This is a genomic window from Streptomyces sp. NPDC050388, from assembly GCF_040655635.1.
Lineage (GTDB): Bacteria > Actinomycetota > Actinomycetes > Streptomycetales > Streptomycetaceae > Streptomyces.
The window spans coordinates 1-56,312 of record NZ_JBFAKH010000050.1 but is presented as its reverse complement, the minus strand read 5'-3'; the positions used below and the strand labels follow the sequence as shown (position 1 = coordinate 56,312).

At 72.2% G+C, this 56,312-nt stretch carries 54 protein-coding genes (1 of these 54 running past the window's edge); 34 read left to right on the top strand and 20 right to left on the bottom strand.

All coding sequences use genetic code 11. The features are described 5' to 3' along the window. The 6 genes from dacB to folE all read left to right on the top strand — a co-directional run. Nucleotides 1-199, top strand: partial view of a D-alanyl-D-alanine carboxypeptidase/D-alanyl-D-alanine-endopeptidase gene (dacB, locus tag AB0I73_RS26235; RefSeq protein WP_363041217.1) — the end only. It extends 1,412 nt beyond the left edge of the window; 199 of the gene's 1,611 nt are visible here — the last part of the coding sequence; its start codon lies off the left edge, out of view; its stop codon occupies nt 197-199. Nucleotides 200-269: 70 nt separating this feature from the next. After that, the gene (locus AB0I73_RS26230; RefSeq protein ID WP_363041215.1) at nt 270-1,427 is read left to right on the top strand and encodes a zinc-dependent metalloprotease; all 1,158 of its coding nucleotides are present in this window, start codon (nt 270-272) and stop codon (nt 1,425-1,427) included. Nucleotides 1,428-1,644: 217 nt separating this feature from the next. Then, nucleotides 1,645-2,727 (top strand): tRNA lysidine(34) synthetase TilS, encoded by a 1,083-nt coding sequence (gene tilS, locus AB0I73_RS26225; RefSeq protein WP_363041213.1) that lies wholly within the window; start codon nt 1,645-1,647, stop codon nt 2,725-2,727. 61 nt (nt 2,728-2,788) lie between these two features. Continuing rightward, nucleotides 2,789-3,349: a hypoxanthine phosphoribosyltransferase gene (gene hpt, locus AB0I73_RS26220; RefSeq protein WP_055570698.1), complete on the top strand. Its 561-nt coding sequence runs from the start codon at nt 2,789-2,791 to the stop codon at nt 3,347-3,349. Between the two features lie 187 nt (nt 3,350-3,536). Next, entirely contained in the window at nt 3,537-5,576 is a 2,040-nt protein-coding gene (ftsH, locus tag AB0I73_RS26215) for an ATP-dependent zinc metalloprotease FtsH (protein WP_363041211.1), read from the top strand. A gap of 138 nt (nt 5,577-5,714) precedes the next feature. Continuing rightward, nucleotides 5,715-6,320 carry a GTP cyclohydrolase I FolE gene (gene folE / locus AB0I73_RS26210; RefSeq protein ID WP_109377269.1) on the top strand — a complete coding sequence of 202 codons (606 nt, stop codon included), beginning with the start codon at nt 5,715-5,717 and terminating at the stop codon, nt 6,318-6,320. A gap of 90 nt (nt 6,321-6,410) precedes the next feature. Here the strand turns inward: folE and AB0I73_RS26205 are convergent, their stop codons facing one another. From AB0I73_RS26205 to folP, 5 genes are all read right to left on the bottom strand, one after another. Continuing rightward, nucleotides 6,411-6,905 carry a DUF3180 domain-containing protein gene (locus tag AB0I73_RS26205; protein WP_109377270.1) on the bottom strand — a complete coding sequence of 165 codons (495 nt, stop codon included), beginning with the start codon at nt 6,903-6,905 and terminating at the stop codon, nt 6,411-6,413. A 55-nt stretch (nt 6,906-6,960) separates the two neighbouring features. After that, nucleotides 6,961-7,572 (bottom strand): 2-amino-4-hydroxy-6-hydroxymethyldihydropteridine diphosphokinase, encoded by a 612-nt coding sequence (gene folK, locus AB0I73_RS26200; protein WP_363041208.1) that lies wholly within the window; start codon nt 7,570-7,572, stop codon nt 6,961-6,963. Next, nucleotides 7,569-7,928, bottom strand: a complete 360-nt coding sequence (gene folB / locus AB0I73_RS26195; RefSeq protein WP_363041206.1) for a dihydroneopterin aldolase — start codon at nt 7,926-7,928, stop codon at nt 7,569-7,571. Before folB ends, folK begins: the two co-directional genes overlap by 4 nt. A 421-nt stretch (nt 7,929-8,349) precedes the next feature. Then, nucleotides 8,350-8,880, bottom strand: coding sequence for a nuclear transport factor 2 family protein (locus AB0I73_RS26190; protein WP_363041204.1), 531 nt, complete (start codon nt 8,878-8,880; stop codon nt 8,350-8,352). Next, complete coding sequence (gene folP / locus AB0I73_RS26185) at nt 8,877-9,791, bottom strand: dihydropteroate synthase (RefSeq protein WP_363041202.1); 915 nt, start codon at nt 9,789-9,791, stop codon at nt 8,877-8,879. The genes AB0I73_RS26190 and folP overlap by 4 nt, the downstream gene beginning before the upstream one ends. 351 nt (nt 9,792-10,142) lie before the next feature. Here folP and AB0I73_RS26180 point away from each other — a divergent pair, with 351 nt between their 5' ends. Next, entirely contained in the window at nt 10,143-11,411 is a 1,269-nt protein-coding gene (locus AB0I73_RS26180; RefSeq protein ID WP_363041222.1) for a hypothetical protein, read from the top strand. 46 nt (nt 11,412-11,457) lie between these two features. Here AB0I73_RS26180 and AB0I73_RS26175 read toward each other — a convergent pair whose 3' ends face one another. Together AB0I73_RS26175 and AB0I73_RS26170 are read right to left on the bottom strand one after the other, a co-directional pair. After that, on the bottom strand, nt 11,458-12,792 hold the full coding sequence (locus AB0I73_RS26175) for a PH domain-containing protein (protein WP_363041200.1): 1,335 nt from the start codon (nt 12,790-12,792) through the stop codon (nt 11,458-11,460). Continuing rightward, entirely contained in the window at nt 12,789-13,310 is a 522-nt protein-coding gene (locus tag AB0I73_RS26170; protein ID WP_363041198.1) for a PH domain-containing protein, read from the bottom strand. The genes AB0I73_RS26175 and AB0I73_RS26170 overlap by 4 nt, the downstream gene beginning before the upstream one ends. A 63-nt stretch (nt 13,311-13,373) precedes the next feature. Between AB0I73_RS26170 and AB0I73_RS26165 the strand changes: the two genes are divergently transcribed. After that, nucleotides 13,374-14,525, top strand: coding sequence for an NADH-quinone oxidoreductase subunit D (locus tag AB0I73_RS26165; protein WP_109377278.1), 1,152 nt, complete (start codon nt 13,374-13,376; stop codon nt 14,523-14,525). 27 nt (nt 14,526-14,552) lie between these two features. On the opposite strand, the gene AB0I73_RS26160 is transcribed toward AB0I73_RS26165, so the two are convergent. Continuing rightward, the gene (locus tag AB0I73_RS26160; protein WP_363041195.1) at nt 14,553-15,554 is read right to left on the bottom strand and encodes an SAM-dependent methyltransferase; all 1,002 of its coding nucleotides are present in this window, start codon (nt 15,552-15,554) and stop codon (nt 14,553-14,555) included. A 118-nt stretch (nt 15,555-15,672) separates the two neighbouring features. On the opposite strand from AB0I73_RS26160, the gene AB0I73_RS26155 reads away from it, so the two are divergent. The 3 genes from AB0I73_RS26155 to AB0I73_RS26145 all read left to right on the top strand — a co-directional run bounded on the left by AB0I73_RS26155 (nt 15,673) and on the right by AB0I73_RS26145 (nt 18,288). Further along, nucleotides 15,673-16,875 (top strand): sensor histidine kinase, encoded by a 1,203-nt coding sequence (locus AB0I73_RS26155; protein WP_363041193.1) that lies wholly within the window; start codon nt 15,673-15,675, stop codon nt 16,873-16,875. 77 nt (nt 16,876-16,952) lie between these two features. Next, the gene (locus AB0I73_RS26150) at nt 16,953-17,624 is read left to right on the top strand and encodes a response regulator transcription factor (RefSeq protein WP_363041191.1); all 672 of its coding nucleotides are present in this window, start codon (nt 16,953-16,955) and stop codon (nt 17,622-17,624) included. 31 nt (nt 17,625-17,655) lie between these two features. Continuing rightward, nucleotides 17,656-18,288: an AAA family ATPase gene (locus AB0I73_RS26145; RefSeq protein ID WP_363041189.1), complete on the top strand. Its 633-nt coding sequence runs from the start codon at nt 17,656-17,658 to the stop codon at nt 18,286-18,288. A gap of 22 nt (nt 18,289-18,310) precedes the next feature. On the opposite strand, the gene AB0I73_RS26140 is transcribed toward AB0I73_RS26145, so the two are convergent. After that, nucleotides 18,311-19,528, bottom strand: coding sequence for a beta-eliminating lyase-related protein (locus AB0I73_RS26140; protein ID WP_363041187.1), 1,218 nt, complete (start codon nt 19,526-19,528; stop codon nt 18,311-18,313). Nucleotides 19,529-19,741: 213 nt separating this feature from the next. Here AB0I73_RS26140 and AB0I73_RS26135 point away from each other — a divergent pair, with 213 nt between their 5' ends. The 10 genes from AB0I73_RS26135 (at nt 19,742) to AB0I73_RS26090 (ending at nt 28,102) form a co-directional block, all read left to right on the top strand. After that, entirely contained in the window at nt 19,742-20,707 is a 966-nt protein-coding gene (locus AB0I73_RS26135; RefSeq protein ID WP_363041185.1) for a DUF2520 domain-containing protein, read from the top strand. Further along, nucleotides 20,704-21,699 carry a pantoate--beta-alanine ligase gene (gene panC, locus AB0I73_RS26130; RefSeq protein WP_363041183.1) on the top strand — a complete coding sequence of 332 codons (996 nt, stop codon included), beginning with the start codon at nt 20,704-20,706 and terminating at the stop codon, nt 21,697-21,699. Before AB0I73_RS26135 ends, panC begins: the two co-directional genes overlap by 4 nt. Further along, the gene (locus AB0I73_RS26125; RefSeq protein ID WP_363041181.1) at nt 21,696-23,417 is read left to right on the top strand and encodes an L-aspartate oxidase; all 1,722 of its coding nucleotides are present in this window, start codon (nt 21,696-21,698) and stop codon (nt 23,415-23,417) included. Before panC ends, AB0I73_RS26125 begins: the two co-directional genes overlap by 4 nt. A gap of 5 nt (nt 23,418-23,422) precedes the next feature. Further along, nucleotides 23,423-24,436: a carboxylating nicotinate-nucleotide diphosphorylase gene (gene nadC, locus AB0I73_RS26120; RefSeq protein WP_363041179.1), complete on the top strand. Its 1,014-nt coding sequence runs from the start codon at nt 23,423-23,425 to the stop codon at nt 24,434-24,436. A gap of 9 nt (nt 24,437-24,445) precedes the next feature. Beyond that, complete coding sequence (locus tag AB0I73_RS26115) at nt 24,446-25,243, top strand: type III pantothenate kinase (protein ID WP_363041177.1); 798 nt, start codon at nt 24,446-24,448, stop codon at nt 25,241-25,243. Nucleotides 25,244-25,366: 123 nt separating this feature from the next. Further along, entirely contained in the window at nt 25,367-26,056 is a 690-nt protein-coding gene (locus AB0I73_RS26110) for a hypothetical protein (protein WP_363041220.1), read from the top strand. A gap of 64 nt (nt 26,057-26,120) precedes the next feature. Continuing rightward, nucleotides 26,121-26,300 carry a hypothetical protein gene (locus AB0I73_RS26105; RefSeq protein WP_363041175.1) on the top strand — a complete coding sequence of 60 codons (180 nt, stop codon included), beginning with the start codon at nt 26,121-26,123 and terminating at the stop codon, nt 26,298-26,300. Between the two features lie 162 nt (nt 26,301-26,462). After that, on the top strand, nt 26,463-26,936 hold the full coding sequence (locus AB0I73_RS26100; protein WP_258308263.1) for a BlaI/MecI/CopY family transcriptional regulator: 474 nt from the start codon (nt 26,463-26,465) through the stop codon (nt 26,934-26,936). A 9-nt stretch (nt 26,937-26,945) separates the two neighbouring features. Next, nucleotides 26,946-27,479, top strand: a complete 534-nt coding sequence (locus AB0I73_RS26095) for an amino-acid N-acetyltransferase (RefSeq protein ID WP_109377291.1) — start codon at nt 26,946-26,948, stop codon at nt 27,477-27,479. 287 nt (nt 27,480-27,766) lie between these two features. Beyond that, on the top strand, nt 27,767-28,102 hold the full coding sequence (locus AB0I73_RS26090; RefSeq protein WP_363041173.1) for an Lsr2 family protein: 336 nt from the start codon (nt 27,767-27,769) through the stop codon (nt 28,100-28,102). Here the strand turns inward: AB0I73_RS26090 and AB0I73_RS26085 are convergent. Then, complete coding sequence (locus AB0I73_RS26085) at nt 28,081-28,719, bottom strand: SCO3374 family protein (protein WP_363041171.1); 639 nt, start codon at nt 28,717-28,719, stop codon at nt 28,081-28,083. The two genes, AB0I73_RS26090 and AB0I73_RS26085, sit on opposite strands and share 22 nt — an antisense overlap. A gap of 430 nt (nt 28,720-29,149) precedes the next feature. Between AB0I73_RS26085 and AB0I73_RS26080 the strand changes: the two genes are divergently transcribed. Continuing rightward, complete coding sequence (locus AB0I73_RS26080; RefSeq protein WP_363041169.1) at nt 29,150-31,672, top strand: ATP-dependent Clp protease ATP-binding subunit; 2,523 nt, start codon at nt 29,150-29,152, stop codon at nt 31,670-31,672. A gap of 74 nt (nt 31,673-31,746) precedes the next feature. On the opposite strand, the gene AB0I73_RS26075 is transcribed toward AB0I73_RS26080, so the two are convergent. Continuing rightward, complete coding sequence (locus tag AB0I73_RS26075) at nt 31,747-32,430, bottom strand: HAD family acid phosphatase (protein ID WP_363041167.1); 684 nt, start codon at nt 32,428-32,430, stop codon at nt 31,747-31,749. 444 nt (nt 32,431-32,874) lie between these two features. Here AB0I73_RS26075 and AB0I73_RS26070 point away from each other — a divergent pair, with 444 nt between their 5' ends. Beyond that, complete coding sequence (locus AB0I73_RS26070) at nt 32,875-33,603, top strand: M23 family metallopeptidase (RefSeq protein WP_363041165.1); 729 nt, start codon at nt 32,875-32,877, stop codon at nt 33,601-33,603. Nucleotides 33,604-33,831: 228 nt separating this feature from the next. Here the strand turns inward: AB0I73_RS26070 and cseC are convergent, their stop codons facing one another. From cseC to AB0I73_RS26045, 5 genes are all read right to left on the bottom strand, one after another. Then, nucleotides 33,832-35,178 (bottom strand): two-component system sensor histidine kinase CseC, encoded by a 1,347-nt coding sequence (cseC, locus tag AB0I73_RS26065; RefSeq protein WP_363041163.1) that lies wholly within the window; start codon nt 35,176-35,178, stop codon nt 33,832-33,834. 8 nt (nt 35,179-35,186) lie between these two features. Then, complete coding sequence (gene cseB / locus AB0I73_RS26060; protein WP_363041161.1) at nt 35,187-35,885, bottom strand: two-component system response regulator CseB; 699 nt, start codon at nt 35,883-35,885, stop codon at nt 35,187-35,189. Nucleotides 35,886-35,896: 11 nt separating this feature from the next. Then, nucleotides 35,897-36,565, bottom strand: a complete 669-nt coding sequence (locus AB0I73_RS26055) for a hypothetical protein (protein WP_363041159.1) — start codon at nt 36,563-36,565, stop codon at nt 35,897-35,899. After that, nucleotides 36,553-37,092, bottom strand: coding sequence for a SigE family RNA polymerase sigma factor (locus AB0I73_RS26050; RefSeq protein WP_363041157.1), 540 nt, complete (start codon nt 37,090-37,092; stop codon nt 36,553-36,555). The genes AB0I73_RS26055 and AB0I73_RS26050 overlap by 13 nt, the downstream gene beginning before the upstream one ends. Before the next feature lie 294 nt (nt 37,093-37,386). Next, nucleotides 37,387-38,364: an A/G-specific adenine glycosylase gene (locus AB0I73_RS26045; protein WP_363041155.1), complete on the bottom strand. Its 978-nt coding sequence runs from the start codon at nt 38,362-38,364 to the stop codon at nt 37,387-37,389. A gap of 333 nt (nt 38,365-38,697) precedes the next feature. On the opposite strand from AB0I73_RS26045, the gene AB0I73_RS26040 reads away from it, so the two are divergent. Further along, entirely contained in the window at nt 38,698-39,570 is an 873-nt protein-coding gene (locus AB0I73_RS26040) for a hypothetical protein (protein ID WP_363041153.1), read from the top strand. A 44-nt stretch (nt 39,571-39,614) separates the two neighbouring features. Here the strand turns inward: AB0I73_RS26040 and disA are convergent, their stop codons facing one another. After that, entirely contained in the window at nt 39,615-40,739 is a 1,125-nt protein-coding gene (gene disA / locus AB0I73_RS26035; RefSeq protein ID WP_363041151.1) for a DNA integrity scanning diadenylate cyclase DisA, read from the bottom strand. Between the two features lie 242 nt (nt 40,740-40,981). Further along, the gene (gene radA, locus AB0I73_RS26030; RefSeq protein WP_363041149.1) at nt 40,982-42,391 is read right to left on the bottom strand and encodes a DNA repair protein RadA; all 1,410 of its coding nucleotides are present in this window, start codon (nt 42,389-42,391) and stop codon (nt 40,982-40,984) included. A gap of 174 nt (nt 42,392-42,565) precedes the next feature. Here radA and AB0I73_RS26025 point away from each other — a divergent pair, with 174 nt between their 5' ends. Further along, the gene (locus AB0I73_RS26025) at nt 42,566-44,392 is read left to right on the top strand and encodes a hypothetical protein (RefSeq protein WP_363041147.1); all 1,827 of its coding nucleotides are present in this window, start codon (nt 42,566-42,568) and stop codon (nt 44,390-44,392) included. Between the two features lie 101 nt (nt 44,393-44,493). On the opposite strand, the gene AB0I73_RS26020 is transcribed toward AB0I73_RS26025, so the two are convergent. Further along, nucleotides 44,494-45,351: a hypothetical protein gene (locus tag AB0I73_RS26020; protein ID WP_363041145.1), complete on the bottom strand. Its 858-nt coding sequence runs from the start codon at nt 45,349-45,351 to the stop codon at nt 44,494-44,496. A 95-nt stretch (nt 45,352-45,446) separates the two neighbouring features. Between AB0I73_RS26020 and AB0I73_RS26015 the strand changes: the two genes are divergently transcribed. The 4 genes from AB0I73_RS26015 (at nt 45,447) to ilvD (ending at nt 50,106) form a co-directional block, all read left to right on the top strand. Next, nucleotides 45,447-46,379: a Ppx/GppA phosphatase family protein gene (locus tag AB0I73_RS26015; RefSeq protein WP_363041144.1), complete on the top strand. Its 933-nt coding sequence runs from the start codon at nt 45,447-45,449 to the stop codon at nt 46,377-46,379. 200 nt (nt 46,380-46,579) lie between these two features. Continuing rightward, nucleotides 46,580-47,449 carry a sugar phosphate isomerase/epimerase gene (locus AB0I73_RS26010; RefSeq protein WP_363041142.1) on the top strand — a complete coding sequence of 290 codons (870 nt, stop codon included), beginning with the start codon at nt 46,580-46,582 and terminating at the stop codon, nt 47,447-47,449. After that, nucleotides 47,446-48,093: a TetR family transcriptional regulator gene (locus AB0I73_RS26005; protein ID WP_363041140.1), complete on the top strand. Its 648-nt coding sequence runs from the start codon at nt 47,446-47,448 to the stop codon at nt 48,091-48,093. The genes AB0I73_RS26010 and AB0I73_RS26005 overlap by 4 nt, the downstream gene beginning before the upstream one ends. Nucleotides 48,094-48,252: 159 nt before the next feature. Then, complete coding sequence (gene ilvD, locus AB0I73_RS26000; protein WP_363041138.1) at nt 48,253-50,106, top strand: dihydroxy-acid dehydratase; 1,854 nt, start codon at nt 48,253-48,255, stop codon at nt 50,104-50,106. Between the two features lie 63 nt (nt 50,107-50,169). Here the strand turns inward: ilvD and AB0I73_RS25995 are convergent, their stop codons facing one another. Then, entirely contained in the window at nt 50,170-52,362 is a 2,193-nt protein-coding gene (locus AB0I73_RS25995) for a serine/threonine-protein kinase (RefSeq protein WP_363041136.1), read from the bottom strand. A gap of 182 nt (nt 52,363-52,544) precedes the next feature. Here AB0I73_RS25995 and AB0I73_RS25990 point away from each other — a divergent pair, with 182 nt between their 5' ends. From AB0I73_RS25990 to proC, 5 genes are all read left to right on the top strand, one after another. Next, nucleotides 52,545-52,877, top strand: coding sequence for an SH3 domain-containing protein (locus AB0I73_RS25990; RefSeq protein ID WP_363041134.1), 333 nt, complete (start codon nt 52,545-52,547; stop codon nt 52,875-52,877). A gap of 96 nt (nt 52,878-52,973) precedes the next feature. Beyond that, nucleotides 52,974-53,486 (top strand): EamA/RhaT family transporter, encoded by a 513-nt coding sequence (locus tag AB0I73_RS25985; protein ID WP_363041132.1) that lies wholly within the window; start codon nt 52,974-52,976, stop codon nt 53,484-53,486. Nucleotides 53,487-53,683: 197 nt separating this feature from the next. Beyond that, a complete protein-coding gene (locus AB0I73_RS25980) occupies nt 53,684-54,487 on the top strand; it encodes an ABC transporter ATP-binding protein (RefSeq protein ID WP_363041130.1) in 804 nt (267 codons plus the stop codon). Further along, nucleotides 54,484-55,269, top strand: a complete 786-nt coding sequence (locus AB0I73_RS25975; RefSeq protein ID WP_363041128.1) for an ABC transporter permease — start codon at nt 54,484-54,486, stop codon at nt 55,267-55,269. The genes AB0I73_RS25980 and AB0I73_RS25975 overlap by 4 nt, the downstream gene beginning before the upstream one ends. A gap of 127 nt (nt 55,270-55,396) precedes the next feature. Beyond that, nucleotides 55,397-56,209 (top strand): pyrroline-5-carboxylate reductase, encoded by an 813-nt coding sequence (gene proC / locus AB0I73_RS25970; RefSeq protein ID WP_363041126.1) that lies wholly within the window; start codon nt 55,397-55,399, stop codon nt 56,207-56,209. Nucleotides 56,210-56,312: the final 103 nt, after the last annotated feature.

Genomic DNA, 56,312 nt, shown 5'->3' with positions numbered 1-56,312 from the left:
CGCCGACGGCGCGGCCGGCCTCGTCCGCGCCAAGACGGGCACCCTCACCGGCGTCAACGCCCTGGCGGGCACCGTCGTCGACAAGGAGGGCCGCCTGCTCGCCTTCGCCTTCCTGGCGACCGGCACCAGCAGCCCCACGGCGGCCCAGACGGCCCTGGACAAGGCGGCCACGGCCCTGGCGGCGTGCGGCTGCCGGTGACCCGCGGGGCGGCCGGAACGGCCGCCCCGTCGCCCTGCCCCGTACCGCTGTACTCACGTACCGTTGCAACATGACGAGTTTCGGTGGTGCTGCCTCTTCCGGGATGGTCGACTGGGATCTCGCGGTCGCGACCGCGACCCGGCTCATGCGGCCGGGCCCCGATGTGAGCCGGGACGACGCCAGGGCCGTCGTCTCGGAACTGCGCCGGCACGCGAAGGCGTCCGAGGAACACGTCCGGGGCTTCACCCGGCTGGGCACCGAGGAGATCCACGACACCCCGGTCCTCGTCGTCGACCGCCCGGGCTGGGTGCGGGCCAACGTCGCCGGTTTCCGCGAACTCCTCAAACCGCTGCTCGACAAGATGCAGGAGCGGCGTGGCAGTTCCCCCGGGGGGGCGCTCCTGGGCACCGTCGGCGGCAAGGTCACCGGCGTCGAGCTGGGCATGCTGCTGTCCTTCCTGGCCTCACGCGTCCTCGGCCAGTACGAGACCTTCGCCCCCGCCACCCGCGACCTCCTGGCCGGCGGCCCCGCCGACGCCCCGAACGGCGGCGGCCGGCTGCTGCTCGTAGCCCCCAACATCGTCCACGTCGAACGCGAGCTCGACGTGCACCCGCACGACTTCCGGCTGTGGGTGTGCCTGCACGAGGAGACCCACCGCACCCAGTTCTCCGCCGTGCCCTGGCTGCGCGACCATCTGGAGGGCGAGATCCAGTCGTTCCTGGCGGAGACCGACGTCGACCCGATGACCGTCCTGGAGCGCGTCCGCCAGGCCGTCCAGTCCTTCGCCGGCGGCCGGCCCGAGGGCGAGGAGGGCGAGGCGGCCGACGAGGGACGCTCCCTGGTCGAACTCGTGCAGACCCCCGCCCAGCGGGAGATCCTCGGCCGCCTCACGGCGGTGATGTCCCTGTTGGAGGGACACGCCGACTTCGTGATGGACGGCGTCGGCCCCGATGTCGTGCCGAGCGTCGCCGAGATCCGCGAGAAGTTCCAGCAGCGCCGCGCGAAGGGCGCATCCCGCCTGGACCTGGCGCTGCGCAAACTGCTCGGCCTGGACGCCAAACTCCGCCAGTACCGCGACGGTGAACGCTTCGTCCGCGCGGTCGTCGACGAGGTCGGCATGGACGGCTTCAACCGGGTGTGGACCTCGCCCAACACCCTCCCCACCAAGGCGGAGATCGCCAAACCGGCGGAATGGATCACGCGTGTGCACCGCAAGCCCGAGTCCTGACGGCGCGCGCCCGGCGTGAACCTGGCGCGCGTCCAGCACGATGAAGTCGATCCGGCCGACGGCAGGCGGATGACCCTGTAATCACCCGTCCGAGGGACCGTGAGCGAAGAGTAGGCGTGCAATGCTCGGGTAACGGCCCGGCTCTGTCACCATTTACACACTCTGAGTGACCGACTCGAGCCCACGCCCCCTGACAACTTCATGAAGGGAACCGGACATGGGTCCCCATCCTGCGGTCGCGGCGATACGCCTGGCGGTTCGCCGCGTACTCCACGACATCCTCGACGAACACAGCCGAATCCCCGACGAAGCCGGCCGCACCCCCGGCCGGTCCCCGCACGACTTCCCGCACGGCTCCCCGCATGGCTCCCCGCATGACCGAGAGTCGTCCCCCCTCGTGCTCGTGGCCTGCTCCGGCGGCGCCGACTCCATGGCCCTCGCCTCCGCCCTCGCCTTCGAGGCCCCACGGCTGGGCCTGCGGGCCGGCGGTGTCACCGTCGACCACGGCCTCCAGGCCGACTCCGATCTGCGCGCCGCCGAAGTGGTCCTGCGCCTGCGCGAACTGGGCCTCACCCCCGTGGAGTCCGTCGCCGTCAGCGTCGGCCGCGAGGGCGGCCCCGAGGCCGCCGCCCGCGACGCCCGCTACGCCGCCCTCGACGCCGCGGCCGAACGACACGGGGCCGCCGCCGTCCTGCTCGGACACACCCGCGACGACCAGGCGGAAACCGTCCTGCTGGGCCTCGCCCGCGGCTCCGGCATCCGTTCCCTGTCCGGAATGGCCGCGGTCTCGGGGGCCGCCGGCCGTTACCGCAGGCCGTTCCTCCGGCTCGACCGGCAGACGGCCCGCACGGCCTGCCTGGCCCAGTCCCTCCCCGTCTGGGACGACCCGCACAACACCGACCCCACCTACACCCGTTCCCGGTTGCGCCACGAGGGCCTGCCCGCCCTGGAGAAGGCGCTCGGCAAGGGCGTCGTCGAGGCGCTCGCCCGGACGGCCCAGCTCTCCCGCGACGACGCCGACGCCCTCGACGCCTGGGCCGGCCGGGCCGAGGTCGGCGTCCGCGACGCGGACGGCCGCCTGGAGTGCGCCGGGCTCCACGCCCTTCCGCCCGCCGTGCGCCGCCGGGTGCTGCGCCGCGCCGCCATCGACGCGGGAGCTCCGGCCGGTTCGCTGTTCGCCCGGCACATCGAGGAGGTCGACCGGCTGATCACCGGCTGGCGAGGCCAGGGGGCCATCAATCTGCCCGGTCGGGTCGTCGCCCGTCGCCAGGGTGGCAGACTGGTGATTCGGCAAGGCTGAAAAACGTGCCCTCGGCAGCGCCGCGGACGGTACGGGACAGCCGCTGGGACGACCGAAAGTGATGCGGGTGGACGCGAAAGACATGGGTGCCGACCTCGAGAAGGTGCTCATCACCAAGGAAGAGATCGACGCCAAGCTGGCTGAGCTGGCCGCGAAGATCGACGCGGAGTACGCGGGCAAGGAACTGCTGATCGTCGGAGTCCTCAAGGGCGCCGTGATGGTCATGGCCGACCTCGCCCGAGCGCTGTCCACCCCCGTCACCATGGACTGGATGGCCGTATCCTCGTACGGGGCGGGCACCCAGTCCTCCGGTGTGGTGCGGATCCTCAAGGATCTCGACACCGACATCAAGGGCAAGCACGTCCTGATCGTCGAGGACATCATCGACTCCGGCCTGACCCTGTCGTGGCTGATCTCGAACCTCGGCTCGCGCGAGCCCGCCTCCCTCAAGGTGTGCACACTGCTGCGCAAGCCCGAGGCCGCCAAGGTCAACATCGATGTGGAATGGGTCGGTTTCGACATTCCCAACGAGTTCGTCGTCGGATATGGCCTCGACTACGCCGAGAAGTACCGCAACCTCCCGTTCGTCGGTACGCTCGCGCCTCACGTCTACGGCGGCTGAGTCACCCGGCCCGGAGCGCCGTATGTGATCGGGAACCCCGGCGGGTCCCGCTCCGTTGGAGCATGCGTGGACGCGATTGCCAGCAGTCCCACGCAGCTTCGGCGGGCGATGCTGGGGTACCGTCCGAAGAACAGTCTTTATCAAACTCACTATGGCAGGAGGGACGGGGCGGCACCGCTCCGTATGGATGGACGTGAAGCGATACTTCCGTGGGCCGGTCATGTGGATCGTGCTGGCCGTCCTCGCCGTGGTCGTGTTGATGCAGGTCGTCGGCTCGTCCGGCGGCTACAAGACGGTGGACACCGGCCAGGTGGTCCAGGCGATCAACCAGAACAAAGTCGAGTCGGCCAAGCTGACCACCGGCGACGAGCAGATCATCAAGGTCGAGCTCAAGCCCGGTGAGAAGATCAAGGACAGCTCGAAGATCCAGGCGAGTTACATCGGTGACCAGGGCGTCACCATCGCCAACACGCTGCAGGACAAGTACCAGAACAAGCAGATTCCGGACGGTTACACGGTTTCGCCGTCCAAGCAGAACGCGTTCGTGAGCATTCTGCTGTCGCTGCTGCCCTTCGTCCTCATCGTCGTGGTCTTCCTGTTCCTGATGAATCAGATGCAGGGCGGCGGCTCCCGCGTCATGAACTTCGGCAAGTCCAAGGCGAAGCTCATCACCAAGGACACCCCGAAGACGACGTTCGCCGACGTCGCGGGATCGGACGAGGCGGTCGAGGAACTCCACGAGATCAAGGAGTTCCTGCAGGAGCCGGCGAAGTTCCAGGCCGTCGGGGCGAAGATCCCCAAGGGCGTGCTGCTGTACGGCCCGCCCGGAACCGGAAAGACCCTGCTCGCGCGTGCCGTCGCGGGCGAGGCCGGAGTCCCCTTCTACTCGATCTCCGGTTCCGACTTCGTCGAGATGTTCGTCGGTGTCGGTGCCTCCCGGGTCCGTGACCTGTTCGAGCAGGCCAAGGCCAACGCCCCGGCGATCGTCTTCGTCGACGAGATCGACGCGGTCGGCCGCCACCGCGGCGCCGGCCTCGGCGGTGGTCACGACGAGCGCGAGCAGACCCTGAACCAGCTCCTCGTCGAGATGGACGGCTTCGACGTCAAGGGCGGCGTGATCCTCATCGCCGCCACGAACCGCCCGGACATCCTCGACCCGGCCCTCCTGCGCCCCGGCCGCTTCGACCGCCAGATCGCGGTCGACCGCCCGGACATGCAGGGCCGGCTGGAGATCCTCAAGGTCCACCAGAAGGGCAAGCCGGTCGCCCCGGACGTCGACCTGGCGGCCGTCGCCCGCCGCACCCCCGGCATGACCGGTGCCGATCTGGCCAACGTGCTGAACGAGGCCGCGCTGCTGACCGCGCGCAGCGATCAGAAGCTGGTCGACAACCACATGCTGGACGAGGCGATCGACCGTGTGGTCGCGGGCCCGCAGAAGCGGAGCCGGATCATGTCGGACAAGGAGAAGAAGATCACCGCGTACCACGAGGGCGGACACGCCCTCGTCGCGGCGGCCTCACCGAACTCCGACCCCGTCCACAAGATCACGATCCTGTCCAGAGGCCGTGCCCTCGGCTACACGATGGTGCTGCCGGACGAGGACAAGTACTCGACCACGCGCAACGAGATGCTGGACCAGCTGGCCTACATGCTGGGTGGCCGGGCGGCCGAGGAGCTCGTCTTCCACGACCCGACCACCGGTGCGGCCAACGACATCGAGAAGGCCACCGGCCTGGCCCGCGCGATGGTCACGCAGTACGGCATGACCGAGCGTCTCGGTGCGATCAAGTTCGGCGGCGACAACTCCGAACCGTTCCTCGGACGTGAGATGGCTCACCAGCGCGACTACTCGGAGGAGATCGCCGCGCTGGTCGACGAAGAGGTCAAGAAGCTCATCGAGACCGCGCACAACGAGGCGTGGGAGATCCTGGTCGAGAACCGCGACGTGCTCGACAACCTGGTCCTCGCCCTCCTGGAGCGGGAGACGCTGGGCAAGGAGGAGATCGCCGAGATCTTCGCGCCGATCGTCAAGCGCCCGCCCAGGCCCGCCTGGACCGGTTCCTCCCGCCGTACGCCGTCCACCCGCCCGCCGGTGCTCTCCCCCAAGGAGCTGGCACTGACGAACGGGGCGAACGGTGCGACGCCGGCCATCTCCACCGTGAAGAGCACCGCCGCGGAAGCCGCGCCGGCGCCCGAGCGGACCCCGGAGGACCGCCCCGAGAGCTGACCGGCTCTCCCGGTGGCCCCGCCGGGCCCGGAATGAACGCCGCGCCCCCCAGGTTCTAGCCTGGGGGGCGCGGCTTTTGTGTATCCGCAGTCGAGACGCGTACCCCTGACGCGCGCAGGCACAGGAACGAGGCACCACATGACCGACCCCGTGACGCTGGACGGCGATTTCACCTTCGGCGAGTTCGACGAGAAGCGAGCCGAGAACGCCGTACGCGAGCTGCTGATCGCGGTCGGTGAGGACCCCGACCGGGAGGGGTTGCAGGAGACGCCGGCCCGGGTGGCACGGGCGTACAAGGAGATATTCGCCGGCCTGTGGCAGAAGCCCGAGGACGTGCTGACGACCACGTTCGACATCGGGCACGACGAGATGGTGCTCGTGAAGGACATCGAGGTGTACTCGACGTGTGAGCACCACCTGGTGCCGTTCCGCGGCGTGGCCCACGTCGGCTACATCCCGGCCACCAGCGGCAAGATCACGGGGCTGTCGAAGCTGGCCCGGCTCGTGGACGTCTACGCCCGGCGACCGCAGGTGCAGGAACGGCTCACCACCCAGATCGCGGACTCCCTGATGGAGATACTGGAGCCGCGCGGAGTGATCGTGGTCGTGGAGTGCGAGCACATGTGCATGTCGATGCGGGGCATCCGCAAGCCCGGCGCGAAGACCCTCACCTCGGCCGTGCGCGGCCAGCTGCGGGACGCGGCGACGCGCAACGAGGCGATGAGCCTGATCATGGCGCGCTGACCGGGGACGGACCCGCGCGGGAACGGTCCCGGCCCCAGGAACTGCGGCCTCCGGGGCCGCGGCCCCTGGAACCGGACCCTGGAATGCGTCTCAGGCCGCCGGGGCCGTGCCCCTGCCGTTGTGGTGGTCGTCGTCGTCCTCCGGGAGCTTGCAGACCCGCTCCAGGAAGAGGGCGGCCGCTATGACGGCGATCCCCGCCAGGACCGAGGCGCCGGCGTAGATGGCCTGGTCGCGGCGGGCCGGGATGTCGAGGGACTCCAGGAGGAAGACGCCGGTGCCGCCGTACATCCCGGCGACCAGGGCGGCGACCAGGGCACTGGCCTGGCCGAAGACGACCGCGCGGGCCGCCATCATGGGGTCGACGCCCTTCGCTTCGGGACGGCGCTCGCGCTGGGCCTTGAGACGGGCGCGGAGAGAGAGCGCCGTGGCCGTGAGGACCACGGCGATCAGGGCGAGGACGATGGGCGCGGCCACCGGGACGCTCGGCAGCGTGTCGAAGGAGTTCCAGAGGCGGGCGACGGCCCAGGACAGGATCCCGGCCACGACGAAGACGCCGGCCAGCACCCTGATGCGCAGCTCTCTCACGGTGTCCCTTCGGTTCCCCCGGTGCCCCGGAATGCGGTCGTGTCGACCTTAACGGCTATTCGGGCAGCCGAAGTTCCAGGTCGGCCCGGGGCAGGACGCCTTCCCGGCCGACCGCGCCCAGCAGGGCGGCGACGGGGCCGCGCCCGGGGAGAACGGCCTCGGGGTCGACGTCGTGCCAGGGGGCCAGTACGAAGGCGCGCTCGTGGGCGCGGGGGTGCGGGAGGGTCAGCCGCGGGTCGTCGGACAGGAGGTCCGCGTAGGCGACGATGTCCACGTCCAGGGTGCGCGGACCCCAGCGCTCGTCACGGACCCGGTGGAAGGCCTCCTCGATCGCGTGCGCCCGCTCCAGCAGGGAGGACGGGGGGAGGGTGGTCCTCAGGGCCACGACCGCGTTGAAGTACGAGGGCTGGCTGCCGGGCTCGACGCCCCACGGCTCCGTCTCGTACACGGGGGACACCGCTTTGACGCGGATGCCCGGGGTGTCCTCCAGGGCGTCGACGGCCCCCTGGAGGGTCTCCAGCCGGTTGCCGAGGTTGGCGCCGAGGGCGATCACGGCCTGCTTCGGGTTCTGCAGGGTGCTGTCGGCGGCGTCGACCCGCTCCGTCACGGATGCGGGGACCGGCTGGACGGTCGGGTCGGTGTGGCCCTGGGCGGAAGGCCTGGTCATACGCGGCTCCGGGTGATGGTGATGGTCACGTCGTCGAAGGGCACGGTGATCGGTGCGTCCGGCTTGTGGACGCGGACCTCGACCTCCTGGACCACGTCGTGCTCGAGGCAGACCCGGGCGATGCGCTCGGCGAGCGTCTCGATGAGGTTCACCGGCTCGCCCTCGACGACCGCCACGACCTCCTCCGCCACGATCCCGTAGTGCACGGTCTTCGTCAGGTCGTCGTCGGTCGCGGCCGGTCGGGTGTCCAGGCCGAGGACGAGGTCGACGACGAAGGTCTGGCCCTCCTCGCGTTCCTTGGGGAACACACCGTGGTGCCCACGGGCCCTCAGGCCGTGCAGCGCGACACGATCCACGCGAATCCACTCCTGTAGTCGGTCGGTCGTCCAGTCGGTCGGTTCGCCGGTCCGCCGGTCGATGCCGTGCGGGCGGCACACCTGCCTCGGTCGAATCTACCCGCGAGCACCCCCCGGACCGGCCCCGAGGGGGCGCCGGTCCGGGTCGGTACCAGGAGGATTCACCCTGTGTTCTCCCGGGAAGGCCCGGGGCGCACGGGTCGGTGGCGGCCCCTGCCCGCACGGCCGTGATTCCCACCACTTCCCGGTGGCCCCGGCCGTGAGGGGCGGCCGGTTGCCGGACGGATCCGAGTGCCTCGGCAGGCAAGGTTCGCCCCGTCGCGACGCCCGGCACGCACCCCCGAGCTCTCGGCTTTGCTCGAGCAGGGAGAGCACCCCCATGACGCCGCTCCTCGACGGGCGAACGCCGCCTGCCGGGGCGCTAGGCGGGAGAGTCGGTGTCGTCCGGGGTGTCGGTGTCGTCGGGGGGTTCGTCCTCGCCGTTCTCGGCGAGGACGGGGGAGGCGTGGTGGGACCAGAGCTTCCAGCCCGCGGGGGTGCGCCGGTAGATGTTGGTGGCGACGACCAGCTGACCGACCAGGGGGCCGAGCTCCTCGCCCGCCTTCGGCGCGGGACCACCGCTGAGGATGTTCTCGGTGCAGGTCACCAGGGCGGTGTCGCCGGTGACGGAGACGTGCACGTCGGTGAGGAAGAACTGGATGTAGTCGGTGTTCGCCATGATCAGGGCGTACGACCGGAGCACCTCGCCGCGGCCGGTGAGCACCGGCCAGCCGGGGTGCACGCAGGAGACCACTCCGGTGTCCGCCGGGTCGTGGTAGGTCTCGTCGACGCCCAGGTCGGCCGGGGTGAGCCAGAGCGACGCCACCTCCTCGAAGTCACCCTGCTCGAGTGCCTCGTAGAAGGCGGCGTTGGTGGCCTCGACCTGCTCGACGTCGGTGTGAGGCGCGCTCACCGGGTTCCTTCCGCACCGTGCGGGGCGGGCTCGGGGTGCGTGCCGTCCGGGGTGCGCGCCTGTTCGACGGCGCGTACGACCCGTACGGCGTCCGCGGTGGCGCGCACCTCGTGCACGCGGACCGCCCAGGCGCCGCCCTGCGCGGCGAGGGCGGAGACGGCGGCGGTGGCCGCGTCACGTTCCCGGGCGGGCGGGGGCGTGCCGTCGGGCCCGGCCAGGACCTGGCCGAGGAACCGCTTGCGGGACGCGGCCACGAGCAGCGGGTGACCGAGTGCCCGGAGGCGGTCCAGCCGGGCGAGGAGGGCGAGGTCGTGGCCGGTGTCCTTGGAGAAGCCGAGTCCGGGGTCGACGATCACGCGGTCGGCCGCGACGCCGCTCTCCAGCACCGCCGCCACGCGCGCGTGGAGTTCGTCGACGACCTCGGTGACGATGTCGTCGTACGCGCCCCTGACGTTGCCGCCCTCCAGCAGGCCGCGCCAGTGCATGACGACGAAGGGGGCACCGGCGGCGGCGACGACGCGGAGCATGTCGGGGTCGGCGAGACCGCCGCTCACGTCGTTGACGAGCGCGGCGCCGGCCACGAGGGACTGTTCGGCGACCGAGGCGCGCATGGTGTCGACGGAGATCGTGACGCCCTCGGCGGCGAGGCCGCGGACCACGGGGATGACGCGCTTGAGTTCCTCGGCCTCGTCGACGCGGGTGGCGCCGGGGCGGGTGGACTCGCCGCCGACGTCCACCAGGTCGGCGCCCTGGGCAACCAGGTCGAGGCCGCGCTTGACGGCGGTCGTCGTGTCGAACCAGCGGCCACCGTCGGAGAAGGAGTCGGGGGTCACGTTCACCACGCCCATGACCGCGCAGCGGTCCCAGTGGGGAAGGCCCGCGACGTGGAGATGTCCGCTGCTGCTGCTCATATGTTCAGCGTATGCCCCGGGCGCGGCCCGGGAGACCCGGACCCTGGGGACCCGGACCCGGAAGATCCGGAGGGGAGCCGGGCCCGTGCCCCCGTCCGAACCTCCGGCCGGTATTTCCTCAGCGGATCTCGTCGGTCTTCCCGGAAAGTGGTGACCCGCCCCTTCTCGCGAAAATGATCTTGCATATTCGCATGCCGAACCTATTCACGGTTCGGCGGAGTTCCCTGACGCCCTGTGAAAGCCTCGGTGTGGCTTTGTTTTTACGGGGCGGGGCTCCATCATTCGCCTACGCGCGGTAAGTTTCTGGCCATGCCACGTGGACGTCACCGCCATTCCCCGCCCCTGCACAGGATGCTGCCCCCGTCGGCGATCGCAGGCGTCTCCCTCGTCTGCGCCCTGGGACCCTGGGTGTTCACACAACCGATGGCGCTTCGCCTCCTGGCCGCCGCCGCGGCGGCCACGGCGATCATCGGTGCGGTCGTCATGCGGCACTGGGACACCCAGGCCGGCAAGCAGGTCGCCGACCTCACGCGCGCGCGGGCCGGTGACGAGTGGCGGTTCGAGGAGCGGATCGCCGAACTGGAGGCCGACCTCGACGAGTCGCGCGAACTGCGCGTCAAACTGGAGCAGCGGCTGCGCGCCAAGCGCGCGGAGCTGACCGGGCTGCGCAACGAGCACGCGGCACTGCTCCGGCGGTACGCCGCCGCGGAGACCGAGCGGGCGAGCGTTCTGGAGGAGCGCCGGGTGCTCGAGATCGAGGCGGCGGTACCGGCCCGTGCGTTGCCGGCGGGGCCTTCGGCGCGGTCCGGTGAGGAGACCGCCGGGACGGTGTCCGTGCCGGCGGCCAGGAACGAGGACGGAACCGCGGGTGGGGCCGCGGTGGAGGAGGCGACCGGGGCGGAAGCGGTCGGGGCGGAGCCGACGGCTCCCGCGGTCTTCTCGCCCGAGGGCTCCAAGCTGTTCCTGCGGGCCGAGGCGGCGCTGGCCCGGCTCGGCGACGACGCGCGGGAGGAGCACCACGACACCTCCGAGGGTGACGCCTCCGAGGACGACTCCCCCAAGGGCGACGGTCCCGAGCCCGCGAAGAAGCGGAGGCCGGAGCAGCCGCGGGAGGACGGGACGGAGGGGCAGCCGGGGGCGGTCGGCGAGCACGAGCGCGCGGCCTCCTCCGGTTCGGGCATCGACCCCGGCACCGGCACCGCGCCCGAGGAGCCGTCCCAGCCCGAGCAGTCGGCCCCGCCGGTTCCGCCCGGCCGTTCGGTGCAACCCTCCGGGCACTTCACCGTGCCGACCGCGGTCGCGGTCGTACCGCCGACGGAGCCCGTCCGACGTCCGGTGACCGACGGCGGGTTCGACTTCTTCGGTACGCAGAAGGACGAGCGACCCGGCCGGGAGGGCGTCCAGGACGAGGACCTCGCCGATGTCGTCGGCCAGGAGGCCCTGGCCCTGCACGAGCCCGAGGACGACGGCGAGTTCAAGCCGGCCGATGAGGACGCACGGGCCGTCGGCCAGGTCATCGATCTGACGGCGCACGAGGAGCCCGAAGAGGACGGTACGGACGGCCCGGACGGCACAGCCGACGCGGTCGACGCCGAGGGGCTGCGCAGCGCGGTCTCCTGAAGCACCGCACGCGTTTGCGGGAGCTTCCGGGGTCCGGGATTCGGAGTCAGGCCATCCAGCGGTCCGGGCGGGCGTCCCTGCGGCCGGTCCGGGAACGTTCCGCCTGGGCCCGCAGCAGCTCCGCAGCCTCGTCGGCGTCCCGGAGCCGGGCCGTCACGGACTTGTCGGCCCCGGTGTCCACATGGACGTCCGCGACGCCCCGGGCGCGCTGCCAGGGGCCCTGGGCCAGCCGTACGCTCTGCACCTTGGCGTGCGGCACCAGGGCGACGGTCCGGCTCAGCAGGCCGTGCCGCGCGGCGAACACGGCGTCGGTGACGGCGAGCCCGTAGCCGCGCCACCACACCGGCACGCACCACCGGGCGCGCCGCGGCGGCCGGGACAGTTCCGCGTGCGACGGCACGTGGACGCCGGGGAGCACGCGTGCGACGACGGACTCGGCGATCTCGCGCGGAGCGACCGGCAGCAGCAGGGAGTTGGACGAGCCGGCCACGTCGAGTTCGACCCGTACCCAGCCCTGTCGCCGCCACAGCAGCGGCTCCACGAGCCGCACGGTCTGCACCCGTCCCGGCGGCACCGTCTCGTGCGCCCGGTCCAGCAGCCCGTGGTCGATCCGCAGTCCGTCGGGCGACTCGCCCAGGGTCCAGTCGTACTCGGTGACGAACCGGCCGACGCTGCTCGCACCCGCCGCGCCGAACAGCGGCACCGCGGCGGCGAGGACCGTCCACAGGCTGTGGGTGGCCATCCACAGCAGCGGCACCACGACGAGGGCGGCGATCAGCCAGACCCAGGTCGAGGCGGTCAGCACGAGGGAGAGGGCGAGGACGCCGGGCGGCACGCGCAACAGCTGCCGGGACGGCGCCTCGCCGACCTCGTGCGCCGTCTCGGGAGCGAAACCCGCCGCCCGCGCGAGCAGCTCGGCGCGCAGTGCGCGGGCGTGATCGGCACCCAGGAAGGCCAGTTCGTCCTTCTTGTCGGTGCCGATGACGTCGAGCCTGAGTTTCGACACGCCCGCGACCCGCGCGAGCAGCGGCTGGGTGACGTCGATGGCCTGGATCCGCTCCAGCCGGATGTGCACGGTGCGGCGGAACAACAACCCGGTGCGGATGCGCAGTTCGCTGTCGGTCACCGCGAAATGGGTGAACCACCAGGTCAGGAAGCCGTAGAGGGCGGCGGCCGGGATGAGGACGCCGAGACCGATCAGCAGGGTCGTCGTGGTCAGCCGGGTCAGCTGACGCTGCGCCTGGTCCGGGTCGTGCAGCGCCCACCCGATGACGACCGCTATGGGCGCCCACGCCCGCCTGAGCGGCGTGACGGGGTGCAGCCGGCGCTCGATCACCGGGCGGCGCCCGCGTACGTCCTCGTGGACCTCCGGGGTCGTCACAGCCCCGCCGATCGGGCCTCGCCCAGCTCCGTGAGCCGGTCGCGCAGCCGTTCGGCCTCGGCCGGGACGAGACCGGGGATGGTGGCGTCGGTCGCCGCGGCCGCCGTGTGCAGCTGCACGCTGGCCAGCCCGAAGTGCCGTTCGACGGGACCGGAGGTGACCTCCACCAGCTGCATCCGCCCGTACGGCACGACCGTCTCCTCGCGCCACAGGACGCCCCGGCTGATCAGCAGGTCGTCGGCGCGCTCGGCGTACTGCCAGGAGCGCCAGTTGCGCTCCAGCATCACCCAGCCCCAGGCCAGCACGGCCAGCGGCAGCGCGGCGAAGCCGGCCCAGCCGGGCCCGGCCAGCAGTCCCGGGACCAGCCCGGCGGCCAGGGCGAGCGACCCCAGCCACACCACGAGCATCAGCCGACGCAGCTTCAACAGCCCCGGTGGCAGCGCGATCCACTGCGGTCCGTCGCCGGGGCTCACCGGCTCCACCGCTGTCCCCGTGTCGTGCGGGTTCCCCGTCTCCATGGGCCCAGCGTACGTAGGCCCCGGCGTGCGCAGGCCCCTGCGTGCGTGGGGGAGACTGGGGTCATGACTCCTACGACGGAGACCACGGTCGGCATCGGCGGCGCCGCGGAGAGCACCGACATGGTGCTCAACATCGGGCCCCAGCACCCGTCCACGCACGGCGTGCTGCGGCTGAAGCTCGTCCTGGACGGCGAGCTCATCAACCGCGCGGAGCCCGTGATCGGCTATATGCACCGGGGCGCGGAGAAGCTGTTCGAGGCGCGTGACTACCGCCAGATCATCATGCTGGCCAACCGTCACGACTGGCTGTCGGCGTTCTCCAACGAGCTGGGCGTGGTCCTCGGGGTGGAGCGGATGCTCGGCATGGAGGTCCCCGAGCGCGCGGTGTGGCTGCGCACGCTGCTCGCGGAGCTGAACCGGGTGCTCAACCACCTGATGTTCCTCGGTTCCTATCCGCTGGAGCTCGGCGGCATCACGCCGATCTTCTACGCCTTCCACGAGCGCGAGGAGCTCCAGCACGTCATGGAGGAGGTCTCCGGCGGCCGCATGCACTACATGTTCAACCGCGTGGGCGGCCTCAAGGAGGACCTTCCGGCGGGATGGACCACACGCGCGCGCGCCGCGGTCGCCGACGTGCGCTCCCGCATGGACCGCTTCGACGACCTGGTGCTCGGCAACGAGATCTTCCGGGGCCGCACCCGCGGGGTGGGCGTCCTCTCCGCGGACGTCGTGCACGCGTACGGCGTGAGCGGGCCGATCGCCCGTGCCTCGGGCGTCGACTTCGACCTGCGCCGCGACGAGCCGTACCTCGCCTACGGCGAACTGGGTGACGTCCTGAAGGTCGTGACCCGTGAGGAGGGTGACTGCCTCGCCCGCTTCGAGTGCCTCCTGGAGCAGACCTACAACTCCCTCGACCTCGCCGACGCCTGCCTCGACCGGCTCGCCGACCTGCCGCCGGGACCGGTCAACCAGCGGCTCCCGAAGGTCCTCAAGGCGCCCGAGGGGCACACCTACGCGTGGACCGAGAACCCGCTCGGCATCAACGGGTACTACCTGGTCAGCAAGGGCGAGAAGACGCCGTACCGGCTGAAGCTGCGCTCGGCGTCGTACAACAACATCCAGGCGCTCACCGAACTGCTGCCGGGGACGCTGGTCTCGGACATGGTGGCGATCCTGGGGTCGATGTTCTTCGTGGTGGGAGACATCGACAAATGATCGACGAACAGGTGTCGGTCCGCGGGGTCACTCCGCGAGGACGTCCGGGATTCCCACGGGCTGCAGCAGCCAGCCGAAGTCGCCGAGTCCGCCCGTCGCGATGAGTTCGGCGGCCTGGGAGGCGCCCGCGAGGGCGCGTACGTAGCCGGCGGGGTCGGCGGACGCCAGCGTGAGCGGGGGGCGCGCGCCGGTGAGGCCCAGGGAGCGCAGGGCCGCCCGCTGGGTGAGCAGGCGGGCGCCGGGGAGCGCGCAGGCCGCCGCGCAGGAGTCGAGGGCGACGTGCGCGGTGATGTCGCACGACCCGTCCGGCACGGGCGTCGTCTCCCGCCCTTCCCGGAAACCCGTGAGGGTCCCGAACGGCGGGCGCGCGTCCGCCGAGTGCGCGTAGTCCACGGCGACGGCGAGCCCCCGCTCGAGCGTCCCGACCGCCGACGCCCACGCCGCGTCCCGGGGCAGCCCGATCTCCGCCCGCAGTCCCTCCCCGGCCGGCAACGGCCACCACCGGGCCAGCCACTCGGCTTCCGGTCCCGTGACCGGCGCCCCGAGCCGTTCCGTGCCGTCCTCCCGGACCAGTACCCGGCGCAGGGCGCCCGCCGGGTCCACCTCGGCGACCTCCAGGGGCACGTTGTCCAGCCACTCGTTGGCGAACAGCAGTCCGGTGATCCGTTCCGGGGGCCCGGTCCGCCACTCGATCCCGCGGTCGAGCCCGCCGGGACGGCCGGCGAGTTCGACGGCGCACGCACGCACGCGCGCGGCCACCTCGGCGGGCAGTGCGGCGAGCACCCCCGTGACCAGTTCGCCCCGGCCCGCCCCCATGTCCACGAAGTCGAGCACCGCGGGCCGCCCCAGCGCCTCGTCGACCCGGCACAGCAGCCGGGCCACGGCCCCCGCGAACAGCGGCGAGGCGTGCACCGACGTACGGAAGTGCCCGGCGGGGCCCTCCGGCCGGCGGTAGAAGCCGTCCGGCCCGTACAGGGCGGTCCGGGCCGCCGCCCGCCAACCGCGCCACCCGCTCGTCGTCGCTGTCACGGGGCCAGGTTAAGGGCGCGGACATGCCGGGTCTCCACCTTGCGGAGTACGCGTGCCGACCGGGGATCGGCCCTCCGGTTGACCCCTGCACGCACTTTGCTTCCCTACGCTGGGTTGCGTGCAGCGCCTCTATGATTTTCTCCGCAGACACCCGACGGGGGTCGACGGCTTCTGGGCCGTGGTCCTGTTCGGGATTTCGGTGCTGGGCGGAGCGAGCGCGCAGGAGACCGAGGGGACCGATCTGCCGGCCCTCACCGTGCCGGTCATGCTGCTGCTGTCGCTGGTCGTGGCGCTGCGCCGGCGGATGCCGGAGCGGATGCTGGTCCTGGCCGTCGTGGTCGGCGTGCTCCAGGTGGTGCTCGACGTGGCGACGATGCCCGCCGACTTCGCGCTGCTGGTGATCGTCTACACGGTCGCGACCGTCGGCGCCCGCTGGGCCTCCCGTCTGGCGCTGGCCGCCGGCCTGTGCGCGGCTCCCGTGGCGCAGGCGCGCTGGCCGGTCGAGGACGTGAGCGTGGCGGGCAACATCGCCATGGTGATATTCCAGACCGTGCCCTTCGCCCTCGCCTGGGTGCTCGGCGACTCCATGCGCACCCGGCGTGCCTACTTCGCCCAGCTGGAGGAGCGCGCCGCCCGGCTGGAGAAGGAGCGCGAGGCGCAGGCCAAGGTCGCGGTCGCCGCCGAACGCGCCCGCATAGCGCGTGAACTGCACGACGTCGTCGCCCACAACGTGTCGGTGATGGTGGTCCAGGCCGACGGCGCCGCCTACGTCCTCGACGCCGCGCCCGACCAGGCGAAGAAGGCCCTGGAGACCATCTCCTCCACCGGCCGCCAGGCCCTCGCCGAGATGCGCCGCCTGCTCGGCGTGCTGCGCACCGGCGAGCACCAGGAGGCCGGCGAGTACGTGCCGCAGCCCGACGTGCAGCAGATCGAGGACCTCGTCGAGCAGTGCCGGGAGTCCGGACTGCCGGTGGACTTCAAGGTCGAGGGCACCCCGCGCCCGCTGCCCAGCGGCGTCGAACTCACCGCGTACCGCATCGTGCAGGAGGCGCTCACCAACACCCGCAAGCACGGCGGGCCCGACACGGGCGCCAGTGTGCGCCTGGTCTACTTCGACGACGGTCTCGGCCTGCTGGTCGAGGACGACGGCAAGGGCGCCCCGCACGAGCTGTACGAGGAGGGCGGGTACGACGGCCAGGGCCACGGTCTGATCGGCATGCGCGAGCGGATCGGGATGGTCGGCGGAACCCTGGACGCGGGTCCGCGGCCGGGCGGAGGATTCCGCATCAGTGCCCTGCTGCCGCTCAAGCCCGGCCCCTGACACCCGGACGCTTGCGCACGTCCCTTGTTTACACCTGTAACAAACACTGGCCTGGAACCGGACTGGAAGAGGACCCGATGGCGATCCGCGTGATGCTCGTCGACGACCAGGTGCTGCTGCGCACCGGGTTCCGGATGGTGCTCGACGCCCAGCCGGACATGGAGGTCGTGGCGGAGGCGGGCGACGGCGTGGAGGCCCTCCAGGTGCTGCGCGCCACCGCCGTCGACGTGGTGCTCATGGACGTCCGGATGCCGAAGCTGGACGGGGTGGAGGCGACCCGCCGGATCTGTGCGGACACCGACCCGCCGAAGGTGCTGATCCTGACCACCTTCGACCTCGACGAGTACGCCTTCTCCGGGCTGAAGGCCGGCGCCTCCGGCTTCATGCTCAAGGACGTGCCCCCCGGCGAACTGCTCGCCGCGATCCGCGCGGTGCACAGCGGTGACGCCGTGGTCGCGCCGTCCACCACCCGCCGGCTCCTGGACCGCTTCGCCCCCATGCTGCCGTCCACCGCGGAGCAGCCCCGGCACAAGGGGCTGGAGCGGCTCACCGAGCGGGAGCGGGAGGTCATGGTGCTGGTCGCGCAGGGCCTGTCCAACGGCGAGATCGCGGCCCGGCTGGTGCTGTCGGAGGCGACGGTGAAGACGCACGTGGGCCGCATCCTGACCAAGCTGGGGCTGCGGGACCGGGTGCAGGTGGTGGTCCTCGCCTACGAGACGGGACTGGTGCGGGCCGGCGGACACGGCTGACCGTGGGCCCCGGCGTCGGTAGGGTCGGCGCATGCTGCTGTGGATCAACGGCCCTTTCGGGGGCGGTAAGACACAAACCGCGTACGAGATACACCGTCGTCTCCCGGGCAGCGTCGTCTGTGACCCGGAGCACGCCGGATTCGGGCTGCGCCGCATGCTGCCGCCCGAACTGCGGGGAGACTTCCGGGACCTGACCTCCTGGCGGCAGGGTGTCGTCGAGGTCCTCGACCTCGTCCTGACCCGGCACGAGGGCGTCGTGATCGCGCCGATGACGGTCACGGACTCCGGCCACTTCGCCGAGACGGTCGGTCGGCTGCGCGAACGCGGCCACGGCGTACACCACTTCGCCCTCCTCGCCGAACGGGAGACGGTGCTGAGGCGGCTGCGTGAACGCGGCCTCGGACACCTGCTGCGCTCCGCCGCCGGGAAGAACGCCGTTCCGCACCGGGAGAGTTGGGCCGTGCAGCAGCTCGACCACTGTCTGGAGCGGCTCGCCGAGCCGGAGTTCGCCGAGCACCTGTGGACGGACCACACCACCGTGCCGAAGACGGCGGACCGCATCGCCGTACTGGCGGGACTGGAACTGCGCCCCAACCGTGAGGGCCCGCTGCGCACCCGGCTGCGGCAGGCGCGCGTCGGACTCCGGCACATCCGCTTCGACTGAGTCCCCCGCCGGCGCCCGGGCCCTACCGCCCGGGCGTCCCTGTCGCCGTCGCCGTCTGCGTCAGCCGGGTCACGAAGTCCGCGGCCGCCGTCCGTACGTCGTCGGGGGTCCAGTCCAGGCCGGCCGCCCGCACGTACACCTCGGTGAGCGCCAGGCCGGGGCCCTGTTGCTCCCAGCCGTTGGCGAACAGCATGGTTCCCGTCTCCTCGGCCGTGCGGATCGCCGCCTGTGCGAGGGTCTCCGCGTCGTACGGCAGCCACACCTGGAAGTCGTGGGTGTGCGGCACCTCGGGATGGACGCGGGCCCACGGCACCCCGGCCGCGGCCAGGCCCTCGCGCAGCGCGGCGGCCACCACGCGCGCGTGGGTGACGTACTCCGGCAGCCGGGGCAGCTCCCGCTCCAGGCCGATCAGGGCCGACAACGCGGTCGGGAACTGCTGGAAGGCGGTGCCGCCGTACCGGTGCCGCCAGGCCTTCGCCTCCGCCACCAGGGCCCCGGGACCGGCGAGGGCCGCGCCGCCGAAGCCGTCGAGCGACTTGTAGAACGACACGTAGACGCTGTCCGCCAGGCCGGCGATCTCGTCCAGTGGCCGGCCGAAGTGGACGGCGCACTCCCACAGCCGGGCCCCGTCGAAGTGCACCACGGCCTCGCGCTCCCGCGCGGCGTCCACCACCTCGGTGAGCTCCTCCCAGGTGGGCAGCAGGAAACCGGCGTCCCGGAGGGGGAGCTCCAGCATCAGCGCGCCGAAGGGCTCCTCGAAGTCCCGCACCTCGGCGGCGGTCGGCATCCTGGGCTCGCTCGTCACCCGCACCGGACGCAACCCGGCGACCCGGCTGAACGCGTTCCGCTCGTGGACCTCGGGGTGGCTGAGCCCGTGCAGGGCGACGACGGGGTTGCCGGTACGGCCCGCCCAGCAGCGCAGAGCCACCTGTTGGGCCATCGTGCCGGTCGGGAAGAACGCGGCGGCCCCGGTGCCGAGGAGCCCGGCGACCCGCTCCTCCAGCGCCTCGACGACGCCGTCGCCGTACAGGTCGGACGCCTCGTCCAGGTCGTACCGGCCGTCCGCCTCCGCCAGCAGCGCCAGCCGTTCCCGGAGCGTGCCCAGGAACCCGGGGCGGGCGAGGACGCGCGGAGCACCGCGGTAGGCGGCGATCCGCCGTGCGCGGAGCTCGCGGTGCCCCTCCTCGCCGGTGTGCTGCTCGTCCTGTTCCGCCGTGCCGTTCCCCGCCGTATCGCTCATGCCCGGGATCATCTCCCGCGCGGGGGAGCGAGGGCATCGGAGTTTTCGTTCCGCGTTCTGCGTTCTGCGTTTCGCGTTTCGCGTTCTGCGTTCTGCGTTCTGCGTTCCGCACACGGCGACGGCACGACCGAACACCCGGGGAACCGATCGCGTTAACATGACGAGAAATCGTCCGGTACCCCGAGCGGACTGGAACGGGAAGGCCGCCGTCGCGTGAACACAGCCCCACAGCCGGATCCCAGGGACCGCCCCGCGCGGCTCACCGTCGGCGTCGTCGGCGCCGGGCGCGTGGGCCCGGCCCTGGCCGCGTCCCTCCAACTCGCCGGACACCGCCCGGTGGCCGTCTCCGCCGTCTCCGCCGCGTCCAGGAGGCGCGCCGAGCAACTGCTCCCCGCCGTACCCGTGGTCCCGCCCGCCGAGGTGCTGGAGCGGGCCGAGCTGGTGCTGCTGACCGTCCCGGACGACGCGCTGCCCGAGCTGGTCTCCGGGCTCGCCGGGACGGGCGCGGTACGGCCGGGGCAACTCCTCGTGCACACCTCCGGGCGGTACGGCGCGAAGGTGCTGGACCCCGCCCTGCGGGCCGGGGCGCTGCCGCTGGCCCTGCACCCGGCGATGACGTTCACCGGCACCCCCGTGGACGTGCAGCGGCTCGCCGGGTGCTCCTTCGGCGTCACCGCGCCCGAGGAGCTGCGGCTGGCCGCCGAGGCGCTGGTGATCGAGATGGGCGGCGAGCCGGAGTGGATCGCCGAGGAGAACCGCCCGCTCTACCACGCCGCCCTCGCCCTGGGCGCCAACCACCTGGTCACCCTGGTCGCGCAGTCCCTGGAACTGCTGCGCACCGCCGGGGTCGAGGCACCCGACCGGATGCTCGGCCCGCTGCTCGGCGCGGCCCTGGACAACGCCCTGCGCTCCGGCGACGCGGCCCTCACCGGCCCCGTCGCGCGCGGTGACGCCGGCACCGTCTCCGCGCACGTCGCCGAGTTGCGCCGGCACGCCCCGCAGGCCGTCGCCGGCTACCTGGCGATGGCCCGCGCGACCGCGGACCGCGCCCTCGCCCACGGCCTGCTGAAGCCGGCGCTCGCCGAGGACCTGCTCGGGGTACTCGCCGACGGGACGACGGGCACCACCGGCGAAACGGGCGCCCCCGACGAAGGCGAAGGCGAAGGGGAATCCCGATGACCACCACCCTGCTGCGCACCGCCGGGGAACTGCACGCACGCGCGCGTACGGGCCGCCGCGCCGTGGTGATGACCATGGGCGCCCTGCACGAGGGCCACGCCACCCTGATCCGCGCCGCACGCGACGTCGCGGGTGCCGACGGAGAGGTGGTGGTCACCGTCTTCGTCAACCCGCTGCAGTTCGGCGAGGGCGAGGACCTCGACCGGTACCCGCGCACCCTGGACGCCGATCTCGACGTCGCCGGGCAGGCGGGCGCCGACGCCGTCTTCGCCCCGTCGGCCGACGAGGTCTACCCGGGTGGCGAACCCCAGGTCCGCATCAGCGCCGGCCCCATGGGCGAACGCCTGGAGGGCGCCGCCCGCCCCGGTCACTTCGACGGCGTGCTCACCGTCGTCGCCAAACTGCTGCACCTCACGCGCCCCGACGTCGCCCTGTACGGCGAGAAGGACGCCCAGCAGCTCGCCCTGATCCGCCGCATGGTGCGCGACCTGAACTTCGGCGTCGACATCGTCGGTGTCCCCACCGTCCGCGAGGACGACGGACTGGCCCTGTCCAGCCGCAACCGCTACCTCTCCGCCGCGGAGCGGCGCACCGCCCTCGCGCTGTCCGGCGCGCTGTTCGCCGGCCGGGACCGGCACGCCGCGCAGGAGGCGCTGCGCGCGCGGGCCCGCGAGGTGCCCTCCACGCGCGCGCGTGCCGAGGCGCTCAGCGCGCTGGGCGAGTCCCGCGCGGCGGCCGACGCGCACGCCGTCGCCACGGCGGCCGGTCCGGCGGCCGTCCGTGCCGCCGCCCGCCAGGTCCTCGACGAGGCCGCCCGTCTCACCCCGCCGCTCACCCTGGACTACCTGGCCCTGGTCGACCCCTCGGACTTCACCGAGGTCGGCGACGGCTTCACCGGTGAGGCCGTCCTCGCGGTCGCCGCCCGGGTCGGGACGACCCGCCTGATCGACAACATCCCCCTGACCTTCGGCACTCTCGGAGCCGCCTCGTGACCAGCACAGGCATACGACTGCACGCGCCCGCGCCCGGGTGGTCCATCGACGCGGACGTCGTGGTCGTCGGCTCCGGTGTCGCCGGACTGACCGCGGCGCTGCGCTGCGAGGCCGCCGGACTGGCCACCGTCGTGGTCACCAAGGCCCGGCTCGACGACGGTTCCACCCGCTGGGCCCAGGGCGGCATCGCCGCGGCACTCGGCGAGGGCGACACCCCCGAGCAGCACCGGGACGACACCCTGGTGGCCGGCGCGGGCCTGTGCGACGAGGAAGCGGTCCGCATCCTCGTCACCGAGGGCCCCGACGCCGTACGCCGCCTCATCGCCACCGGCGCCCACTTCGACGAGACCTCCGAGGGCGGCCTGGAACTGACCCGGGAGGGCGGTCACCACCGGCGGCGCATCGCGCACGCGGGCGGGGACGCCACCGGCGCGGAGATCTCCCGCGCGCTGGTGGAGGCCGTGCGTACGCGCGGGATGCGCACCATCGAGAACGCGCTCGTCCTGGACCTGCTGACGGACGCCGAGGGCCGCACCGCGGGTGTGACCCTGCACGTCATGGGGGAGGGCCAGCACGACGGCGTGGGGGCCGTGCACGCCCCCGCGGTGGTGCTCGCGACCGGCGGCATGGGCCAGGTGTTCAGCGCGACCACGAACCCCTCCGTCTCCACCGGTGACGGTGTGGCGCTGGCCCTGCGCGCGGGCGCCGAGGTCAGCGACCTCGAGTTCGTCCAGTTCCACCCGACCGTCCTGTTCCTCGGCCCCGACGCGGAGGGCCAGCAGCCCCTGGTCTCCGAGGCGGTGCGCGGCGAGGGCGCCCACCTGGTCGACGCCGACGGCGTGCGCTTCATGGTGGGGCAGCACGAGCTCGCCGAACTCGCCCCGCGCGACATCGTCGCCAAGGGCATCATGCGCCGGATGCGGGAGCGGGACGCCGAGCACATGTACCTCGACGCCCGCCACTTCGGCGCCGAGATGTGGGAGCACCGCTTCCCGACGATCCTCGCGGCCTGCCGCGCCCACGGCATCGACCCGGTCGCCGAGCCCGTGCCGGTCGCCCCGGCCGCCCACTACGCCTCCGGCGGCGTCCGCACCGACTCCCGGGGCCGCACCACCGTCCCCGGTCTGTACGCGTGCGGGGAGGTCGCCTGCACCGGCGTGCACGGCGCCAACCGGCTCGCCTCCAACTCCCTCCTGGAGGGCCTGGTCTACGCCGAGCGCATCGCCGCCGACATCGCCGCGAGCCGGACCGGGGACACCCTCCGCGCGCGCGTGCCGCAGCCCCTCCCGCAGGCCGACCGCCCCGGGCACCCCCTGCTCCCCCCGGAGGCCCGCTTCACCATCCAGCGGATCATGACCCGGGGAGCCGGCGTGCTGCGCTCCGCCGACTCGCTCGCCCAGGCCGCCGACGGGCTCCAGCGGCTGCACGCCGACGCCCGCGACGCCCTCGACGAGAACGGCAAGACCGCCGAGCCCGGCGTCGACACCTGGGAGACCACCAACCTCCTGTGCGTGGCCCGCGTCCTGGTCGCCGCCGCGCGGCAGCGCGAGGAGACCCGCGGCTGCCACTGGCGCGAGGACCGGCCCGAGCGCGACGACACCGCCTGGCGCCGGCACATCGTCGTACGGCTGAACCCGGACCGCACGCTGGCGGCGCACACCACCGACGCCACGGACTTCCCCCCGACCCTCCCCCTTCAGGCCCCCCAGGAGCAGTGACTGCCGTGACCACCCCAGATCTTCCCCTCACCCCGTCCGGCGGCTGCGGCGACGGCTGCGCCTGCGGCGCGGACTCCGACGGATCCCACGACGGATACGACGGATACGACGGATACGAGGACTACACGGAGTGCGGTCTCGACCCCGCGCTCGCCCAGCTCCTGGCCGACGCCGGTCTGGACCCGGTGGAGGTCGAGGACATCGCCCAGGTCGCCATCCAGGAGGACCTGGCGGGCGGCGTGGACGTGACGACGGTCGCGACCATCCCGGAGGACGCCGTCGCCACCGCCGACTTCAGCGCGCGGGAAGCGGGCGTCGTGGCGGGCCTGAGGATCGCCGAGACCGTCATGTCGGTGGTCTGCACGGCGGAGTTCGAGGTCGAACGCCACGTGGAGGACGGCGACCGGGTGGAGGCCGGCGACAAGCTGCTCTCCGTCACCGCCCGCACCCGGGACCTCCTCACGGCGGAACGCAGCGCCCTGAACCTCCTGTGCCGTCTGTCGGGCATCGCGACGGCCACGCGTGCGTGGGCGGACGTCCTGGAGGGCACCCGGGCCGAGGTCCGCGACACCCGCAAGACCACCCCGGGCCTGCGTTCCCTGGAGAAGTTCGCCGTGCGTTGCGGCGGCGGCGTCAACCACCGCATGTCGCTCTCCGACGCGGCCCTGGTCAAGGACAACCACGTCATCGCCGCGGGCGGTGTCGCCCAGGCCTTCCAGGCGGTCCGGGAACGCTTTCCCGACGTGCCGATCGAGGTCGAGGTCGACACCCTGCACCAGCTCCGTGAGGTCGTGGACGCCGGTGCCGACCTGATCCTGCTGGACAACTTCACGCCCGGTGAGTGCGAGGAGGCCGTGGCCGTCGTCGCCGGCCGGGCCGCGCTGGAGGCGTCCGGCCGGCTCACCCTCGGCAACGCCAAGGCGTACGCCGACACGGGGGTCGACTACCTCGCCGTGGGAGCCCTGACCCACTCCTCGCCGATCCTGGACATCGGCCTGGACCTGCGGGCAGCGGAGTAGGGGCCGGCCATGCTGCTGACGATCGACGTGGGCAACACGCACACCGTCCTGGGTCTGTTCGACGGCGAGGACATCGTCGAACACTGGCGGATCTCCACCGACCCGCGCCGCACGGCCGACGAGTTCGCGGTCCTGCTCCAGGGCCTGATGGGCATGCACCCCCTGCTCGGCGACGAACTGGGTGACGGCATCGACGGCATCGCCATCTGCGCGACGGTCCCCTCCGTCCTGCACGAACTCCGTGAGGTGACCCGCCGCTACTACGGCGACGTGCCCGCGGTGCTGGTCGAGCCGGGCGTGAAGACGGGCGTGCCGATCCAGTTCGACAACCCCAAGGAGGTCGGCGCCGACCGCATCATCAACGCGGTCGCGGCGAACGAGCTCTACGGCGGTCCGGCGATCGTCGTCGATTTCGGCACCGCCACCACCTTCGACGCGATCTCGGTGCGCGGGGAGTACGTCGGCGGGGTCATCGCTCCCGGCATCGAGATCTCGGTGGAGGCCCTCGGGGTCAGGGCCGCGCAGCTGCGCAAGATCGAGGTGGCGCGGCCCCGGAGCGTGATCGGCAAGAACACGGTGGAGGCGATGCAGTCCGGCATCGTCTACGGCTTCGCCGGCCAGGTGGACGGCGTGGCCCGCCGGATGGCCCGCGAGCTCTCCGACGACCCCGATCAGGTGACCGTCATCGCGACGGGCGGGCTGGCGCCGATGGTCCTGGGCGAGAGCGCGGTCATCGACGAGCACGAGCCCTGGCTGACCCTCATCGGCCTGCGCCTGGTCTACGAACGGAACGTGTCGCGGATGTGACGGAGCGGGCGGACGCCTTCCACCTGGGTGGACGCCCCACGCCACACCCGTCCGTTGTGCGGGGTTTGTCTGATTAGCGCGTATCGTCACGGCATGCCCACGCCCTACGGAACGCGCGGCGGCATGGTGTTCGGCGCGGAGGAGCTGCGCGTGCTCCGCCGCGCCCTCGCCCTCGCCCTGCACCCCACGTCCGCCTCGGCCGAAGACGTCCAGGACTGCCTCCGCCTCGCCGACTCCCTCGACGAGGCGATGCGGGAGTACGCCAGGCTGCGCGCCTTCCTGGTGGCCGACCTCGGCCGCTACCGCGCCGCCCTCCCCGGCACCGCCGCCGGCTATCTCGCGCTCCTGGAGGAGGCGCTGGGCGCCGGGTACCGCCCCGACCCCGACGACCTCGCCGCGCTCCGGGCGCTGCGCGGCAACCCCACCGCCGCCGCCCTCCTGGACCGCTGCCGGCTCCTCGCCGAGCAGGACGTGCGCGCCCGCCTCGCCGGCCGTACGGTCCCCGCCGCCCCCCTGCCCGGTGTCCCGGTCTCCCGCACCCGGCTCCTCGCCCTGCCGGGCGGCCAGGCTCAGGACGCCGAGGGTGCCGAGGGCTCGGAGAAGCCGGAGCGGCCCGAGAAGACCGAGAAGCCTGAGAGGACCGAGAAGGGGCCGGGCCGCGAGCCGTCCGCCCCGCGGCCCGAGCCCGCGCCGAACCCGGCTCCCGCCCCCGGCGCGCCGAAGCCCGGCCGTCCCTTTCCCACCCCGGGCGAGGTCTTCCCCCGCCGCAAGCCGGCTCCGCCCCCGTCGGGCCGGCGGCTGGCCGTGGGCTGAGAAACCCGCCGCCCCGCGCCCACCCCCGCCCGGCCGTCCGTCGCGCCCTGGCTACTCTGGACCCATGGAATACGTCGCCGCGTTGCTGCCCCCGGCCGTCATGGCCGCCCTCTTCATCGCTGTGATCCGGGTGATCGTGAAGACCCAGGGCGGCGCCAACAAGGCCAAGGAGGACGCCGCCGTGGACGCGGCCCTCGCCCGCGCGGAGGGTGCCCGGCAGCCCTCCGCCAGGGCCGACGGCTGACCGGAGGCGCGACAAGCGCAAGCACGGCAGCCGGTCCGGGCGTACGGCTCGAGCGTGGTCGAGCACGGCTCGTGCGCCCTTTTTGTTCGCGTTTGCCGGCGTTCGCTGATGTTCGAGTGCGTTCGGGGCGCAGCAGGCGATATTTCCCACTACTGTGCAGTTGTGCCTCGCCCACTGGGAGAACTCGAAGACGCGGTCATGACGCGGGTGTGGAAGTGGAACCGCCCGGTGACCGTTCGGGAAGTCCTGGAAGATCTGCAGAAGGAACGGTCCATCGCGTACACCACGGTGATGACCGTTCTGGACAATCTCCATCAGAAGGGCTGGGTGCGCCGTGAGGCGGAAGGCCGGGCCTATCGATATGAGGCGGTCTCCACCCGCGCCGCCTACGCCGCCGCGCTGATGAACGAGGCGTGGTCGCAGAGCGACAACGCCGCCGCCGCACTCGTCGCCTTCTTCGGCATGATGAGCGAGGAACAGCGTCAGTCCCTCACGGACGCGGTACGCGTTGTCGGGCTGCCGGAAACGAGGGAACAACCCCGCCCGACCGAGCAACCCGGATCTGCCCGACAACCCGGCCCGGCGGAACCTCCGGGTGAGAGCCCCGCCTCCGCAGAGGGCCGCGGCGGGCGATAGCGTCCGCTCATGTCAGCAGACAGCCCTGATGTCACCGCAAAAGCCATCACCGTCCGCCGGGCCCGCACCAGCGATGTCCCGGCCGTGCGCCGCCTCCTTGACGCCTACGTCCGCAAGGGCATCCTGCTCGACAAAGCAACGGTGACGCTTTACGAGGCGATCCAGGAGTTCTGGATCGCGGAACGGGACGACAACGCCGAGGTGGTCGGCTGCGGCGCACTGCATGTGATGTGGGAAGACCTCGCGGAAGTCCGTACTCTCGCCGTGAAGCCAGGTCTGAAGGGCGCCGGTGTGGGCCACCACTTGCTGGAGAAGTTGCTGCAGACCGCCCGATGGCTAGGTGTTCGCCGAGTTTTCTGTCTGACCTTCGAAGTCGAGTTCTTCGGCAGGCACGGCTTCGTGGAGATCGGTGAGACACCGGTCGACACCGATGTGTACGCCGAGCTGCTGCGTTCCTATGACGAGGGAGTCGCGGAGTTCCTGGGTCTCGAACGAGTGAAACCGAACACCCTGGGCAACAGCCGGATGCTTCTGCATCTGTGATCGTCGCCCTTCCGTACCCGTGTTCCGTGCCCGATGCCATGCGGCGGAGGCCCCACGGGCAACGCCAAGGCATATTCCGCATCACGCCCTTGCCGTCGTTCCCTATGTCCGAAACGCGCACGTTTCCGGGCTGTGGGCGGGCGGCGGCCCTCTCCCCGGGGTTTGTGTTTTTCCGTCAAAAGCGGTTTGCTTTCCGAGGTACTGCAGTAGTTCATATAACAAGGGGACGGCGATACGGCGGATGCCGGCACATCCCGGTCCTCAAGTTGTCGATGAAAGGAAATCCGGTGGCACAGAAGGTTCAGGTCCTTCTTGTCGACGACCTCGACGGCGGCGAGGCGGACGAGACCGTGACGTTCGCGTTGGACGGCAAGACATACGAGATCGATCTCACCACCGCCAATGCGGACAAGCTCCGCGGCCTTCTCGAGCCTTACGTGAAGGGCGGCCGGCGTACGGGAGGCCGTGCCTCGGGTGGGCGCGGAAAGGCCCGTGTCTCTGCCGGCGGCAACCAGGACACCGCGGCGATCCGCGCCTGGGCGAAGGCGAACGGTCACGAGGTCAACGACCGCGGCCGTGTTCCCGCGGCCATTCGCGAGGCCTACGAGCGGGCGAACGGCTGAGCGTCGGTTCGACCGGCCTCGCGCAGGTCGGCCGGCGGTCGGTCACAGGCGCGCAGCAGTCGAACGCGGTGGCACTCGGTGGCCACCGTGCTCACCAGCCGTACGAGATCGGGGGCGCCGCCCCGGCCCCCCGTCGCCGACAGCGTCGGCAGCGAGGCCTCGCCCTCGCGCCCCGGCCCGGGGGGTCGCAGCCAGACGGCGGCCCCCTGTGAACCGGTGCGGTCCGCAGGGGGCCGGACGGCCCCACGGCCGGCCGTGGGGGGCGGCGGAGCGTCGATGAGACCGCCCGCGCCGATCGCGGCGAGATCGAGGGCCAGCGTGCCCCACTCCAGCCAGTCGAGCAGTCCCGGCAGTTCCTCCGCGCTGCCCGCGGCCACCAGCAGCAGCATCCGGCCGCGCTGCAGGGCCACCGGGAACCCCGCGGCCGCGGGTCCCGGCCGCAGCCCCGCCCGCCCGTCACCCCGCAGGCGCCCCAGTGCCGCGTGTCCCGCCTCGGCGGGTACGTCCAGGACGTCGAAGCGCACCCCCACCGACAGACGCACCGGGTCCCCGGGCACCGTCGGCCAGCCCTGTTCGTTCTCGTACCAGTGCCGGACCGGATCGATCGGGTCGACCATGCCAAGTGCAACCGCCGGAAGGCCGTTCGGGTTACGCTAGGTGCACATGCGTGTGCACAGGGTGTCGAACAAGGGGTGTGAGGGGGTACGAGGAGGCGCAAGGTTGTTCGCCCGTAGCGGAGGGAACCCGTGCACTCGGCATGGATTGTCGGTGGCAGCGGGTAAGACATCCCTAGTGGGAGGGGGCGACACGCGGGACGGGGACGTATTCCGTTCGCCATGGGCGTACTGGAGATGGGGGTAACCACCTGGCCTGCGGGAACATCGTCTCGCACCATCGGGTTGGAGCATATGTCGGCGTTCGGGGTCAGGAGGCCATCGAGGGTGTCGGCAGTTGGAATGAGCGGTCCCCGCTTGCGGGACTAAGCTGCGGAAGGACAGGGAGGGGAAGTTCCCCCCACTGCCTGACCGCTCTGAGGAGCGATTAACGATGTTCGAGAGGTTCACCGACCGCGCGCGGCGGGTTGTCGTCCTGGCTCAGGAAGAAGCCCGGATGCTCAACCACAACTACATCGGCACCGAGCACATCCTCCTGGGCCTGATCCACGAGGGTGAGGGTGTCGCCGCCAAGGCCCTTGAGAGCCTCGGGATTTCGCTCGAGGCGGTCCGCCAGCAGGTGGAGGAGATCATCGGCCAGGGGCAGCAGGCGCCGTCCGGCCACATCCCCTTCACTCCCCGTGCCAAGAAGGTGCTCGAGCTGTCGCTCCGCGAGGCGCTGCAGCTGGGTCACAACTACATCGGTACGGAGCACATCCTGCTCGGCCTGATCCGTGAGGGCGAGGGCGTCGCCGCCCAGGTCCTGGTCAAGCTGGGCGCAGATCTGAACCGGGTGCGGCAGCAGGTGATCCAGCTGCTCTCCGGTTACCAGGGCAAGGAGACCGCCACCGCCGGCGGTCCTGCCGAGGGCACCCCCTCCACGTCCCTGGTCCTCGACCAGTTCGGCCGGAACCTCACCCAGGCCGCTCGTGAGTCCAAGCTCGACCCGGTCATCGGGCGCGAGAAGGAGATCGAGCGGGTCATGCAGGTGCTGTCCCGCCGTACCAAGAACAACCCGGTGCTGATCGGTGAGCCCGGCGTCGGCAAGACCGCCGTCGTCGAGGGCCTCGCCCAGGCCATCGTCAAGGGCGAGGTGCCCGAGACCCTCAAGGACAAGCACCTCTACACCCTGGACCTCGGTGCCCTGGTCGCCGGCTCCCGCTACCGCGGTGACTTCGAGGAGCGCCTGAAGAAGGTACTCAAGGAGATCCGCACCCGCGGCGACATCATCCTGTTCATCGACGAGCTGCACACGCTGGTCGGTGCGGGTGCCGCCGAGGGCGCCATCGACGCGGCCTCCATCCTGAAGCCGATGCTGGCCCGAGGTGAGCTGCAGACCATCGGCGCCACCACGCTGGACGAGTACCGCAAGCACCTGGAGAAGGACGCGGCCCTGGAGCGCCGTTTCCAGCCGATCCAGGTCGCCGAGCCGTCCCTGCCGCACACCATCGAGATCCTCAAGGGGCTGCGCGACCGGTACGAGGCGCACCACCGCGTCTCCATCACCGACGAGGCGCTGGTCCAGGCGGCCACGCTGGCCGACCGGTACATCTCGGACCGCTTCCTCCCGGACAAGGCGATCGACCTGATCGACGAGGCCGGCTCCCGGATGCGCATCCGTCGGATGACCGCGCCGCCGGACCTGCGCGAGTTCGACGAGAAGATCGCCGGTGTCCGCCGGGACAAGGAGTCCGCGATCGACTCGCAGGACTTCGAGAAGGCCGCCTCGCTGCGTGACAAGGAGAAGCAGCTCCTGGCCGCCAAGGCGAAGCGGGAGAAGGAGTGGAAGGCCGGCGACATGGACGTCGTCGCCGAGGTCGACGGCGACCTGATCGCCGAGGTCCTCGCCACGGCCACCGGCATCCCGGTCTTCAAGCTGACCGAGGAGGAGTCCTCGCGTCTGCTGCGCATGGAGGACGAGCTCCACAAGCGGGTCATCGGCCAGGTCGACGCCGTCAAGGCGCTGTCCAAGGCGATCCGCCGCACCCGCGCGGGGCTCAAGGACCCGAAGCGTCCCGGTGGCTCGTTCATCTTCGCCGGTCCGTCCGGTGTCGGTAAGACCGAGCTGTCCAAGGCCCTCGCCGAGTTCCTGTTCGGTGACGAGGACGCGCTGATCTCCCTCGACATGTCGGAGTTCAGCGAGAAGCACACGGTCTCGCGCCTCTTCGGTTCGCCCCCCGGCTACGTGGGCTACGAGGAGGGCGGTCAGCTGACGGAGAAGGTGCGCCGCAAGCCGTTCTCGGTCGTCCTCTTCGACGAGGTCGAGAAGGCCCACCCGGACATCTTCAACTCGCTGCTGCAGATCCTGGAGGACGGTCGCCTGACCGACTCCCAGGGCCGGGTCGTGGACTTCAAGAACACGGTCATCATCATGACGACCAACCTCGGCACCCGGGACATCTCCAAGGGCTTCAACCTGGGCTTCGCCGCCGCGGGCGACAAGAAGACCAACTACGAGCGCATGAAGAACAAGGTGTCGGACGAGCTCAAGCAGCACTTCCGTCCCGAGTTCCTCAACCGTGTCGACGACGTGGTCGTCTTCCCGCAGCTCACCCCGGAGGACATCCTCGCGATCGTCGACCTGATGATCGACAAGGTGGACGAGCGCCTGAAGGACCGGGACATGGGCATCGAGCTCTCCCAGTCCGCCAAGGAGCTGCTGTCCAAGAGGGGCTACGACCCCGTGCTGGGCGCCCGGCCGCTGCGCCGGACCATCCAGCGCGAGATCGAGGACGCGCTGTCGGAGAAGATCCTCTTCGGCGAGCTGCGCCCCGGTCACATCGTGGTCGTGGACACCGAGGGCGAGGGCGAGACCGCCACCTTCACCTTCCGCGGTGAGGAGAAGTCGGCCCTGCCCGACGTCCCGCCGATCGAGCAGGCGGCCGGTGGGGGCCCGAACCTCAGCAAGGAAGCGTAAGCGTCACGGCAGCCGAAAGGGGCCGGTGCCCGAGCAGGGCACCGGCCCCTTTCGCATGCCCGAACGCCCCGTGCCTACGACAGCTGACCGTCGTAGTCCGGCAGCTTGTAGGTCCTCTCGGCGTGGCCGCCCGACAGGTCGGTGGCGCTGTTGCCGATGTTGGCGATGATCGTGTAGCCCTTCGACTCGATGTCGACGCGCTGTGCCGTCTTGTACTCGGCCACGTTCCGGAACAGGTCGAAGAAGCCGCGGACGTAGAGCCCGGCGGACTCGTAGCCGGCGTGGTCGAGGTTGAAGGCGGTGGGGGCGTGGATGATGCCCGGCCGGGCGGTCACGAAGAACACCGCGACACCGCGCTCCTGGGCGTACTCGGCGACCTCCAGGACCGGCTTGTTGGCCGGCTGGGGGAAGCTGAACCCGAAGTCGGTCTCCAGCGCGGTGTTGTCGATGTCGAGGACGATCGCCTGCTTCTCGCCCGGCCGCGGGGCCGCGATGCGCTGCTTCAGCTGGGGCAGGGCCTGGTCCATGACCGCCCGGCAGTCCCGCTGCCAGGTCGCGTGGTCGACGGCCGCGGCGGCTGCTGTGACTGCCGCGGCCGTCGTGGTGGCGGTCGCCGAGGCGGCGGCCGTCGTCGTGGTGGTGGTCGCGGGGGTGCCGGAGGTGGTCGAGGCCTGGGCGGGGACGGCCAGGGCCATCAGGGCCGCGGCGGACACGGCGGTCACCGATGCACGGCGCAGCCAGGGGCGTCGGCTTCTCATGGGGTGGGGGGTCCTCTCACGCTCATAACGCTGCCAACATGACGTGTGCATGTTCGTCTGCGAGGGTGACGCGAGGTGAACCGTAGGGTTACCGGGCGGTAGGCGGCTAGAGGCGCACGCCACATTTGTGGAACGTCCGGCCCGGGTTCTCGGTGACATGCTGCACAGGCGTTTTGTCCGTTACTAGGCGAAATAGTGTAAAAAGGCCCTGAGGTAAAGCGGACATTCGGCTTAAAGGCCTGATCGATCAGCCTCAAATGGGGCTTTCGCCCTGACTGTCGGTTGTGTCAAGAGACGTGCATCTCACGACAGAAGTACGAACTTCTGTCGTAGATGACCCCCTTTGTGCCTTTCTGGGTGAGCGGGTTACCAAGGAATGGCCACTGCGGCGCGGACCTGTTCGCCGGGTGGTTTTCCTCTGCCCCCTCCCCCATGAGGTCTTCGATGTTCCAGCGCGTCACGTCCCGTTCCTTCCTCGCGTCCCACCTCCGCACCCGTGCTGCCGTGCTGGCCGCCGGTGTCGGGGTCTCGGCCGTCGCGGGAGTCGGGATCGCGGCCGCCGCCAACGACACGGCCGCCCCCACCGCCACCACCGCCACCAGCACCACCACCGTGCAGGACCAGGCGGCCGCCCAGGCCGAGGCCACGCAGACCAAGGCGGCCGCGGCGGAGAAGGCGGCCGCGGCGGAGAAGGCGGCCGAGGCGAAGAAGGCGGCCGAGGCGAAGAAGGCCGCTCAGCCCGCCAAGAAGGCCGCTTCCTGGGTCAGCCCGGTGAAGAGCTACACGCCTTCCGCGAGCTTCGCCCAGGCCGGCGGCATGTGGCAGTCCTCCCACAGCGGTCAGGACTACGCCGTGCCGAACGGCACCGAGGTCGTGGCCACGCACGGCGGCACGGTCGTGAAGGCGGGCGGCAACGGCGCCGGCGACGGTCCGGCGTACGGCAACGCCGTCGTCGTCAACCACGGCGACGGCACGTACTCCCAGTACGCCCACCTCTCCCAGGTGAACGTGCAGCCCGGCCAGGTCGTCAAGACCGGCCAGAAGATCGCCCTGTCCGGCAACACGGGCAACTCCAGCGGTCCCCACCTGCACTTCGAGATCCGGACCAGCCCGAACTACGGCTCCGCCATCGACCCGGTGAAGTTCCTGAGCGGCAAGGGCGTCAAGCTCTGAGGACCCGCCCCGAGAGCCGGCCCTGGGTACCCAGCGTCGTGTACCCAGCGCTGCGAACTCCCCGAGGGGCCCTGAGGGGCCTGAGCGACCGGATCGAAGGACGGCGATCCGGCCCCGGCACCGCGATGAGCGAACCGGCCTGACCGTCCGTGCATGTCTCCCAAGCCCTCCGTCGGGTTCTCCCGGCCGGAGGGCTTTCGGCCCCCGCGCGCCCGCCGCGGCGGTTCCTCACCGGGGCAGCACCGGGTAGCTCCCCGTGTCCGTCGGCGCGTGTTCCGGCAGCCACAGCACGGCGAGCGCGCCCTCGGCCGGCGCGTCCTGCGGAGCTCCGGCCGGCCGTACGTTGCGGAAGGTGAGCCGCGCCCCCAGCACCCGGGCCTGCCCGGCGGCGATGGTCAGGCCCAGGCCGTGACCGCGGCCGGCCCGGTCCGCGCTGCCGGTGCGGAACCGGCTCGGCCCCTCGGCGAGCAGGTCCGCGGGAAAGCCGGGCCCGTGGTCGCGGACCCGGACGACCCGCCCCTCGACGGAGACCTCGATGGGTGGCCTGCCGTGCCGGGCGGCGTTGGCGAGGAGGTTGAAGAGCACCCGCTCCAGCCGCCGCGGGTCAGTGGTGACCTCCGACTCGTGCACCACGCGCACCGTGACGTCCGGGTCCTTCGCCGCGATCCGCCGGGTGACGAACTGGGCCAGCAGGATGTCCTGCAGTTCGGCCCGCTCGGAGGCGCCGTCCAGCCGGGCCACCTCCAGGACGTCCTCGACCAGGGTGCGCATGGCCTTCGCCCGGTCCAGCACCAGTTCGGTCGGCCGGCCCGGCGGCAGCAGTTCGGCGGCGGTCAGCAGGCCGGTCACCGGGGTGCGCAGTTCGTGCGCGATGTCGGCGGTGACCCGGCGCTCGGCCTCCAGCCGCTGCCGCAGCGCGTCCGCCATGGCGTCCACCGCACTGGCCAGGTCGTCGGTCTCGTCCAGGACGACCCCGCCGATGGCCTCGCGCACCCGGACGTCCGTCTCGCCCTTGGCGACCCGGTGGGCGGCGCTCGCCGCGTTGCGCAGCCGACGGGACAGGTGGCCGCCGATCAGCACCCCGAGCGCGCTGCCGCCCAGGACGACCGCGATGGAGCCGATCACCAGGGCCTGGTCGAGGTCCTTCAGGATGTTCGAGCTGCGGTCGGTGAAGCCCGAGTGCAGGGACATGACATGCCCGTTCTTCAGCGGTACGGCCGCCCAGATGTCCGGCGTCCCGCCCGGCCGGTCGGCCACGTACGTCGCGCGCCGGCCCGCCTCGACCCTGGCCCGCAGCTCGGCCGGCAACTCGGGGTCGTCGATCCTGGTGTTGGGGAAGTTCAGCCGCCCGGACAGCTCGTAGTTGCGCTGGGCGATCATGATGCGTTCGTCGGCGAGATCGCGCGCGTTGTCCAGCATCGACACCCGGGCCGCGTTGTGCACGACCAGGCTCAGGGCGACCGCCACCAGCGCGCCGACCAGGGCGATGGCGGCACTGAGCTTCCACCGCAGACCGGTCCGGATGCCCGCCCGGTCGAGAACCGCTCGCACCGGGCGCCGGAAGTACCCCCGCATACCCGTGATCAGGCCTTCAGTTTGTAGCCGAAGCCGCGGACCGTCTCGAGGCGGTCCTGGCCGATCTTCCCGCGCAGCCGCTGCACATGGACGTCGACGACCCGGGTGTCGCCGCCCCACCCGTACTCCCACACGCGTTCGAGCAGTCTGTCGCGGGAGAGCACGGTGCCCGGCGCCGACGAGAACTCCAGCAGCAGCCGCATCTCGGTCGGTGTCAGCGACACGGGCTCCCCGGCCCGCCGCACCTCCATGCCCACGGTGTCGATCTCCAGCTCACCGAAGGTCAGCAGGCTCCCACCGTCCGTGGAGGCCGGATCCTGCCGGCCGCCGTTCGCCCGGTCGAAGCGGCGCAGCACCGCACGGATGCGGGCGACCAGGACGGCACCGTCGAACGGCTTGGTCACGTAGTCGTCGGCGCCCGCCTCCAGGCCCAGGACGACGTCGATGGGGTCCGCGCGCGCCGACAGCATGATCACCGGAACCATCGACTCGTCGCGGATGCTCCGGCACAGACTGACGCCGTCCAGGCCGGGGACCATGACGTCCAGCAGCGCGATGTCGGGCCGGTCCGCCCGGAACGCCTCCAGACCGGACAGCCCGTCAGGCATTGCGGTGACCGTGAAGCCGTCCCGCTCCAGGGCGAGTTGGGTGGCCTCACGGATGACGTCGTCGTCCTCGACGAACAGCACGTGGGTCTGGTCTGCCATACCGGTGCTCCTCAGCTGTCGGGCGCCGGCGTCGGCTCCGTGCCCGCCACCTTGCCGTAGTCGTTGTGGGTGCGGAACTTCTCGGCGAACCGGCCCGCCGTCCAGCGGTAGGTGATGACGTTCTCGCCGGAGGGGCTCGACACCGGGTCGCCCCGCTCGTACACCTGCATGGTCACCACCAGGTCCCCGCGGTCGATCTCCGCGTACACGGGCGGTTCCTCGGTCCTGAACACGTTCACGTACGCGCCGCCTCGGTCGCGGTACACGTACGAGCCGACGCCCACCGCGTCGCCGCAGGTCAGCACGTTGACGACGACGTCGTCCGCGGTCCCCCCGGTGAGGTTCCCGTAGCTCACGTCGACGGGGTACTCGTCGGCCACGCACGGCTTCAGCTCCCGCTTGACCGCCGCCGAGACCGTCGGGTCGCCCTTGACCAGCCGCACCGCGTCCACGCGGGCGCCGGCCGTGACCGGCATGCGCGAGGCCGCGTAGGACGGAGCGGAGGACCGGGCGTCGGCCGCCGACTCCGCGTGCGCGGGCCCCTCGTCCCGTGTGCCGGTGCCGCCCGTACCGCAGGCGGTGGCGACCAGGCCGAGGGCGGCGAGCACGGACGTCACCGTGGTCGCCGCCCGGGCGGTTCTCCGGGCCCGCTCGGGCCCCGCGCCGGTCAGGCCGCGCAACGCTCCCGCTCCTCGTGCTCCAGCGCGCGTGCGTTCAGTTCGCGGGCCTCCAGCTCCTCGCGGAGCCGGGCGAGCGCCCGGTGCAGCGTGCTCTTGACCGTTCCCGTCGACATGCCGAGGGCGGCGGCCGTCTCCTCCGTGGACATCTGCTCCCAGTGTCGCAGCACCACCACACCGCGCTGTTTCGGGGCGAGCACCTTCAGCACGTCCATCAGGAGCGCGCGGTCGGCGTGCTGCTCGGTGGCGTCGTCCACGCGGGCGTCCGGGAGTTGCTCGGTCGGCACCTCCTCCAGCTTGCGGGCGCGCCACCACTCGGTCCGCGTGTTGATCATGACGCGGCGCAGGTAGGCGTCGGCCAGCCGCTTGTCGGCGATGCCGTCCCAGCGGCCGTAGGTCCGGACCAGCGCGGTCTGCAGCAGGTCCTGCGCCTCGACGGGGTCCGGCACCAGACGGCGGGCGCTGCGCAGCAGCGCGTCCTGCCGGGTGCGGACGTACTCCTCGAACCCGAGCACCTCGCCCTGCGCCATGGTGATCCGCCCTTCCGTTCCCCGCGCCGGCCCGCCCGTGCGTTCCGGTCCCCACCGCTGTGATCCGTGGTCGTCGTGTCCCTGACTGGAGGGCACGGACACGAAGTTACGGAGGTGTTGTCACGGCACTGTGCGGGGAAGCCTGCGGTCGGCCGTCGGCTGGCCGTCGGTTGTGTAACGGAAGTGGGAACGCGGTGGAACAGTGGGACGGTTGGGGGGACTGTGGGGCGATATGGCCGCACCGGGGTGCCGGCGGGCACCCGTACGCGGGGGAGCGGGCGGCCCGCCGGCGCGTCAGGTCAGCGGCAGCCGGTACAGCCCGCCGGCCAGGGGCTCGACCAGGCCGTCGGCGACGAGGCTGTCCAGCGCACGCGCGCGCTGCACCGGTTCGTGCCACACCCGGTCCAGGGCCCCCTGCGGGACAGGACCGTGTGCCTCCCGCAGCACGGCCAGCAGCCGCCCGCGGACCTGCCGGTCCGTGCCCGCGTACGTCTGGCCCCGGCGTGGCGGTCCCTGGTGCACCGGCTTGCCCGCGACCCGCCAGGCGCACTGCGCGGCGATCGGACAGCGGTGGCACGCCTCGTTCTTCGCCGTGCACACCAGCGCCCCCAGCTCCATGGAGGCGGCGGCCCACCGCGCGGCGGTCGCCTCGTCCTCGGGCAGCAGCGCGCGGGCGAGCCGGCGCTCGGCGGCGGTGGTGGCGTTCGGCGGGTACTGCACACCGGTGACCGCGCGGGCGAACACCCGGCGCACATTGGTGTCCAGCACCGCGTGCCGCTGCCCGTACGCGAACGACGCCACGGCGGCCGCCGTGTACTCGCCGATGCCGGGCAGCGCCAGGAGCTGCGCGTGGTCGGCGGGCACGTCGCCGCCGTGCCGTTCCGTTATGGCGGCGGCGGCGCCGTGCAGCCGCAGTGCGCGGCGCGGATAACCGAGCCGACCCCAGGCGCGGACGGCCTCACCGGGCGCCTCGGCGGCGAGGTCGGCGGGGCGCGGCCAGCGGGCCAGCCACTGTTCGTAGACGGGCAGGACCCGGTTCACCGGGGTCTGTTGGAGCATGAACTCGCTGACCATCACCCCCCACGCGCCGGCCTCCGGGCGCCGCCACGGCAGATCCCGGGCGTGCTCGTCGAACCAGTCGATGACGGGGGAGTGCAGCGGCTCTCCGGGAGCACGCTGGGGCGCTGTGTCGTCGGCGGAGGTGTCGGCGGTCTCAGTGGGCTCAGTGGTCTCGGCGGTGCCGCTGTGCGGGGGCTTGGTGGGAGCAGTCATGGCACCTCGATCCTGCCACGACCACCCACGGGAACGGGCACTCCGCCACCCCGTCAAGCGGGCGACAGGGCTCTGGCCAGAGGTGCAAGGGCCGCGATCGCGAACGCGCGGGCGCCGGAGTGCCGCGTCGGCGGTGCCGCTCGCCGCCCAGGAAGCCCACGGTCACGGATCGTGCACAGGATGCAGAAATGATCACACTGTGCGATCATCGCGTGCCGCGCCTGGGGAGAGGCGGGGTAGAGGGCGGTTTCCGGGATGATGATCCGGAAAAGTTGTGGCTCTCGGCGGCGGGTGGGGCCAGCGACGGCTCGGATCTCTCGTACAGTTTGCGCCGTGGGATCTCTGCGCAATCCGGTCGGGCCGCTTCCCTCCTCCATCTATTGGCGTAGGAGGGCAGTACTGCTGTCCCTGCTGGGGGTGTTGGCGTTGCTCGTCACCTGGATCGTCGTCTCCGGCGACGGGGGTGACGGCGGACACGCCAACGGGGCCAACGGCAAGGATCCCGCGCCGTCCACCATCGCTCCGGGACCGTCGAGTTCGGGACCGGCGATCAGTCAGGCGCCGGGCGGACGCGACGAGTCCGGCGGTGAGGGCTCGGGCGGCTCCTCGTCCGGGACCGGTGCGGAGGACGACGGGGCGAACGGCGACCCCGGTGACTCCGGCGGCGGCTCGGGCGGCGGTGCCGGTGGCGAGGACGGCAGCGACGACGGTGGCGACGCCGGCGGCGGCGGTGCCGACGGATCCGAAGGCGGTGCCTCGGCGGGGGTCGGTGCGGGAGACGCGCTGCCGGCCGGTTCCGGACTGCCCGACTGCACCCCGAGCGCGGTGAAGTTCAGTCTGCGCAGTGTCCGCAACGCCTACGAGCCCGACGAGACGCCCACCTTCCGGCTGACCGCGCGGAACATCTCCGGCAGCGACTGCAAGGTCGATCTCGGACCGGAGAGCGCCGTGTTGACGATCACTCAGGCGGACGGCGACGACGCGTACTGGGCGTCGGACGACTGTCCCAAGGGCCCGGGGAGCCTCGTCTTCCGGGTGCCCGCCGGTGACAGCATCACGTACGGCGTGAAGTGGGACCGCAAGCCGAGCGCCGCGCAGTGCGCGACGCCGCCGGCGGGGTCGGCCAAGGCCGGTACGTATCTGGTGGAGGCGAAGGCGCCGGGGTTCGCGAAGGTGCAGACGTCCTTCGTGCTGGAGAGCGCCTGAGGTCCACCCGGACCGGACGGGGCCGGACCGGGTCGGGCGAACCGCTAGACGTACCGCTCCAGGATCGAGCTCTCCGCCAGCCTCGACAGGCCCTCCCGGACGCTGCGGGCACGGGCCTCGCCGACGCCGTCCACCGTCTGGAGGTCGTCCACGCTGGCGGCGAGCAGCTTCTGCAGGCCGCCGAAGTGCTCCACCAGACGGTCGATGATCGCGCCGGGCAGCCTCGGCACCTTGGCCAGCAGCCGGAAGCCGCGCGGGGAGACCGCCGAGTCCAGCGTCTCGGGGGATCCGGTGTAACCCAGGGCGCGGGCCACCGTCGACAGTTCCAGGAGCTCGGCCTGGGGGAGCGCGTTCAGCTCGTGCAGGGCCTGGTCGACGGTGCGGGAGCGCTTGGCGGTGGGCTCGGGGACGTAGTCCCGCACGACCAGCTCGCGCTCCGGTTCCACTCCCGCGATCAACTCGTCGAGCTGGAGGGCGAGGAGGCGGCCGTCGGTGCCCAGTTCGACCACGTATTCGGTGATCTCGGTGGCGATGCGGCGCACCATCTCCAGCCGCTGCGCGACCGCCGAGACGTCCCGCACGGTCACCAGGTCCTCGATCTCCAGCGCCGACAGGGTGCCGGCGACCTCGTCGAGGCGGAGCTTGTAGCGCTCCAGCGTCGCGAGCGCCTGGTTGGCGCGGGACAGGATCGCCGCCGAGTCCTCCAGGACCCGGCGGTGGCCGTCGACGTACAGCGCGATCAGGCGCATCGACTGGGAGACCGAGACGACCGGGAAGCCGACCTGCTTGGAGACGCGGTCGGCGGTGCGGTGCCTGGTGCCGGTCTCCTCGGTCGGGATCGTCGGGTCCGGCACCAGCTGGACGCCGGCCCGAAGGATCTTCGACAGGTCGGACGACAGGACGATGCCGCCGTCCAGTTTGCACAGCTCGCGCAGCCGGGTCGCGGTGAACTCGACATCCAGGACGAAGCCGCCACTGCACAGCGTCTCGACGGTCTTGTCGGAACCGAGCACGATGAGGCCACCGGTGTTGCCCCGGAGTACACGCTCCAGGCCGTCACGGAGGGCGGTGCCGGGTGCCACGGCACTCAGCGAGGCGCGCATCTGGCGATCGGAGCCGACGCTCCCGCCGGACTTTCCGGGAGCTGCTGCCCGGTCGTTGGCTGCCACTGCACTCCTCCGGTCGCGATGTCTGGGGCGCCCCCGTTCAGGGTCTCCCGTTCGGGCCGTGCCGGGCTCGCGGGGTCGGGTGCGCGCAGCTGCGGCGCTGTCGTCGGTCGCCGTGGCTCCGCCATGACTCCCTCCTCCGCCTTGCAGCTGCGCGCACCCGACCCCGCTCCCTGTCCGGCCTGATCCAAACGGGAGACCCTAACGCACTCGGTTCGTACGGACGGGCGAGACCAGGGCAAAGTCTACCGGCGGTCCTCCTCGTCCCGTGGGGCCTCTCGGCGACGGGAGCGCGGAAGGACGCGCAGAGCATCCCCTATGTCCGCGACTTCCAGAACCTTCATTCCCGCCGGGATTTTGCCCGGATCGCCCGGCACGAGCGCGTGCGTGAAGCCCAGCCGGTGCGCCTCGGCGAGTCTGCGCTGCACGCCCGTGACCCGCCGCACCTCGCCCGCGAGGCCGACCTCGCCGATCGCGACCAGGTTCTCGGGCAGCGGGGTGTCGCTCGCCGCCGATGCCAGGGCGAGCGCGACGGCCAGATCCGCCGCCGGCTCGGAGAGCTTCACCCCGCCGACCGTCGCGGAGTAGATGTCGCGCTTGCCCAAGGCGCTGATGCGGCCGCGCTGTTCGAGGACCGCGAGCATCATCGAGACGCGCGAGGTCTCCAGTCCGGACGTGGTGCGGCGGGGGGAGGGGATCTGCGAGTCGACCGTGAGCGCCTGCACCTCGGCGACCAGGGGGCGGCGGCCCTCCAGCGTCACGGTCAGACAGGTGCCCGGGACCGGCTCCGCACGGCGGGTGAGGAACAGCCCGCTGGGGTCGGCGAGGCCCGTGATGCCCTCGTCGTGCAGCTCGAAGCAGCCGACCTCGTCGGTCGTGCCGTAGCGGTTCTTGACGCCCCGGACCAGGCGCAGGCGCGCGTGCCGGTCTCCCTCGAAGTGCAGGACCACGTCCACCAGGTGCTCCAGCAGCCGCGGGCCCGCGATCGCGCCGTCCTTGGTGACGTGGCCCACCAGGAGGGTGGACATCCCGCGCTCCTTGGAGGCCCGGATCAGCGCGCCGGCCACCTCACGGACCTGGGCCATGCCGCCCGGCGCCCCGTCGATCTCCGGGGAGGCGACCGTCTGCACCGAGTCGAGGATCAGCAGGGACGGCTTCACCGCGTCCAGGTGGCCGAGCACGGCGGACAGGTCCGTCTCGGCGGCGAGGTACAGGTGGTCGTCGATGGCGTGGATCCGGTCGGCCCGCAGCCGGACCTGGCTCGCCGACTCCTCGCCCGTCACGTAGAGCGTGCGGTGCTCGTCGCTCGCCGACTTGGCCGCGACGTCCAGCAGGAGCGTGGACTTGCCGACGCCCGGCTCGCCCGCGACGAGGACGACGGCGCCCGGGACCAGCCCGCCGCCGAGCACCCGGTCCAGTTCGGGGACGCCGGTGGAGCGGGCCGTGGCCTGGCGGCCGTCGACCTGGCCGATGGGCAGGGCGGAGGTGGTGACCCGCCCCGGGGCCGTCGTACGGACCGCGGGCACGCCGTACTCCTCGACCGTCCCCCAGGCATGGCACTCGGGGCAGCGGCCGAGCCACTTGGCCGTCTGCCAGCCGCACTCGGTGCAGCGGTAGGACGGTCGGTCCTTGGTGGTCTTGGTACGGGCAGCCATGTCGAAACCGTAGCTCCCGCCACTGACAACGAGGACCGGAGCCCGCCGCACGGGAGCCGCGCCGACCGTGAGGCGAAAGGTTCCTGTCCCCGATTGAGGGATCGTTTCACCCGTATGGATTAAAACTGCGCAGGGCTCCGGAAGGGGCCACCCCCGGCCGCCTACGGTCGCCGAATGATGAGCAGTGGCCCGGAGATCCCGACCCGCATGACCGGCGCACACCGGGCGCACCGGGAGGTGCGTGACCGGGGGGCCGCCCGCACGCTGGCGCACCGGCCGCCGGTGTGCCGCGAACCGTACCTGGACGGCCTGTTCACCTACTGCCTGTCCGTGCTGTGCGACCACGACGCGGCGACCGCCGCCCTGGCCGAGGTCCTCACGCTCGCGGAGCGCCGCGGTCGGCAGGTGCCGGACGCGGCCGGGGACCGCAGGGCCTGGCTGTACGCGCTGGCCCGCTGGGCGTGTCTGCGCAAGCTGACCGAGGCCCGGCAGAAACGGCAGGTCACCCATGCGGCGGGCCGCGGCGGCCGGAGACGGCCGGCCCGGACCGCCACCGCCCCGGCCGCCTCCGAGGAGGTCCAGGAGCAGCGGCGCGGTGAACTGGCCCTGCTGGCCTGGCCGGAGGCGGCGGGCACCACACCGGAGCAGCGCGAGGCGCTCGAACTCGCCGTCCGCCACCACCTCGGTGCCCACGAGGTCGCGGCCGTGCTCGGCATGGAACCCGTCGCCGCCCGCGACCTGCTCGCCTCCGCCGCCTGCGAGGTCGAGCGCACCCGCGCGGCGCTCGCCGTCGTCGAGGCCGGTGCCTGCCGGGGCGTGGCGCACCTCACCGGCGACAACCGGCTCGTGCTCAGCAGCACGCTGCGCCGCGAACTCGTCCGGCACGTCGACGACTGCCCGCGCTGCCGCCGTACCGCCGAGCACGCCGTCCCCGGCCGCTGGCCCGGCACCAGCGTCACCCCCGACGAATTGCCCGTCCTGGCGGTTCCCGACGCCGCCCTGCGCGCGGCGATGGCGCGGCACTCACGCGCGCGTGGTGCCGCGCCCCGCTTCGACCGGCGCGGCTTTCCGATGGATCCCAAGGACCGGATCGCGCGAAGAGAGCGGCTGCGCGCGCGTGCCGTCACGACGACCGTCGTCGCCACCGTCGTCGCGGCCCCCGTGCTCGCGCTGTGGGCCGCCTACCGGGGCACCCCCGTAGGCGAGGCGGGGGACGGCCGCTCCGCCTCCGCGCGGGAGGTCGACACGCCCGTCGACCTCGACGGCGAGGGAGCGGGCGGCTACGAGAACGCCGGCAACGCCAGCACCCGGCCGGGCGGCCCTTTCGGGAAGGACGGCAAGGACGGCAAGGACGGTGCGGCCGACGTGTCCGTGGAGGTCGTCGGTGTCACCGGGGCCGGCCACAGGGGCGCCGCCGCGCTGGGCGTCACGGCCGGTCACAGCGGCGACACCACGCTGATCACGCTGACCGCCAGGGGCTCCGTCCCGGTCCGCTGGTCCGCGTCGACGGGTGTGCCCTGGCTGTATCTGAGCCGGTCGTCGGGGACGCTCCGACCGGGCCGGTCATTGACGATCAAGGTCTACGTCGACCAGTTGCGCGAGCCGTCCGGCCGCTGGAGCGCGTGGGTGGCGGTCTCACCCGTCGGCGCCGTGGTGACCATCGAGGGGTACGGCCCGGCCCCCGGCCCCTCCGTTCCCGGCGGCTCGCACCCCGGTCGTCCCGGAAGCCCGGGGACCGCGCACCCCGGCTCCCCGAGCGTCCCTCCCTCGAGCTCCGGCGAGCCGGGAGGACCGCCGTCGTCCCGGGCCCCGGATCCGACGCCGACGTCACCGGCCCCCTCGGAGCCCGACCCGAGCGAGCCTCCCCCGTCGTCCGGCCCGGAGCCCACCGATCCGGCACCGAGCGACCCGACCTCGACGGACCCGTCTTCCACCGTCCCCGCGGACTCGACGTCACCGTCCGCCGACGACGGCGGCGACGCGAGCCCGCCCGAGTCCTGACGCGTGCATCGCGCTGTGTGCTGTGTGCTGTGTGCGCCGTGTGTTCCGCGGGCTCCGTGCCGCGTGCCCGGAGCCCGACGCCCGGGGAGACGAGGCGAGGATCAGGCGGGATCCGCCGGATGCGGTGCCACCAGGGGCAACTGCGAGGCCAGCCGTTCCTCGCACAGCTCGGCCAGCCGGTCGTAGCCGGCCTTGCCCATCAGCTCGGTCAGCTCCGCACGGTAGGAGACGTACACCGGATCGCCCGCGCCGTGCGCCGAGGTCGCCGACGTGCACCACCAGTGCAGGTCGTGGCCGCCCGGCCCCCAGCCGCGGCGGTCGTACTCGCCGATGGAGACCTGCAGCACGCGCGTGTCGTCGGGCCGGTCGATCCAGTCGTAGGTCCGCCGGATCGGGAGCTGCCAGCACACGTCCGGCTTGGTCTCCAGCGGTTCGCGGCCCTCCTTCAGGGCGAGGATGTGCAGCGAGCAGCCCATGCCACCGGCGAAGCCCGGCCGGTTCTGGAAGATGCACGACCCCTGGAACGGCCGGGTCTGGCGGTCGCCGTCCTCGTCCTCGGAGACCCAGCCGTTCCGGGTGCCCTCGGCGTGGTGCTGCCAGATGTCCGGAGTGAGCCGTGCCACATGCCCCGCGACCCGCTTCTCGTCGTCCTCGTCCGAGAAATGCGCGCCCAGGGTGCAGCACCCGTCGTCCGCGCGGCCCGCCTGGATGCCCTGGCAGCCGCTGCCGAAAACGCAGTTCCAGCGAGAGGTCAGCCATGTCAGGTCGCAGCGGAACACCTGCTCGTCGTCCGCCGGATCGGGGAACTCCACCCACGCCCGCGCGAAGTCGAGGCCCTTCTCGTCGTTCGGCGGAACATCCGACGGCACCTGCGGAGGACCTACGACCTTTTTGGCCTTCTTGGTCTTCGTGTCCGTCTTCGTAGCCTTCTCGGTTTTCGCCTTGTTCGTCTTTGGCACCCGTCCAGGGTAAGTCGCCCATCTCACTGTCCGGCGCCGGCTCGAGTTCCGTGGAGCGGGGTTCACGCCGCCCGGCGGGCAGTAGCGTGCCGTACATGAGACTCGGTGTCCTCGACGTGGGTTCGAACACGGTGCACCTGCTGGTGGTGGACGCGCACCCCGGGGCGTGCCCGCTGCCCGCCCACTCCCACAAGGCGGAGCTGCGCCTCGCCCAGCTGCTGGACGCCGACGGAGCGATCGGTTCCGACGGGACGGACATGCTGATCTCGGTCCTCCAGGGAGCGCTCCGGGCCGCCGAGGACAAAGGTGTCGAGGAACTGCTGCCGTTCGCGACGTCGGCGGTGCGTGACGCCCGCAACGCCGACGACGTCCTCGCGCGCGTGCGGGAGGAGACCGGCGTCAAGCTCCAGGCCCTCACCGGCGCGGAGGAGGCCCGGCTCACCTTCCTCGCCGCCCGTCGCTGGTTCGGCTGGTCGGCGGGAAAGCTGCTGGTCATCGACATCGGCGGCGGCTCCCTGGAGGTCGCCTTCGGCATCGACGAGGAGCCCGACGCCGCGGTGTCGCTGCCGTTGGGCGCCGGCCGTCTCACCCTCGCCCGGCTGCCCGGCGACCCGCCGGCACCGGACGACGTCCGTGCGCTGCGCCGGCACGTCCGCGCGGAGATCGCCCGCACGGTCGGCGAGTTCAGCCGCCTCGGCCCGCCCGACCGCGTGGTGGCCACCTCCAAGACCTTCAAGCAGCTCGCCCGCATCGCGGGCGCCGCCCGCTCCACCGAGGGCCTGTACGTCCCGCGTGAGCTCAAGCGCCAGTCCCTGGAGGGCTGGGTGTCGCGGCTGTCCGGCATGACCACCGTCGAGCGTGCCGGGCTTCCCGGCGTCTCCGAGGGGCGCGCGGGCCAGCTGGTGGCCGGGGCCCTGGTGGCGGAGGCCGCGATGGACCTGTTCGACGTGGAGTGCCTGGAGATCTGCCCCTGGGCCCTGCGCGAGGGCGTCATCCTGCGCCGCCTGGACCACATGGGCCCCGCGTAGCGACGTCCGCGCGGCGGGTGAGTGCGGGGCGGCCGTGTTCGGTCAGGTCGGTCACACGGCGGGCGCCCGGACCGGAGGCCGGGGGCACCGGACAAGCGCCCCGTGCCCTGCGGACACGCCGTTCCGGCGAGGGCGGACGACCCCGGCCGAAGCACGTCGCTCGCGTCCGCCCGTCGAACACACCCCGTACGCTGTCCCTCGTGGCAGAACCAGCGGTGCGCATCCCGGATGCGAAGGTCGCCCTGTCGACGGCCTCCGTCTACCCGGAGTCGACGGCGACGGCCTTCGAGATCGCCGCACGCCTCGGATACGACGGCGTCGAGGTCATGGTGTGGACCGACCCGGTCAGCCAGGACATCGAGGCACTGCGCAGACTCAGCGACTACCACCGGGTCCCCGTCCTCGCCGTGCACGCCCCCTGCCTGCTCATCACGCAGCGCGTGTGGTCCACCGACCCCTGGACCAAGCTCCAGCGGGCCCGTTCCGCCGCCGAGCGGCTCGGGGCCACCACGGTCGTCGTCCATCCGCCCTTCCGCTGGCAGCGCCACTACGCCCGCGACTTCGTCGACGGGATCTGGCGGATGGCGAACGAGACGGATGTGCGGTTCGCTGTGGAGAACATGTACCCCTGGCGCTACCGCGACCGCGAGATGCTCGCCTACGCCCCCGACTGGGACGTCACCAAGGACGACTACCGCCACTTCACGATCGATCTCAGCCACGCCTCGACCGCCCGCACCGACGCCCTGGGGATGCTCGACCGCATGGGCGACCGCCTCGGTCACGTCCACCTCGCCGACGGCCGGGGTTCGGCCAAGGACGAGCACCTCGTGCCCGGCCGCGGCGACCAGCCGTGCGCCGAGGTGCTGGAGCGCCTCGCGGCCGACGGCTTCGACGGCCATGTCGTCATCGAGGTCAACACCCGCCGCGCCATGTCCGGCGCGGAGCGCGAGGCCGACCTGGCGGAGGCGCTCGCGTTCACCCGCCTGCACCTGGCGTCCGGGTCCACAGGGGCCACAGGGCCCACAGGGCCCACAGGATCTTCGGCGCTCTGGGTGCCGCGGCGATGACCGACGTCGGCGTGCCCGGCGGCCCGGACGCGTCCCCCGGCGGCCACGGAACCGCCCGGCGCCGCGGCCGTCCCCCGCGTACGGAGTCGGCCGGCACCCGCGACCGCATCCTGGACGCCGCCCGCGAGGAGTTCTCCGAACGCGGGTACGAGAAGACCTCCGTGCGGGGGATCGCCAAGTCGGCCGGCGTCGACTCCGCACTGGTCCACCACTACTTCGGCACCAAGGAACAGGTCTTCGAAGCGGCCGTCGAGGTCGCCTTCGCCCCCGCGCTCGAGGGCCGGGACGCCGTCCTCGACGCTCCCGTCGAGGAGGTCGGCGAGCGGATGACCCGGATGATCCTCGATCTGTGGGAGAACCCGGTGACCCGGACCCCGCTGCTCGCGATCGTCCGGTCCGCCGTCAACAACGAGGCCGCGGCCGGCGTCTTCCGCCGCCTGGTCGCCGGCCAGCTGCTGCGCCGGATCGCGGGGCGGCTCGACCTGCCGGACGCGGAGCTGCGCGCCGAGCTCGCCGCCGCCCAGCTGGTCGGGATCGCGATGATCCGGTACGTGATCAAGGTGGAGCCGCTGGCCTCGGCGGACCCCGAGCAGATCGTCAGGCGGGTGGCGCCGGTGGTGCAGGGACATCTGACCGGCCGGTGACCGGCCCCGGAGCACCCGCGGCCCACCGCTCCCGCGCCGAGACACGTATCTCGCAATCCGGACACCCTGTCCCGCCCCCTGGATGACCGGCGTACGCTCGACCGGAGTCAGAACTCTCTGACCCCGGCACCCTGAGAAGGTCTGAAGGAGCGAGCGACGATGCCCGAGCTGAGGTCCCGCACAGTCACCCACGGCCGCAACATGGCGGGCGCACGCGCCCTGATGCGGGCCTCCGGTGTGCCGGGCGCGGACATCGGCCGCAAGCCGATCATCGCCGTCGCCAACAGCTTCACGGAGTTCGTCCCCGGCCACACCCACCTCGCGCCGGTGGGCAGGATCGTCAGCGAGGCGGTCGTCGAGGCCGGCGGCATCCCGCGCGAGTTCAACACGATCGCCGTCGACGACGGCATCGCGATGGGTCACGGCGGCATGCTGTACTCGCTGCCCTCCCGCGACCTGATCGCGGACAGCGTGGAGTACATGGTCGAGGCGCACCGCGCGGACGCCCTGATCTGCATCTCCAACTGCGACAAGATCACCCCGGGCATGCTCAACGCCGCCCTGCGGCTGAACATCCCGACGGTCTTCGTCTCCGGCGGCCCGATGGAGGCCGGCCGGGCCACCCTGGTCGACGGCACGGTCCGCACGCTGGACCTGATCGACGCGATGGTGGACGCCGCCAACGACGAGATCTCCGACGCCGACGTCCTGCGCATCGAGGAGAACGCCTGCCCGACCTGCGGCAGCTGTTCCGGCATGTTCACCGCCAACTCGATGAACTGCCTCACCGAGGCCATCGGCCTGTCCCTCCCCGGCAACGGCTCGGTCCTCGCCACCCACACGGCCCGCAAGGCGCTCTACCAGAACGCCGCCCGCACGGTCATGGACATCACCCGCCGCTACTACGAGCAGGACGACGAGACGGTCCTGCCGCGCGGCATCGCCACCGTCGCGGCCTTCGAGAACGCGATGGCGCTGGACATCGCCATGGGCGGCTCGACCAACACGATCCTGCACCTGCTGGCCGCCGCCCAGGAGGCGGAGGTCCCGTTCGGCCTGACCGAGATCGACGCCCTCTCGCGCCGCGTGCCCTGCCTGGCGAAGGTGGCGCCCAACGTCGCCAAGGACCGCACGTACTACATGGAGGACGTGCACCGCGCGGGCGGCATCCCCGCCCTGCTCGGCGAACTGCACCGTGCGGGCATGCTGAACGAGGACGTGCACTCGGTCCACAGCCCGTCCCTGGCCGACTGGCTGAAGACCTGGGACATCCGCGGCGGCTCCCCGTCCCCGGAGGCGGTGGAGCTGTGGCACGCGGCACCCGGCTGCGTCCGCTCCGCCGAGGCGTTCTCCCAGTCCGAGCGCTGGGACGCCCTCGACGAGGACGCCGAGGGCGGCTGCATCCGCTCCGCCGAGCACGCCTACTCCAAGGACGGCGGCCTGGCCGTGCTGCGCGGCAACCTCGCCGTCGACGGCTGCGTGGTCAAGACGGCCGGCGTCGACGAGTCCATCTGGACCTTCGAGGGCCCGGCGGTCGTCTGCGAGTCGCAGGACGAGGCCGTCGAGAAGATCCTCACCAAGCAGGTCAAGGAGGGTGACGTCGTCGTCATCCGCTACGAGGGTCCCAAGGGCGGTCCCGGCATGCAGGAGATGCTCTACCCGACGTCGTACCTGAAGAGCCGCGGTCTCGGAAAGGCCTGCGCCCTGATCACCGACGGCCGGTTCTCCGGCGGCACCTCCGGCCTCTCCATCGGCCACGCCTCCCCGGAGGCGGCGTCGGGCGGCACCATCGCCCTGGTCGAGGAGGGCGACCGCATCCGCATCGACATCCCGAACCGCTCGATCGAGCTCCTGGTGGACGACGCCGAGCTGGCCCGCCGCGAGCGGGAACTGAACGGCACGTACGCGCCGAAGAACCGCGACCGCAAGGTCTCGGCGGCTCTGAAGGCGTACGCGGCCATGGCCACGAGCGCCGACAAGGGCGCGGTGCGGGACATCTCGAAGCTCGTCTGACACCGGCCCGACACCACCACCACGCGCGTGGCCCCCTCGTCCGGGGGCCACGCGCGTGGTGCTCTACCAGTCCGCCGGGTCCCGGCCGTCCACGGCGAAGACCGTGCCGTCGGGGGCGGCGGCGTAGACGTGGCCGTCGGCGAGCACCGGCTCGGGCAGCACGGCGACGACCCGGTCGGAAGCGGCCGCCATCCGGGGCTCCGTCTGCCCGACGAGGCGCCCCACCCGCGCGTCCACGGCGAGCAGCCGCCCGTCGGGTGCCGCGAGGAAGACATGTCGCGCGTCGGCCACCGGCGCGGAAGTACGGGCCACACCGGTTTCCAGGCTCCACCGCTGCCGCAGCGCGCCCATGTCGACGGCCACGACCCGGCCGCCGGCCCCCGTCAGATGGGCGACCTCCCCGTGCACGGTGCCCTGAACCTGCGGCAGCGGGACGGACAGTGCCACCCGTCGTACCTCCCGGCTGTCCGGCGTGTAGCGGACCAGGGCCTTCGCCTCGCCGTAGACCGGGTCCGAGGAGGTGAGGACGACCGACCCGCCCGTGGTGCCGACCGGCTGCAGCATCCCCGTCAGCCGCGCGTCCCACCGCACCTCACCCGTCCGCGGGTCGACGGCCGTGACCCGTGTGCTCGAACCGTCGCCGGAGGTGCTCGTGGCGTACGCCAGCGGATCTCCCGTGAACGAGTCGAAGAGCGGGACGTCGTGTCCCGGTATCCGCCCGGTCCACCTCGTGTCGCCCGAGGCGCTGTCCACGCCGGTGACCGTGCCGTCGGCACCGGTGAGCACAAGCGTGTCACCGGCGACGGCCAGGCCGCCGTGCTCGGCGGCGTCCTGCCGCCACACCGGTTTCCCCGAGGCCGGGTCGAGCGCCGCCGGTCCGTTGCCCTGGCTCGGCGCGGACTGTACGAGACCGCCCGACACGACCGGCGGGCCGCCCGGCGCCGACGGCGCGAGGGTGTGCCGCCACAGCGTGCCGCCGTCGTCGGGATCGAGGGCGAACACCTGCCCCGGCAGGGCGCAGAACAGCCGGCCGGCTCCGTACGAGCACTGCGGGGTGCCCGGCTTCCCCGACGGCGCCGCCTCCCAGGCCTGGAACGCGGCCGCCGTGGTCCGCACGCCGGTGGTCCGTCTCTCCGGGGCTTCGTCACCGAGCAGTTGGACGGAGAACAGCGTGCCGAAGACGGCGAGGGCGAGCGCCCCGCCCCCGAGCAACGCCCGCTTGCTCAGCGGAGGCCGAACGGAGCGCCGGGCCGCCTGCCGGGCGGGGGGCTCCTCGGCGTCCGTCCCGGGGCCGGTGTCGGGCCCGTGCTCGGGTTCCTCGGGTTCCGGTTCCGCCTGGTGGCCGGGTACGGCGCCCGCCGAGGCCGTCGGCTCCGTCCGCTGCGCCGGTATGAAGGCCTCGGCCAGGAACGCCCGGGTGTCGTACGAGGCCGCGACGGACCGCAACTCCCGCATCAGCTCGTCCGGGGAGGGCCGGTCCTCGGGCTCCTTGGCCAGGCAGCGCAGCACCAGCGGGGCGAGTTCCTCCGGCACTCCGGTCAGGTCGGGCTCGTCGTGCACGACCTGGTAGGCGACGACGTACGGGCTGTCGGAGTCGAACGGCCCGCGCCCGGTGGCCGCGTGCACCAGGAGCGAACCGAGCGCGAAGACGTCGGCGGAGGGCCCCACTTCACGAGGGCGTCGGAACTGCTCGGGTGCCATGAAGGGCGGGGTGCCGATCAACTTGCCCGTCTCGGTCCGCAGTTCGCTGTCCTTCGGCCGAGAGATGCCGAAATCGATGACCTTCGGACCGTCCTCGGCGAGCAGTACGTTGCTGGGCTTCAGGTCGCGGTGCACCACTCCGACGCGGTGGATGTCCCGCAGGCCCTCCGCGAGTCCGGCCATCAGCCTGCGCAACTGGGGCGAGGGCATCGGGCCGTTCCGCTTCACATGCTCGGCGAGGGTCGGCCCGGGGATGAACAGCGTTGCCATCCAGGGCCGTTCGTCCTCCGGGTCGGCGTCGACGACCGGTGCGGTGAAGGCGCCGCTCACCCGCCGGGCCGCCGCCACCTCCTGCCGGAAACGTCCTCTGAACTCACGGTCCCGGGCCAACTCGGCGTGCACGACCTTCACCGCGAGCTTCAGCCCGGACGTGCTCCGGGCCAGATGCACCACGCCCATTCCGCCGGAGCCGAGGCGCGACTCGAGACGGTAGTGACCGGCGTACTCGGGAAGTTCCGCTTCCGCGCCCGCTCCGACGTTCCGCTGTGGCGCCATGGGACCACCCCCGTGCTGTTCGTCCGCGCGCGCGACGCACGGAGCCTAGTCGATGATGCGTACGAGACCGAGGAAGCGTGCCCGCGTCCATGTTCAAACGACGCACAGGTGTGCGTGGCGTGATTCCGGGGAATGAACGGGACCCCATGACAGGCATGGGGTGCACAACGGGGGAGGTTTCCATGGCAGTCGACCATGTCGGAGAAGTCGGAGAAGTCGGAGAAGCAGAGGTCACCGTCGGAGTGGAATCGGCCGCGGTGGCGGCCGTGCGCTCCTACCCGGTCGCGCCGGGCCACCGGCTCAACGTCCGCAGCGGTCCGGGCACGAACTACATCATCGTCCGTACGCTGCCGCTGGGCGCGAAGGTGCCGATCTCCTGTCAGCGTCCGGGCACGACCGTCACCGGCCCCTACGGCACGTCGAACATCTGGGACAACATCGGCAACGGCGAGTACGTCTCGGACGCCTACGTGCTGACCGGCAGCGACGGCTACGTGGCCCCGCGCTGCGGCTGACCCGACCCGGGCCCCTCCGTAGTCCGCCGGGGCCCGCTCGTGGTCGGCCCGGAGCCCGCCCGGGGCCCGCGGTGCCACCGGAGCCATAATCGATGCGTGAGCGCAGAGAACGGCACCCCGGACAGCACCGCGGGCTCCCCGGGAGCCCCGGCGGGCCCCCGCCCCGAGCCCATCCGCTTCTTCGGCACGACCTGGGTCGACCGCGACAACGGCTACGCGGCCCGCCGGGTCGGCGTCGCCGCCGGCTCACTCGCCGCCGCGGCCGTCTCCTGCATCGTCCTGCGCATCGCCTACCAGGGCCTTCGGATCGCCGAGGTCGGCAGCTTCGTCGGGATCCTCGCGGTCGGGATGTTCGCGGTCTGCAGCGCCCTCGCGTTCGGGCACACCTGGGAGGCGTTCAAGCGCCGCCCCGACCCCGACCGGCAGCGGTCCCTCCGCGGTCTGCTCAGCATCGGCTTCGTCGGCTCCCTCCTCGCCTACTTCTTCCGTTCCCTCGTCGAGGCCCCCGGTGAGAAGCTCCACCGCGAGGAGTACCGGACGGCCCGCGAACAGTACGAGAGGCGGATCTCCCGCCGCTCCGGCAACCCCGGGAAGCGCCGCCGCCCGTAGGGCCCGTCCCGCAGCCGCCACGGGACCCGCCCCGCTCCTTCCGGCAACCCCTCAGACGCGTCCGACGACCTCGACATGCCAGATGTCAGGCGCCGGCGCGTCCCTTCGGCATGCCCGGACCCGCCGAGCCCGTGCCACCCCCGCCTTCCGCCCGCCGCCGCTTGACGTGTCCCGTCCCCGAGAGGATTATTCATCACATGATGAATTACTCCTCCGGCCCCCCACGCCCGGACGACGACACCCCCGCCGTCCGGGCCCAGGACCTCACCGTCGTCCGAGGCCCCCGCACCGTCCTGCACGGCCTCGACTTCACCGTCCCGCGCGGCCAGGTCACCGGCCTCCTCGGCCCCTCCGGCTGCGGCAAGTCGACCCTGATGCGGGCCATCGTCGGCACCCAGGCCAAGGTCACCGGCGCCCTGGACGTCCTCGGCCTCCCCGCGGGCCACTCCGCCCTGCGCACCCGCATCGGCTACGTCACCCAGGCGCCCTCGGTCTACGACGACCTGTCGGTCCGGCAGAACCTCGACTACTTCGCCGCGATCCTCGACCCGGGCCGAGCGGCCACCGACCGCCGCCACGAGAACGTCACCCGCGCGATCACCGACGTCGACCTCACCAGTCACGCCGACGCCCTCGCCGGAAACCTCTCCGGCGGTCAGCGCAGCCGCGTCTCCCTGGCCGTCGCCCTCCTCGGCACCCCCGAACTGCTGGTCCTCGACGAACCCACGGTCGGCCTCGACCCCGTCCTGCGCCGCGACCTCTGGCAGCTCTTCCACGACATCGCCGCCGAACGGGGCGCGAGCCTGCTGATCTCCTCCCACGTCATGGACGAGGCCGAGCGCTGCCACCGCCTCCTGCTCATGCGCGCGGGCGAGATCCTCGCCGACGACACACCCGACGCCCTCCGCACCCGCACCGGCTCCGAAACCGTCGAGGGCGCCTTCCTGCACCTGGTGGACGCGGCGGTCGCGGCAAGCCGCACGAAGGAGACCTCACGATGAGCACCCCCCGTACGACGACACGCCCCTCCGCCCCGACGAGCGCCCTGAACGCCTCCCGCACCCTCGCCACCGCGGCCCGGGTCCTGCGCCAGCTCCGCCACGACCCGCGCACGATCGCGCTGATGCTGCTCGTCCCCTGCCTGATGCTGCTCCTGCTCCGCTACGTGTTCGACGGCAGCCCGCGCGTCTTCGACAACATCGGCGCCTCGCTCCTCGGGATCTTCCCGCTGATCACGATGTTCCTGGTCACCTCCATCGCCACCCTGCGCGAGCGCACCTCCGGCACCCTCGAACGCCTCCTCGCCATGCCCCTCGGCAAGGGCGACCTGATCGCCGGCTACGCCCTCGCCTTCGGCGCGATCGCGATCGTCCAGTCGGCCCTGGCCACCGGACTGGCGGTCTGGTTCCTGGGGCTCGACGTCGTCGGCAGCCCATGGCTGCTCCTCCTGGTGGCCCTGCTCGACGCCCTCCTCGGCACGGCCCTCGGCCTCTTCGTCTCGGCCTTCGCGGCCTCGGAATTCCAGGCGGTCCAGTTCATGCCGGCAGTGATCTTCCCCCAACTCCTCCTCTGCGGACTCTTCACCGCACGCGCCACCATGCACCCCGTCCTCGAGGGCATCTCCGACGTCCTCCCCATGTCCTACGCCGTGGACGGAATGAACGAGGTCCTCATGCACACCGACATGACCACCGCCTTCGTACGCGACGTCCTGATCGTCACCGGCTGCGCCCTGCTCGTCCTCGCCCTGGGCGCGGCGACCCTGCGCCGCAGGACGGCCTGACACCACGGGCCGCCCACCCGGGCGGCTCACCCGGCCGTCCGCCCACCGGACACCACCCCACCCCCGGACCACCCGAGTGCGAGGATGAACCAGGACGACGCGCACACCTCGGAAGGCACCCCCAGCCATGGCTCAGAAAGTCGCAGTCCTCGGCACCGGCAAGATCGGTGAAGCCCTGCTCAGCGGAATGATCCGCGGCGGCTGGGCCCCCGCCGACCTCCTGGTCACCGCCCGCCGCCAGGAACGGGCCGACGAACTCCGCGCCCGCCACGGAGTCACCCCGGTCACCAACCTCGAAGCCGCCAAGACCGCCGACACCCTGATCCTCACGGTCAAACCGCAGGACATGGCCGCCCTCCTCGTCGAACTCGCCCCGCACGTCCCCGCCGACCGTCTCGTCATCAGCGGCGCCGCCGGCATCCCCACCTCCTTCTACGAGGAACGCCTCGCCGCCGGCACCCCGGTGGTGCGCGTCATGACCAACACCCCCGCCCTGGTCGACGAGGCCATGTCGGTCATCTCCGCCGGCAGCCACGCCACCCCCGAACACGTCGCCCACGCCGAGGAGATCTTCGGTTCCGTCGGCAAGACCCTCCGCGTCCCGGAGTCCCAGCAGGACGCCTGCACCGCCCTCTCCGGCTCCGGCCCGGCGTACTTCTTCTACCTGGTCGAAGCCATGACCGACGCCGGCATCCTGCTCGGCCTGCCCCGGGACAAGGCCCACGACCTGATCGTCCAGTCCGCGATCGGCGCCGCGACCATGCTCCGCGACAGCGGCGAGCACCCCGTGAGGCTCCGCGAGAACGTCACCTCCCCGGCCGGCACCACCATCAACGCCATCCGCGAGCTCGAGAACCACGGCGTACGGGCCGCCCTCATCGCCGCCCTCGAAGCAGCCCGCGACCGCAGCCGCGAACTGGCCTCCGGCACCAAGGACTGAGCATCCATCGTGCGCCGCTCTGCGGGGCACCCAGCGGATCGCGGCCGTCCGGTCCAGTGCGAGGTCCTGCCCGCTGAGCCCGATCGAGGCCGCCATCGCCCCC

Coding starts and splice junctions, on each gene's coding strand:
- AB0I73_RS26085 (WP_363041171.1), bottom strand. CDS start 28,719: ATGGTCGACCCGATCGATCCGGTCCGGCACTGGTACGAGAACGAACAG.
- AB0I73_RS26075 (WP_363041167.1), bottom strand. CDS start 32,430: ATGAGAAGCCGACGCCCCTGGCTGCGCCGTGCATCGGTGACCGCCGTG.
- AB0I73_RS26080 (WP_363041169.1), top strand. CDS start 29,150: ATGTTCGAGAGGTTCACCGACCGCGCGCGGCGGGTTGTCGTCCTGGCT.
- AB0I73_RS26025 (WP_363041147.1), top strand. CDS start 42,566: ATGATGAGCAGTGGCCCGGAGATCCCGACCCGCATGACCGGCGCACAC.
- AB0I73_RS25980 (WP_363041130.1), top strand. CDS start 53,684: ATGATGAATTACTCCTCCGGCCCCCCACGCCCGGACGACGACACCCCC.
- proC (WP_363041126.1), top strand. CDS start 55,397: ATGGCTCAGAAAGTCGCAGTCCTCGGCACCGGCAAGATCGGTGAAGCC.
- ftsH (WP_363041211.1), top strand. CDS start 3,537: ATGGACGTGAAGCGATACTTCCGTGGGCCGGTCATGTGGATCGTGCTG.
- AB0I73_RS26165 (WP_109377278.1), top strand. CDS start 13,374: ATGACTCCTACGACGGAGACCACGGTCGGCATCGGCGGCGCCGCGGAG.
- AB0I73_RS26095 (WP_109377291.1), top strand. CDS start 26,946: ATGTCAGCAGACAGCCCTGATGTCACCGCAAAAGCCATCACCGTCCGC.
- AB0I73_RS26015 (WP_363041144.1), top strand. CDS start 45,447: ATGAGACTCGGTGTCCTCGACGTGGGTTCGAACACGGTGCACCTGCTG.
- AB0I73_RS26230 (WP_363041215.1), top strand. CDS start 270: ATGACGAGTTTCGGTGGTGCTGCCTCTTCCGGGATGGTCGACTGGGAT.
- AB0I73_RS26150 (WP_363041191.1), top strand. CDS start 16,953: ATGGCGATCCGCGTGATGCTCGTCGACGACCAGGTGCTGCTGCGCACC.
- AB0I73_RS26180 (WP_363041222.1), top strand. CDS start 10,143: ATGCTGCCCCCGTCGGCGATCGCAGGCGTCTCCCTCGTCTGCGCCCTG.
- AB0I73_RS26045 (WP_363041155.1), bottom strand. CDS start 38,364: ATGACTGCTCCCACCAAGCCCCCGCACAGCGGCACCGCCGAGACCACT.
- AB0I73_RS26005 (WP_363041140.1), top strand. CDS start 47,446: ATGACCGACGTCGGCGTGCCCGGCGGCCCGGACGCGTCCCCCGGCGGC.
- AB0I73_RS26115 (WP_363041177.1), top strand. CDS start 24,446: ATGCTGCTGACGATCGACGTGGGCAACACGCACACCGTCCTGGGTCTG.
- AB0I73_RS26145 (WP_363041189.1), top strand. CDS start 17,656: ATGCTGCTGTGGATCAACGGCCCTTTCGGGGGCGGTAAGACACAAACC.
- hpt (WP_055570698.1), top strand. CDS start 2,789: ATGCGGGTGGACGCGAAAGACATGGGTGCCGACCTCGAGAAGGTGCTC.
- AB0I73_RS26105 (WP_363041175.1), top strand. CDS start 26,121: ATGGAATACGTCGCCGCGTTGCTGCCCCCGGCCGTCATGGCCGCCCTC.
- radA (WP_363041149.1), bottom strand. CDS start 42,391: ATGGCTGCCCGTACCAAGACCACCAAGGACCGACCGTCCTACCGCTGC.
- cseB (WP_363041161.1), bottom strand. CDS start 35,885: ATGGCAGACCAGACCCACGTGCTGTTCGTCGAGGACGACGACGTCATC.
- AB0I73_RS26070 (WP_363041165.1), top strand. CDS start 32,875: ATGTTCCAGCGCGTCACGTCCCGTTCCTTCCTCGCGTCCCACCTCCGC.
- cseC (WP_363041163.1), bottom strand. CDS start 35,178: ATGCGGGGGTACTTCCGGCGCCCGGTGCGAGCGGTTCTCGACCGGGCG.
- AB0I73_RS26110 (WP_363041220.1), top strand. CDS start 25,367: ATGGTGTTCGGCGCGGAGGAGCTGCGCGTGCTCCGCCGCGCCCTCGCC.
- folP (WP_363041202.1), bottom strand. CDS start 9,791: ATGAGCAGCAGCAGCGGACATCTCCACGTCGCGGGCCTTCCCCACTGG.
- AB0I73_RS26140 (WP_363041187.1), bottom strand. CDS start 19,528: ATGAGCGATACGGCGGGGAACGGCACGGCGGAACAGGACGAGCAGCAC.
- tilS (WP_363041213.1), top strand. CDS start 1,645: ATGGGTCCCCATCCTGCGGTCGCGGCGATACGCCTGGCGGTTCGCCGC.
- AB0I73_RS25990 (WP_363041134.1), top strand. CDS start 52,545: ATGGCAGTCGACCATGTCGGAGAAGTCGGAGAAGTCGGAGAAGCAGAG.
- AB0I73_RS26170 (WP_363041198.1), bottom strand. CDS start 13,310: ATGGAGACGGGGAACCCGCACGACACGGGGACAGCGGTGGAGCCGGTG.
- ilvD (WP_363041138.1), top strand. CDS start 48,253: ATGCCCGAGCTGAGGTCCCGCACAGTCACCCACGGCCGCAACATGGCG.
- folE (WP_109377269.1), top strand. CDS start 5,715: ATGACCGACCCCGTGACGCTGGACGGCGATTTCACCTTCGGCGAGTTC.
- panC (WP_363041183.1), top strand. CDS start 20,704: ATGACCACCACCCTGCTGCGCACCGCCGGGGAACTGCACGCACGCGCG.
- folK (WP_363041208.1), bottom strand. CDS start 7,572: ATGACCAGGCCTTCCGCCCAGGGCCACACCGACCCGACCGTCCAGCCG.
- AB0I73_RS25975 (WP_363041128.1), top strand. CDS start 54,484: ATGAGCACCCCCCGTACGACGACACGCCCCTCCGCCCCGACGAGCGCC.
- AB0I73_RS26050 (WP_363041157.1), bottom strand. CDS start 37,092: ATGGCGCAGGGCGAGGTGCTCGGGTTCGAGGAGTACGTCCGCACCCGG.
- AB0I73_RS25995 (WP_363041136.1), bottom strand. CDS start 52,362: ATGGCGCCACAGCGGAACGTCGGAGCGGGCGCGGAAGCGGAACTTCCC.